The 56,849-nt window shown below is 70.3% G+C and carries 48 protein-coding genes and 1 pseudogene (2 of these 49 cut by a window edge); 14 read left to right on the top strand and 35 right to left on the bottom strand.

Going from position 1 to position 56,849, the window contains the following annotated elements; translation table 11 throughout:
- Nucleotides 1-337, bottom strand: the 5' portion of a protein-coding gene (locus ACIQ8J_RS10085) for an ATP-binding cassette domain-containing protein (protein WP_403265977.1). 719 nt of this gene lie to the left of the window's left edge; the window shows 337 of its 1,056 coding nt (coding positions 1-337); its start codon is at nt 335-337; its stop codon lies off the left edge, out of view.
- Between the two features lie 197 nt (nt 338-534).
- Complete coding sequence (locus ACIQ8J_RS10080) at nt 535-1,203, bottom strand: PadR family transcriptional regulator (protein WP_403265975.1); 669 nt, start codon at nt 1,201-1,203, stop codon at nt 535-537.
- 158 nt (nt 1,204-1,361) lie between these two features.
- Here ACIQ8J_RS10080 and ACIQ8J_RS10075 point away from each other — a divergent pair, with 158 nt between their 5' ends.
- The gene (locus ACIQ8J_RS10075) at nt 1,362-2,297 is read left to right on the top strand and encodes an ADP-ribosylglycohydrolase family protein (protein ID WP_403265973.1); all 936 of its coding nucleotides are present in this window, start codon (nt 1,362-1,364) and stop codon (nt 2,295-2,297) included.
- A 30-nt stretch (nt 2,298-2,327) separates the two neighbouring features.
- Here ACIQ8J_RS10075 and ACIQ8J_RS10070 read toward each other — a convergent pair whose 3' ends face one another.
- From ACIQ8J_RS10070 to ACIQ8J_RS10010, 13 genes are all read right to left on the bottom strand, one after another.
- Nucleotides 2,328-2,957 carry a TetR/AcrR family transcriptional regulator gene (locus ACIQ8J_RS10070; protein ID WP_403265970.1) on the bottom strand — a complete coding sequence of 210 codons (630 nt, stop codon included), beginning with the start codon at nt 2,955-2,957 and terminating at the stop codon, nt 2,328-2,330.
- Between the two features lie 174 nt (nt 2,958-3,131).
- Entirely contained in the window at nt 3,132-5,960 is a 2,829-nt protein-coding gene (locus ACIQ8J_RS10065; protein ID WP_403265967.1) for a DEAD/DEAH box helicase, read from the bottom strand.
- Nucleotides 5,961-5,973: 13 nt separating this feature from the next.
- Nucleotides 5,974-6,939: a diacylglycerol kinase gene (locus tag ACIQ8J_RS10060; RefSeq protein ID WP_403265964.1), complete on the bottom strand. Its 966-nt coding sequence runs from the start codon at nt 6,937-6,939 to the stop codon at nt 5,974-5,976.
- 37 nt (nt 6,940-6,976) lie between these two features.
- Nucleotides 6,977-7,933 carry a twin-arginine translocase subunit TatC gene (tatC, locus tag ACIQ8J_RS10055; RefSeq protein WP_403265962.1) on the bottom strand — a complete coding sequence of 319 codons (957 nt, stop codon included), beginning with the start codon at nt 7,931-7,933 and terminating at the stop codon, nt 6,977-6,979.
- A gap of 70 nt (nt 7,934-8,003) precedes the next feature.
- Nucleotides 8,004-8,288 (bottom strand): Sec-independent protein translocase subunit TatA, encoded by a 285-nt coding sequence (gene tatA / locus ACIQ8J_RS10050; RefSeq protein WP_403265959.1) that lies wholly within the window; start codon nt 8,286-8,288, stop codon nt 8,004-8,006.
- Between the two features lie 210 nt (nt 8,289-8,498).
- Entirely contained in the window at nt 8,499-8,696 is a 198-nt protein-coding gene (locus tag ACIQ8J_RS10045; RefSeq protein ID WP_161250581.1) for a hypothetical protein, read from the bottom strand.
- Nucleotides 8,697-8,707: 11 nt separating this feature from the next.
- Nucleotides 8,708-8,962 carry a hypothetical protein gene (locus ACIQ8J_RS10040; RefSeq protein ID WP_403265956.1) on the bottom strand — a complete coding sequence of 85 codons (255 nt, stop codon included), beginning with the start codon at nt 8,960-8,962 and terminating at the stop codon, nt 8,708-8,710.
- 10 nt (nt 8,963-8,972) lie between these two features.
- Nucleotides 8,973-9,947: a helix-turn-helix transcriptional regulator gene (locus tag ACIQ8J_RS10035; protein ID WP_403265953.1), complete on the bottom strand. Its 975-nt coding sequence runs from the start codon at nt 9,945-9,947 to the stop codon at nt 8,973-8,975.
- Between the two features lie 15 nt (nt 9,948-9,962).
- Nucleotides 9,963-10,913 (bottom strand): helix-turn-helix transcriptional regulator, encoded by a 951-nt coding sequence (locus ACIQ8J_RS10030; protein ID WP_403265951.1) that lies wholly within the window; start codon nt 10,911-10,913, stop codon nt 9,963-9,965.
- Nucleotides 10,914-11,059: 146 nt separating this feature from the next.
- On the bottom strand, nt 11,060-11,431 hold the full coding sequence (locus tag ACIQ8J_RS10025) for an FKBP-type peptidyl-prolyl cis-trans isomerase (protein ID WP_403265948.1): 372 nt from the start codon (nt 11,429-11,431) through the stop codon (nt 11,060-11,062).
- A gap of 40 nt (nt 11,432-11,471) precedes the next feature.
- Nucleotides 11,472-12,482: an FKBP-type peptidyl-prolyl cis-trans isomerase gene (locus ACIQ8J_RS10020; protein WP_403265945.1), complete on the bottom strand. Its 1,011-nt coding sequence runs from the start codon at nt 12,480-12,482 to the stop codon at nt 11,472-11,474.
- 136 nt (nt 12,483-12,618) lie between these two features.
- Nucleotides 12,619-13,980, bottom strand: a complete 1,362-nt coding sequence (gene pafA / locus ACIQ8J_RS10015) for a Pup--protein ligase (RefSeq protein ID WP_188271644.1) — start codon at nt 13,978-13,980, stop codon at nt 12,619-12,621.
- A gap of 9 nt (nt 13,981-13,989) precedes the next feature.
- A complete protein-coding gene (locus ACIQ8J_RS10010) occupies nt 13,990-15,249 on the bottom strand; it encodes an MFS transporter (protein ID WP_403265942.1) in 1,260 nt (419 codons plus the stop codon).
- Between the two features lie 175 nt (nt 15,250-15,424).
- Here ACIQ8J_RS10010 and ACIQ8J_RS10005 point away from each other — a divergent pair, with 175 nt between their 5' ends.
- Nucleotides 15,425-16,447, top strand: a complete 1,023-nt coding sequence (locus ACIQ8J_RS10005) for a LacI family DNA-binding transcriptional regulator (protein WP_403266593.1) — start codon at nt 15,425-15,427, stop codon at nt 16,445-16,447.
- Nucleotides 16,448-16,479: 32 nt separating this feature from the next.
- On the opposite strand, the gene prcA is transcribed toward ACIQ8J_RS10005, so the two are convergent.
- From prcA to arc, 6 genes and pseudogenes are all read right to left on the bottom strand, one after another.
- Nucleotides 16,480-17,238 carry a proteasome subunit alpha gene (prcA, locus tag ACIQ8J_RS10000; protein ID WP_403265939.1) on the bottom strand — a complete coding sequence of 253 codons (759 nt, stop codon included), beginning with the start codon at nt 17,236-17,238 and terminating at the stop codon, nt 16,480-16,482.
- 55 nt (nt 17,239-17,293) lie between these two features.
- Nucleotides 17,294-18,139, bottom strand: a complete 846-nt coding sequence (gene prcB, locus ACIQ8J_RS09995) for a proteasome subunit beta (protein WP_403265936.1) — start codon at nt 18,137-18,139, stop codon at nt 17,294-17,296.
- Nucleotides 18,091-18,282, bottom strand: a pseudogene (locus ACIQ8J_RS09990) (endonuclease domain-containing protein); the annotation flags it as partial. The gene prcB and the pseudogene ACIQ8J_RS09990, both read right to left, overlap by 49 nt.
- A 112-nt stretch (nt 18,283-18,394) precedes the next feature.
- A complete protein-coding gene (locus tag ACIQ8J_RS09985) occupies nt 18,395-18,613 on the bottom strand; it encodes a ubiquitin-like protein Pup (RefSeq protein WP_016325855.1) in 219 nt (72 codons plus the stop codon).
- 120 nt (nt 18,614-18,733) lie between these two features.
- On the bottom strand, nt 18,734-20,245 hold the full coding sequence (dop, locus tag ACIQ8J_RS09980) for a depupylase/deamidase Dop (protein ID WP_403265933.1): 1,512 nt from the start codon (nt 20,243-20,245) through the stop codon (nt 18,734-18,736).
- A gap of 234 nt (nt 20,246-20,479) precedes the next feature.
- On the bottom strand, nt 20,480-22,246 hold the full coding sequence (gene arc / locus ACIQ8J_RS09975; RefSeq protein WP_403265931.1) for a proteasome ATPase: 1,767 nt from the start codon (nt 22,244-22,246) through the stop codon (nt 20,480-20,482).
- A gap of 240 nt (nt 22,247-22,486) precedes the next feature.
- Here arc and ACIQ8J_RS09970 point away from each other — a divergent pair, with 240 nt between their 5' ends.
- Complete coding sequence (locus ACIQ8J_RS09970) at nt 22,487-22,765, top strand: ferredoxin (RefSeq protein ID WP_403265928.1); 279 nt, start codon at nt 22,487-22,489, stop codon at nt 22,763-22,765.
- Between the two features lie 85 nt (nt 22,766-22,850).
- Here ACIQ8J_RS09970 and ACIQ8J_RS09965 read toward each other — a convergent pair whose 3' ends face one another.
- From ACIQ8J_RS09965 to ACIQ8J_RS09955, 3 genes are all read right to left on the bottom strand, one after another.
- Nucleotides 22,851-23,429 carry a hypothetical protein gene (locus ACIQ8J_RS09965; protein ID WP_403265925.1) on the bottom strand — a complete coding sequence of 193 codons (579 nt, stop codon included), beginning with the start codon at nt 23,427-23,429 and terminating at the stop codon, nt 22,851-22,853.
- 179 nt (nt 23,430-23,608) lie between these two features.
- Entirely contained in the window at nt 23,609-24,496 is an 888-nt protein-coding gene (locus tag ACIQ8J_RS09960; protein WP_053723500.1) for a tRNA (adenine-N1)-methyltransferase, read from the bottom strand.
- A 71-nt stretch (nt 24,497-24,567) separates the two neighbouring features.
- Nucleotides 24,568-25,824, bottom strand: coding sequence for a site-2 protease family protein (locus ACIQ8J_RS09955; protein WP_403265922.1), 1,257 nt, complete (start codon nt 25,822-25,824; stop codon nt 24,568-24,570).
- Nucleotides 25,825-26,003: 179 nt separating this feature from the next.
- On the opposite strand from ACIQ8J_RS09955, the gene ACIQ8J_RS09950 reads away from it, so the two are divergent.
- Together ACIQ8J_RS09950 and ACIQ8J_RS09945 are read left to right on the top strand one after the other, a co-directional pair.
- The gene (locus ACIQ8J_RS09950; RefSeq protein ID WP_403265919.1) at nt 26,004-26,861 is read left to right on the top strand and encodes a RecB family exonuclease; all 858 of its coding nucleotides are present in this window, start codon (nt 26,004-26,006) and stop codon (nt 26,859-26,861) included.
- Between the two features lie 130 nt (nt 26,862-26,991).
- Nucleotides 26,992-27,663 (top strand): response regulator transcription factor, encoded by a 672-nt coding sequence (locus ACIQ8J_RS09945; protein ID WP_100577075.1) that lies wholly within the window; start codon nt 26,992-26,994, stop codon nt 27,661-27,663.
- 154 nt (nt 27,664-27,817) lie between these two features.
- Here the strand turns inward: ACIQ8J_RS09945 and ACIQ8J_RS09940 are convergent, their stop codons facing one another.
- From ACIQ8J_RS09940 to metH, 4 genes are all read right to left on the bottom strand, one after another.
- Nucleotides 27,818-29,404, bottom strand: a complete 1,587-nt coding sequence (locus tag ACIQ8J_RS09940) for an ABC transporter substrate-binding protein (RefSeq protein WP_403266590.1) — start codon at nt 29,402-29,404, stop codon at nt 27,818-27,820.
- A 78-nt stretch (nt 29,405-29,482) separates the two neighbouring features.
- Nucleotides 29,483-31,084, bottom strand: a complete 1,602-nt coding sequence (locus ACIQ8J_RS09935; RefSeq protein WP_403265915.1) for an ABC transporter substrate-binding protein — start codon at nt 31,082-31,084, stop codon at nt 29,483-29,485.
- Between the two features lie 490 nt (nt 31,085-31,574).
- Nucleotides 31,575-32,276: an HAD family hydrolase gene (locus ACIQ8J_RS09930; RefSeq protein WP_403265912.1), complete on the bottom strand. Its 702-nt coding sequence runs from the start codon at nt 32,274-32,276 to the stop codon at nt 31,575-31,577.
- Nucleotides 32,277-32,406: 130 nt separating this feature from the next.
- Entirely contained in the window at nt 32,407-35,916 is a 3,510-nt protein-coding gene (gene metH / locus ACIQ8J_RS09925; RefSeq protein WP_403265910.1) for a methionine synthase, read from the bottom strand.
- A gap of 300 nt (nt 35,917-36,216) precedes the next feature.
- Here metH and ACIQ8J_RS09920 point away from each other — a divergent pair, with 300 nt between their 5' ends.
- The 5 genes from ACIQ8J_RS09920 (at nt 36,217) to ACIQ8J_RS09900 (ending at nt 42,068) form a co-directional block, all read left to right on the top strand.
- Nucleotides 36,217-36,981, top strand: a complete 765-nt coding sequence (locus ACIQ8J_RS09920) for an IclR family transcriptional regulator (RefSeq protein WP_403265907.1) — start codon at nt 36,217-36,219, stop codon at nt 36,979-36,981.
- 306 nt (nt 36,982-37,287) lie between these two features.
- Nucleotides 37,288-38,064 carry an MIP/aquaporin family protein gene (locus tag ACIQ8J_RS09915; RefSeq protein WP_403265904.1) on the top strand — a complete coding sequence of 259 codons (777 nt, stop codon included), beginning with the start codon at nt 37,288-37,290 and terminating at the stop codon, nt 38,062-38,064.
- Between the two features lie 43 nt (nt 38,065-38,107).
- A complete protein-coding gene (gene glpK, locus ACIQ8J_RS09910; protein WP_403265902.1) occupies nt 38,108-39,634 on the top strand; it encodes a glycerol kinase GlpK in 1,527 nt (508 codons plus the stop codon).
- 5 nt (nt 39,635-39,639) lie between these two features.
- Nucleotides 39,640-41,277 carry an FAD-dependent oxidoreductase gene (locus ACIQ8J_RS09905; protein ID WP_403265900.1) on the top strand — a complete coding sequence of 546 codons (1,638 nt, stop codon included), beginning with the start codon at nt 39,640-39,642 and terminating at the stop codon, nt 41,275-41,277.
- A gap of 119 nt (nt 41,278-41,396) precedes the next feature.
- Nucleotides 41,397-42,068 carry a FadR/GntR family transcriptional regulator gene (locus ACIQ8J_RS09900; RefSeq protein WP_403265897.1) on the top strand — a complete coding sequence of 224 codons (672 nt, stop codon included), beginning with the start codon at nt 41,397-41,399 and terminating at the stop codon, nt 42,066-42,068.
- A gap of 15 nt (nt 42,069-42,083) precedes the next feature.
- On the opposite strand, the gene ACIQ8J_RS09895 is transcribed toward ACIQ8J_RS09900, so the two are convergent.
- The 5 genes from ACIQ8J_RS09895 to ACIQ8J_RS09875 are packed head-to-tail and all read right to left on the bottom strand — an operon-like array spanning nt 42,084 to nt 47,766.
- Nucleotides 42,084-43,115 carry an ABC transporter permease gene (locus tag ACIQ8J_RS09895; protein ID WP_403265894.1) on the bottom strand — a complete coding sequence of 344 codons (1,032 nt, stop codon included), beginning with the start codon at nt 43,113-43,115 and terminating at the stop codon, nt 42,084-42,086.
- Complete coding sequence (locus tag ACIQ8J_RS09890) at nt 43,112-44,614, bottom strand: sugar ABC transporter ATP-binding protein (RefSeq protein WP_403265891.1); 1,503 nt, start codon at nt 44,612-44,614, stop codon at nt 43,112-43,114. Before ACIQ8J_RS09890 ends, ACIQ8J_RS09895 begins: the two co-directional genes overlap by 4 nt.
- A 2-nt stretch (nt 44,615-44,616) precedes the next feature.
- Nucleotides 44,617-45,654 carry a sugar ABC transporter substrate-binding protein gene (locus tag ACIQ8J_RS09885; RefSeq protein WP_403265888.1) on the bottom strand — a complete coding sequence of 346 codons (1,038 nt, stop codon included), beginning with the start codon at nt 45,652-45,654 and terminating at the stop codon, nt 44,617-44,619.
- Between the two features lie 19 nt (nt 45,655-45,673).
- Nucleotides 45,674-46,450: an SDR family NAD(P)-dependent oxidoreductase gene (locus ACIQ8J_RS09880; protein WP_403265885.1), complete on the bottom strand. Its 777-nt coding sequence runs from the start codon at nt 46,448-46,450 to the stop codon at nt 45,674-45,676.
- Nucleotides 46,447-47,766, bottom strand: a complete 1,320-nt coding sequence (locus ACIQ8J_RS09875) for an enolase C-terminal domain-like protein (RefSeq protein ID WP_403265882.1) — start codon at nt 47,764-47,766, stop codon at nt 46,447-46,449. The genes ACIQ8J_RS09880 and ACIQ8J_RS09875 overlap by 4 nt, the downstream gene beginning before the upstream one ends.
- Nucleotides 47,767-48,101: 335 nt before the next feature.
- On the opposite strand from ACIQ8J_RS09875, the gene ACIQ8J_RS09870 reads away from it, so the two are divergent.
- From ACIQ8J_RS09870 to ACIQ8J_RS09855, 4 genes are all read left to right on the top strand, one after another.
- Complete coding sequence (locus ACIQ8J_RS09870; protein WP_403265879.1) at nt 48,102-49,082, top strand: PAC2 family protein; 981 nt, start codon at nt 48,102-48,104, stop codon at nt 49,080-49,082.
- Nucleotides 49,083-49,326: 244 nt separating this feature from the next.
- On the top strand, nt 49,327-50,718 hold the full coding sequence (locus tag ACIQ8J_RS09865) for an NADP-dependent succinic semialdehyde dehydrogenase (protein WP_403265876.1): 1,392 nt from the start codon (nt 49,327-49,329) through the stop codon (nt 50,716-50,718).
- Nucleotides 50,719-50,989: 271 nt separating this feature from the next.
- The gene (locus ACIQ8J_RS09860; protein WP_403265874.1) at nt 50,990-52,726 is read left to right on the top strand and encodes a S8 family peptidase; all 1,737 of its coding nucleotides are present in this window, start codon (nt 50,990-50,992) and stop codon (nt 52,724-52,726) included.
- 55 nt (nt 52,727-52,781) lie between these two features.
- Nucleotides 52,782-53,279 (top strand): hypothetical protein, encoded by a 498-nt coding sequence (locus ACIQ8J_RS09855; RefSeq protein ID WP_403265871.1) that lies wholly within the window; start codon nt 52,782-52,784, stop codon nt 53,277-53,279.
- Nucleotides 53,280-53,505: 226 nt separating this feature from the next.
- Here the strand turns inward: ACIQ8J_RS09855 and ACIQ8J_RS09850 are convergent, their stop codons facing one another.
- Complete coding sequence (locus tag ACIQ8J_RS09850) at nt 53,506-56,541, bottom strand: NPCBM/NEW2 domain-containing protein (protein ID WP_403265868.1); 3,036 nt, start codon at nt 56,539-56,541, stop codon at nt 53,506-53,508.
- A 103-nt stretch (nt 56,542-56,644) separates the two neighbouring features.
- Nucleotides 56,645-56,849 carry the end of a cysteine--1-D-myo-inosityl 2-amino-2-deoxy-alpha-D-glucopyranoside ligase gene (gene mshC, locus ACIQ8J_RS09845; protein ID WP_403265865.1) on the bottom strand. 1,025 nt of this gene lie beyond the right edge of the window, so 205 of the gene's 1,230 nt are visible here — the last part of the coding sequence; its start codon lies off the right edge, out of view; the stop codon is at nt 56,645-56,647.

Below are 56,849 nucleotides of genomic sequence, written 5' to 3'. Positions count from 1 at the left end.
CGGTGGCGACGGGGTCGGCGCCGGACCTCTGCGCCACCACGCCGATCGCGCGGCGGACCCGGTCGGGGTGGCGCAGCACATCGTGCCCGGCGACGGTCGCGGTGCCGCTGTCGGGGCGCGCGAGGGTGGTGAGGATCTTGACGGTGGTGGACTTGCCGGCGCCGTTGGGCCCGAGCAGTCCGAAGACCTTGCCGGCTTCGACGGTGATGGCCATGCCGTTGAGGGCGGTGACATCACCGTCCTCGACGGTGATGGCCATGCCGTTGAGGGCGGTGACATCACCGGGGTACGTCTTGATCAGGTTGCGCGCCGCTACTGCGGGCGCCCGGGTGCTCATGACGGAGCTCTCCTGTGGTGGGCGGGGTGGTCGGTGGTGACGGACCGATCCGCGTGAGGAGCGCCGGGCTATCCTTGGCGTGCCGCACCCTCGATCGCCTGGCCTGCTCCGCGCAGGTCCGGTCCGGGGTCGCAACCCCGGCGTGGGCTGCTGCAACAGTCCGTGCCGGGGTTCTTCTGTGAACGGTGCGTCCGCGGCTAGGGGGTGTCCGCGGACCGCGTACGGGAGTGGTCCTCCTCCAAGTCCAGCCATTCCTGCGGGACTTCGCCCGTGGAATGCAGGCTGCGCCATCCGTCGAGGCCGCTGAGGGTGCCTTCGGCGATCTCCTTGAGAAAGCCGCGCACCCACTCCGCCTCGGCGTCCATCATGTGGAGCTGGTACTCGGTCTCCACCAGGAAGAACCGGGGCAGCGTCTCGCACAGTTTCCGCAGAGCTCCCCTGAGCCCGGCGGCCTGCACTTCCAGTTTGCTGAGCCGCTGCTCAAGGAGCGCGGTCACCTCGCCGGGCGGAAGTACGCCCATGAGGGACAGCGCCGTCTCGAAGATCGGGAACTCGTGCACGGGCACCGAGACGATGTCCGCCATCCAGTCGAGCATCTCCTCGCGGCCCGTCGCGGTGAGCGCGTAGAGGGTGCGCTCGGGGCGGTTGCCTTGCCGCTGCACCTCGGCGACCTCGACGAATCCATGTTTTTCGAGGTTCTGGACGACGGTGTAGAGCGAACCGTAATTGATCTTGATGCTGTACTCCTTGCCGCGCTGGCGCAGAGTCTGGGCGATCTCGTACGGATGCATCGACGGCCGCTCGGAGAGCAGCACCATGACTGCCAGCGCCAACGGGTTGCCGAGCTTGCGCCGCCTGACCGCCATCATCATCACCTCGTTCCCGAATACTCGTAGCCGAACATATCTCGACAGGTCGCGTGTCGTCAACCACGATGTATCGTGAATTTGCCCAGGCCGAGGGCGGCTGCATCGACGCGGAAACCCGTTCGCGGCCCCGCCAAGCACTGGCTAGCGTGATCGACATGGCATCGGCACGGGAACAGGCGGACCGCGCGGCGGGTGCCGTGGTCGGCTCGGCGGTGGGCGACGCACTGGGCGCGCCGTTCGAGTTCGGGCCGCCCGGGGTGTATTCGGCGCGGTTCCCCGACGGCATCGGCACGATGTGCGGAGGCGGCGGCTGGGACCCGGGCGAGGCGACCGACGATACGCAGATGGCCGTACTCGTGGCCGATTCCCTCCGGGAACACGGGGGCCTCGAACTGGCCGACATCTTCCGGCGGTTCCAGCGCTGGGCGGCCGCGGAGCCCAAGGACATCGGGCTCCAGACCGAGGACGTCCTGACGAACGGCGAGCCCTGGGATCGCGCGGCCGCGCGGCATTTCGAGGTCAACCACCGTGCGGCGGGCAACGGTTCGCTGATGCGGGCCACTACCTCCGCGGTCTACTTCGCCGGCGCCGGACGCGAGGCGACGATGGCCGCGGCCCGACGCATCGCGGCGCTCACCCACGGCGACCGGGCCGCCTGGGAAGGCACGGCGATCTACCACGACCTGGTACGTGTCGCGCTGAGCGGCGCCGATCCGCTGAAGGCCGTGCCGGACGCGCTGGCCGCCGTGCACCCCGACCACCGGGCCCGCTGGTCGGCGGTCCTGGCGCCCGACTGGCACCCCGACGACGCGACGGAGTTCAACGGCGCGGTGTGGCCCTGTCTCGGCTCCGCCCTCTGGGCGCTGCGCACGACGGGCTCCTTCGAGCAGGCCCTGGGCGCGGCGATCGACCTGGGTGGGGACACGGACACGGTGGCCGCGGTGACGGGCGGGCTGGCCGGGGCCCGCTACGGACTGGCGGCCGTCCCCGCTCGCTGGACGGTCCCGCTCCACGTCCCCCTGCCCGGCTTCGGCACCCGGGTCCTGGGGGCGGCCGAACTCGCCGATCTGGCACGGGAGTTGGCGGGCTAGGGGGTCACCTCGCGGGGAGCTCCGGGCGGTTCAGGACGCCCCCGCGATGCGCAGGGCCGCGTCCGCCGTGGCCTGCGCGAAGACCGGCACGTCGCGTCCCGGCGCCGAGCGGTGGATCAGGATGACGCCCTCGATCAGGCCGAAGACCAGATCCGTACGCAGCGCGAGCGCATCCGCTTCCAGGGCGGCACAGGCCTCCGTCCCGGCCAGCAGCTCCCCGTACGCCTCCTTCAGCTCGGCGCGTATTCGGTGGAAGACCGCGAAGCGCTCGGCCCGCACCTCGGGGAGCAGATACAGCGCCCCCAGGTTGTACGGCCCGCCGCACAGCAGCTGCACGTCCGAGCGGCACAGCTCGCGCAGCCGGTCCTCGGCACCGCGCGAGGTATCGGCCAGGAGCCGGCGGGCCAGTTCGAGGGAGGGGGTGACCGTCGATTCAAGGAGCTCGGCGAGGAGGTCCTCCTTGCCGGAGAAGTAGTGGTACATCGTGGCCTGCCGCAGGCCCGCCCGGTCCGCCACCGCCCTGGTCGTGGTCGCCGCGTATCCGCGCAGCGTGAACAACTCGGCCGCCGCGCACAGCAGTTCATCGCGCGCCGCGAGCCCGCTGTCCGGCCGCTGTACCGCCCGCGGCCGACCGACCCGTCGTCCCGTCGTCGTGCTCATGAATCCGATCGTCGCACACACCACTGACAACGCTTCCGGACGATGATTCCGCACTGCTGCCGCCCGGCTGCCGACGCCCGTTAGGGGTCGGGCCGAGCTGCACGGTGAAGCCCCGGTGGACACGGCGCGGCCCCCACCGGACACCGGTGGGGGCCGTCCGTACGCCCGGCCCGCTCAGCCCACCGAGCTGTAGGCGACCACACCGCGCAGCAGCGCGTCGACCGCCCGGCGGGCGTTCTTGGCGACGGTGCTGTTCTCGCGCGGGGCGGCGGCCGCGATCTGGCCGAGGACGTCGATGACCTGCTTGCACCAGCGGACGAAGTCACCCGCGGGCATGTCCGCCTCGCGGAGCACCTCGTCGAGGCCCTTGTCGGAGGCCCACTGGTAGGCGGCCCAGGCGAAGCCGAGGTCGGGCTCGCGCTGGCCGACGCCCTCCGCCTGGTTGATCTTGTGGTCCTCTTCGAGGGCGTCGAGCCGCCCCCAGATCCGCACCATTTCACCGAGCGCGGCCTTGGCCTTGCCGGAGGGCGTCTTGGGCGCCACGGCGTCGTCGGACTGCCGCGCCTCGTACACCAACGCCGATACGCAGGCGGCCAGTTCGGCCGGGGTCAGGCCTTCCCAGACACCCGCGCGCAGGCATTCGCTGGCCAGGAGGTCGAGTTCGCCGTAGAGGCGGGCGAGCCGCCTGCCGTGCTCGGTGACCTCGTCGTCGCGCAGGTAGTCGAGCTCGGTGAGCAGCGCCACGATGCGGTCGAAGGTGCGCGCGATGGTGTTCGTACGCCCCTCGATGCGCCGCTCCAGCTGCTTGGTGTCGCGCTGGAGGCGGTGGTAGCGCTCGGCCCAGCGCGCGTGGTCCTCCCGCTCGTCGCAGCCGTGGCAGGGGTGGGCGCGCAGGGCGGTGCGCAGCCGGGTGATCTCGCGGTCGTCGGCCGCTTCGGAGCGGGCCCTGCGGTGCCGCTCGGGGACGATGTGCCCGGCCTTGGTGCGCAGCGCGGACGCCAGGTCCCGGCGGGACTGCGGCGAGCGCGCGTTGAAGGACTTCGGGACGCGCATCCGCTCCAGGGCCTCGACGGGCACCGGGAAATCTATGGACGCCAGCCGCTTGACCTGCCGCTCGGCGGTCAGGACCAGGGGCCGCGGCCCGTCGTGCTGCTCGAAGCCGCGGTGTCCGTTGGTGCGGCCGGCGGGCAGCCCGGGGTCGAGGACGAGGGCGAGACCGGCGAACTTGCCGGTCGGCACGTGGATGATGTCGCCCGGCTTGAGCTTCTCCAGGGAGGCCGCGGCGGCCGCCCGGCGCTGCGCCGCGCCGTGCTTGGCGAGCTCGGTCTCGCGGTCCTTGAGGTCGCGCCGCATCCGCGCGTACTCCTCGAAGTCCCCGAGGTGGCAGTGCATGCCCTCGCGGTAGCCTTCGAGGCCCTCTTCGTTGCGCTGCACCTGGCGCGAGATGCCGACGACGGACTTGTCGGCCTGGAACTGCGCGAAGGAGGTTTCGAGCAGCTCGCGCGAGCGGTGCCGGCCGAACTGCTGGACCAGGTTGACGGCCATGTTGTACGAGGGCTTGAAGCTGGAGCGCAGCGGGTAGGTGCGCGTGCCGGCCAGACCCGCGAGCGCGCCCGGGTCCATGCCGCGCTGCCACAGGACCACCGCGTGGCCCTCGATGTCGATGCCGCGCCGCCCGGCCCGGCCGGTGAGCTGGGTGTACTCGCCGGGGGTGATGTCGGCGTGCTGCTCGCCGTTCCACTTGACGAGCTTCTCCAACACCACCGAACGCGCGGGCATGTTGATGCCGAGGGCGAGGGTCTCGGTGGCGAAGACGGCCTTCACCAGGCCCCGTACGAACAGCTCCTCCACGACCTCCTTGAAGGTGGGCAGCATGCCCGCGTGGTGGGCGGCGATGCCGCGCTCCAGGCCTTCGAGCCATTCGTAGTAGCCCAGGACGTGCAGGTCCTCGCCGGGGATGGAGGCGGTGCGCTCCTCGACGATCTCGCGGACCTTCTGGCGCGCCTCCTCGTCGTTGAGCCGCAGGCCCGCGTACATGCACTGCTGTACGGCGGCCTCGCAGGCGGCGCGGCTGAAGATGAAGGTGATGGCCGGCAACAGGCCTTCGGCGTCGAGCCGTTCGATGACTTCGGGGCGGCCGGGCGTCCAGATCCGGGAGCGCGAGCGGCGCTCGCGCTCGCGGTCGGCCTCGCGGACCATCTTGCCGCGGCGCCGGTCGCGCGGGTTGTACGTCTTCTGGTTCTCCATCCGCGCCATGCGCAGCAGGTCGGGGTTGACCTCGCGCCTGCCGACCCCGCGGCCGCCGTGGTCGGACTCCTCCTCGAAGAGGTCGTACATCCGGCGCCCGGCCATGACGTGCTGCCACAGCGGCACGGGGCGGTTCTCGGAGACGATCACTTCGGTGTCGCCGCGGACGGTGTCGAGCCAGTCGCCGAACTCCTCGGCGTTGGAGACGGTCGCGGAGAGCGAGACCAGGGTGACCGATTCGGGGAGGTGGATGATCACCTCTTCCCAGACGGCGCCGCGGAAGCGGTCGGAGAGGTAGTGCACCTCGTCCATCACCACGTAGCCGAGGCCGATGAGGGCCTGGGAGCTCGCGTACAGCATGTTGCGGAGCACCTCGGTGGTCATGACGATCACGGGTGCGTCGGCGTTGACGCTGTTGTCACCGGTCAGCAGGCCCACCTTGCCGGGGCCGTAGCGCCGTGTGAGGTCGGCGTACTTCTGGTTGGACAGCGCCTTGATGGGCGTGGTGTAGAAGCATTTGCGGCCCTGCTGAAGGGCCAGGTGCACGGCGAACTCGCCGACGATGGTCTTGCCGGAGCCGGTGGGGGCGGCGACGAGCACGCCCTTTCCGGCTTCGAGGGCCTGGCAGGCCTCGATCTGGAAGGGGTCCAGATCGAAGTCGTACAGGTCGCGGAAGGGTGCGAGCGCGGTGGCCTGCTCGACGGCGCGGAGCCGGGCAGCTGCGTACGCTTCGGCTGGTGAGAGGTCCTCTGTCATCTTGTCTTCGAGCCTACCCGCCGCCTCTGACAGAGGTCGCGATCTTTATCGGGGACCGGAAAGCGCCGGCCTTCCGGCCGGGCGCCGGTACGGGTGCCAATACCCGCACGGCACCGCGTACACACTCCGCGGTCAGCGGGAGCGGACCGAGCCGTTCCCCGTCGGCGTATCCGGTGATGCCGTCGGCGGCCAGCGCGATCGTGGCGACGCGGTGGGTGGTGACCACGGGGTGGCCGAGGTGGGTGCCCCGGTAGACCTTCGGGAAGACCTTGATCAGCGTCGTACGGGAGCAGTCGCCGACAACGGTGACGTCGAAGAGGCCGTCGGTCAGGTCGGCGTCGGCGCAGATCCGCATGCCTCCTCCGTAGGAGGAGGCGTTTCCGACGGCGACGAGGGTCGCCTCGATCTCGCGGGTCTCGCCGCCATCGAGGGTGATCTTGTACGGGATCGGCTTGAAGGCGGCGAGTTCGGCGAGCATCGCGAGGTCGTACTTGAAGCGGCCGCTCGGCCAACGCATGCGGTTGCCGCGGTCGTTGACCCGGGAGTCGAAGCCGGAGGCGAGGACGGTCGCGAACCAGCGGTCGCCGGTCCGGCCGAGGTCGATGTCCCTGATGTGCGCGCCCTTGAGGGCTCCGGCCGCGAGCGCTCCGGCGCGGGCCGGGTCGCGTATGGGCAGGCCGAGGGCGCGGGCGAAGTCGTTGCCGGTGCCGACGGCGACGACACCGAGCGGGGTCGGGGTGCCCGCGACGGCCTGGAGGGCGAGGTTGACCATGCCGTCGCCGCCGACGGTGATCAGCGCTCCGGTGCCGCCCCCGACGGCCTCGCGGGCGCGGCGCAGGGCGTCCTCGGCGTTCTCACCGAGGACGGTGCGTACGGAGAATCCGGCGGCCCGCAACGCGGAAGCGGCCGGCTGCGCGGCGTGCGCGCCCCGGCCGCGTCCCGCGGTGGGATTGACGAAGAGGGTGATCTCGCTGGTCACCCGCCGGACCTTACAAGGTCCGGCGATCGCGTCAAGGTCAGGTGATGTCGTCGTATCCGCCCAGCTTGCTGGACCGGCCGCCGTCGGACTGCTCGGGCAGGGCCGGGGGCGAGGTCACGGGTTCGACGGCGCCGACGTCCTCGGGGGTGAGGTCGAGATCGGAGGCCTCGTCGTCGGCGGGACCGGCGTCGGCACGCTCCTTGCGGCGCTTGTCGTTCAGCAGGGCGATGCCGACGGCGACGAAGTAGAGGGCGACGATCGGGGCGGCGAGCGAGAGCATCGACACCGGGTCGACGGTCGGCGTCGCGAAGGCCGCGAAGATCGTGACGCCCATGATCATTCCGCGCCACCAGCCCAGCATGCGGCGGCCGGTGAGGATGCCGCTGAAGTTGAGCATGATGAGGAAGAGCGGCAGCTCGAAGGAGAGGCCGAAGACGATGATCATGCGCGTGACGAGGTCGAGGAGCTCGTTCAGCGGCAGGAGGTTGGCCACGCCCTGCGGCGTGAAGTCGAGCAGCACCCTGGCCGCGGCGGGCAGCACGTTGTACGAGAACCAGCCGCCGGCCACGAAGAGCGGGAAGCCCGCCGCCACGAAGCCCAGCGAGTACTTCTTCTCGTGCTTGTGCAGACCGGGCGCAACGAACGCCCACAGCTGGTAGAGCCAGACCGGGCTGGCGGCCACCACACCAGCCACGAGCGACACCTTGATCATCAGGGTGAACGGCCCCATGAGGCCGGACATCGTGATGTTGCCGCAGGTCTCGCCGTCGCCCTTCTTCGCGAGTTCGGCGAAGGAGACCTTGCAGTCGACCGCGGACTTGATCGGCTCGGTGATCACTTCCACGATCTGCTTGTAGTAGAACGCCGCCACCACGGCGCAGACCAGGATCGCGAACACCGACTTCGCGAGCCGGTTGCGCAGCTCGCGAAGATGGTCCGAGAGCGGCATCCGCCCCTCGGGGTCCTTCTGTTGTGTGCGGGCAGACTTGAGCAACCCACGTCCTCATCTCGTGCGGCAGGTCGCTCTGGTCACGGAGGTGAACAGCGCCTGCTTCGGCCCGGTGTCAGCGCTGCGTCGAATCCGTCGGCTCGGCCACCGGACGCGCGCTGTGCACATCGCCGGGAGCGGACTGGATGGTGCGCTGGGCCGGCGGCTGCTCGCCCGGGGTCGGCGGGTCGGTCGCGGCCGTCTGCTGCCCCTCGGCCTTCATGGCCTTGGCCTCGCTCTTCAGGATGCGGGCCGACTTTCCGAGCGACCGCGCCATGTCCGGGAGCTTCTTCGCGCCGAACAGCAGGAAGACGACGATGAGGATGAGAATGATCTCGGGGGCGCCGAGCCTTCCGAACATAAGCGTTTACCTTCTCACCGAGACTGCGTGGGGTGGGGCTGCGAACGGCAGCCGGACTGGTGTCCGACCGCCTTACGTGCAGCGATCGTAACGCGCAGGGGTGAACGTCGGGCAATCCCCGTGCGTACTCCCGTTGCGGGCCGTGCCTCGCTACCCGGACCGCGTTGTGCAGCGTACCGCCCCGAAACGTACGACATCAGAGCGCACCGGTCATCTCAGCGTTTCCCCGGCACCCGCGAGGTCGACGGCGGCGCGCTCCAGGTCCTCGGCGGCGCGGTTGATCTTGCTGGTGGTGTCGGCCACTTGGCGGCCGAGCCGCTGCGCCTCGACGAAGACCTTGACGGCGAGGACGCCGAGCACGGCGATCCCGAGGAAACCGAGGGCGATGGCGGTCATCGGCCAGAACATGGAGGGGGACCCTAGACGGTGGAGTGGAGGCGGAGGGTGCGGACACCGCCGCCGGAGAGCAGTTCGACAATGCGCTCGCCGGCCGGCTTGCGGACGGCCGAGCCGCACTCGGGGCAGGTGAAGGAGTAGAAGGTGGTGCGGCGGCTGGCGCCGATCGCCAGCCGGAGCGCGGCCGCGCCGAGCTCGAAGCGGGCGCGGCACTCCGGGCAGGCGGCCTTGAAGAGGACCGGGATCACGGGACGGGAAAGACCGGGCAGCACCGACATGCAGCTCTCCTCAGCTCAGGTGATCGGGCGTGGGCGGTTCCTCATATCCGGCCAGCGCCTCGCGGGCTGCGCGCCGGGCGCTCTGCGCGAGGTCGTCCGGCGAGACGATCCGGCCGTCCTGGCCGAGCCGCAGCGCCAGGCGCCGCAGCGATGCCGGGTCGGGCGTGCGCAGCGTGATCCGCAGACCGCCGTCGGGGAGCTCCTCGGCGCTGTCGTGCGGGTAGTACTCGGCGACCCAGCGGCCGCCGGGAGCGACCTCCACGACGACCTCGGGGTCCTCGGCGGACGGCTGCACGAGCCCCTCGGACAGGTCGCGCAGTTCGAGCTCGGGCGGGGCGGACGCCTCGTCGAGCAGGCGAATCTCGGCCACCCGGTCCAGCCGGAAGGTGCGCCGGGCCTCCGAGAGCCGGCACCACGCCTCCATATAGGTGTGGCCGACGGCGAAGAGCCGGATCGGGTCGACCTCGCGCTCGGTGAGCTCGTCGCGCGCGGGCGAGTAGTACTTCACCCACAGCCGGCGGCGCTCCGAGATCGCCCGGTCGACCTCGGCGAAGACGCCACCCTCGGACTCGAAGGTGACCGAGAGCCGCGAGCTGGCACCCGCGGCCTCGCCGGCCGCGGCCTCCAGCTTGGCGGTGGCGCGCAGCAGCGCCTGCCGGTCGCCCTCGCGCAGGCCGGGGAGGGTGGAGACGGCACGTGCCGCGACGAGCAGCGCGGTCGCCTCGTCGGCGGCGAGCCGCAGGGGCTCGGCGACATCGTCCGGGTTGTGCCACCAGATGCGGTCGCCGTCGGTGTCGATGTCCAGGAGGTCGCCGCCCCGGAAGCTGGTGCCGCACATGGGCAGCACATCGAGGTCGGAGATCAGCTCGTCCTCGGTGATGCCGAAGGCGCGGGCGACGTCCCCGACACGGGCGCCGGGACGCTCGCGCAGATAGGTCACCAGCGACAGCATCCGCCGGGTCTGGTCGATGGCATTGGCAGCCATGGTCTACGGTCCCCCTCAGCCCTTGGCCACGGCGCGCAGCCGGTCGATCACGTCGGCCCGCAGGTCGGCGGGCTCCAGCACGACGACGTCGGGGCCGAATTCCACCAGGTGGGCATCGAGCCCGTGCCCGTACGGAATCTCCAACTCCGCCCAGCCGTCGCCGAGTTCCCGGACCGAGGTGGCGCGGGAGCGCAGCGGGTAGCCTGCCCCGGCCCGCAGCCGGATCCGGGCCGAGCGGGTCGCGGTCTCCCCCGCCCAGGTCTCGACGGTCTCGCGCACGGTGACGACGTCGGGCACGGGCGCGGTGAAGGCGCCCGCCCGGGAGCGGACCTTGCCGGAGATGCGGCTGAGCCGGAAGACCCGCTCGGCACCCCGGTCGCGGTCCCAGCCGGCCAGGTACCAGTGGCCGCGCCAGCACTCCAGGACCCACGGCTCGACATGCCGGGTCTCGGGGCGTACGGCGGTGGCCTTGCGGTAGTCGAAGACGACCGGGCGCCGGTCGCGGCAGGCCAGCATCAAGGGTTCGAAGGCCGTCTCGTGGACCGGGATGCGCGGTTCGATCGCACTGTGCTCATACGGATTGTGGGCCTCCGGCATCCCGGCGGCGCGCAGCTTCTGGAGCGCGCCGCTGGCCGCTCCGGCGAGCCGGGCCTGCTGCCAGACGCGGGCGGCGAGCCCGAGGGCCGCGGCCTCCTCGGCGTCGAGCTGGACCGGGGGCAGCCGGTTGCTGTCGCGGCGGGCGAGGTAGCCGGTCTCGCCGTCGAGGTTCTCGACGGTCTCGATGACCAGGCCGAGCTCGCGCAGATCGTCCTTGTCGCGCTCGAACATCCGGTTGAAGGAGTCGTCGGACCCGGCTTCGAGATAGGCCTCGATGGACGCGCGCAGCTCCCGCTTGCTGAGTGCGCGCCGTGTCCCGAGCAGACACAGCGCCAGGTTCATCAGCCGCTCGGCCTTGGCGATCGCCATCGATGCCCTACGCCCTCTCTCGTATTGCGCTACGACCGCTGACCGTACCGCCCCGGGCTGCCCGGGCAAAGCCGAGGGCCCGTGCCAGGAGGCACGGGCCCTCGGTCTGATCAGGTCCGATCGCTCAGGACTGATCGAGGTGCGGCTCAGACGCCCATCAGGTCGCAGACGAAGATCAGCGTCTCGCCCGGGGCGATGGCACCGCCGGCGCCGCGGTCGCCGTAGGCGAGGCGCGCGGGGATGGTCAGCCGACGGCGACCGCCGACCTTCATGCCCTGGATGCCCTGGTCCCAGCCTTCGATGACCTGACCGGCACCGAGCTTGAACTCCAGCGGGTTGCCGCGGTTCCAGGAGGCGTCGAACTCCTCGCCGGTGGAGAAGGCCACTCCCACGTAGTGGACCTTGACGAAGTCTCCGGCCTTGGCGACGGCGCCGTCGCCCTCCCAGATCTCCTTGATCTCCAGGTCCGCCGGCGGCTGACCCTCGGGGAAGTCGATCTCGGGCTTGTCGATGCTCACGTAATGCTCCTACTTATCGCTATGGGCAACCGGAACAGTCTTACATTGCTCCGACGATGTCCACGACGAAGACGAGCGTCGAGTTGGCCGGGATGTCCGCGCCCTGGGCCTTGTCCTTGTAACCCTGCTCCGGCGGGATGACCAGCAGGACACGGCTGCCGACCTTCTTGCCGACCAGGCCCTTGTCCCAGCCCTCGATGACCTGGCCCTGGCCGATCACGGTCGAGAACGGGGCGCCGGTCTTCCACGAGGTGTCGAACAGCTTCGCCTTGTCCAGGCCCTCGTTGGGCTTCCAGGTGGCACCGCTGTACTGCATGAAGACGGTCTGGCCGCTCTTGACCTCGGCGCCCTTGCCCTCGATGAGGACCTGGTCGACCAGGGTCTTCGGCGGGTCGTTCTTCGGGACGGTGATCGTGGCGGCCTCGTCCTTGTCCGCCTTGATCTGCGGCAGGTTGGACGGGATCGCCGCCTGCGTGCCCTCCACCTTCTTCGGCATCACGCTGTCGATGTCGAGGACGAAGACCAGGTTGTCGGTGGGCCCGACCCCGAGCTCCTGCTTGCCCGCGGAGCCGAACGCGGCGGCCGGCGGAGCGACGACCAGGACGCGGCTGCCGACCTTCTGGCCGAGCACCGCTTCACTGAACGCCGGGATGTACGTCTGCGAGCCCGCCGGGATGACCTGCGGGGCGCCGCCCTGGTCGTAGGAGCCGGCGAGGTCCTTGCCGCTCTTCCAGATCTTGCCGGTGTACTTCGTGACCGCCAGGTCGTCCTTCTTGACCTCGGGGCCGGTGCCCTCGGTCAGCGTCTTGACGACGAACTTCCCGCTCGGGTCGCCCTTGGGGATGGTGATCGTGGGCTTCTTGCCCGCGTCGCCCGCGACGGTGGGCATCGGCGAGGCATCGGACACCGGCTTGGGGGCGGCGGGCTGCGACGCCTTGTCGGAGGGGGAGGCGGACGCGTCCGTCTTCTTCGCTCCGTCGCCACCTCCTCCGCAGGCCGCGGTGAGCATCAGGGCCGGCACGATGAGCGCGGCAGCAAGTCGGCGTCGCACAGTGGTCCTCGGGGTAGCTGGAATGGTCGGAGCGGCCACTCTACGGCCCCACTCCCGTACCACAAGGGTGCGGCATGCCCGGGGGCCCCGTACGCCACAGCGTGCGGGGCCCCCGGTCGGGACGGCTCGTCGGGGCTCACATCCCGGCGATCAGCTTCTCCACCCGGTCGTCCACCGACCGGAACGGGTCCTTGCACAACACGGTGCGCTGCGCCTGGTCGTTGAGCTTCAGATGCACCCAGTCGACGGTGAAGTCCCGCCGCTGCTCCTGCGCGCGGCGGATGAAGTCGCCGCGCAGCCGGGCCCGAGTGGTCTGCGGGGGCACCGACTTGCCCTCGAAGATCTTCAGGTCGTTGCAGATCCTGGCCGCCTGGCCCTTGCGCTCCAGGAGGTAGTACAGGCCCCGGCGGCGGTGGATGTCGTGGTAGGCGAGGTCTATCTGGGCGACCCGGGGGTGCGACATGGTCATGTTGTTCTTGGCCCGGTACCGCTCGATGAGCTGGTACTTCATGACCCAGTCGATCTCGGTGCCGATCCGGTCGAGGTCCTCCGCCTCGATGGCGTCCAGGGTGCGGCCCCACAGTTCGAGGACCTGGTCGACGGTGCCGGTGCGGATGCCGCGGCGCTCCACGAAGTCGACGGCCTTCTCGTAGTACTCGCGCTGCACTTCGAGGGCGGAGGCCTCGCGCCCGCTGGCCAGACGCACCTTGCGCTGGCCCGTGATGTCGTGGGAGACCTCGCGGATCGCCCGGATCGGGTTCTCCAGGGTGAGGTCGCGCATGACCGTACCGGCCTCGATCATGCGCAGTACGAGGTCGGTGGCACCGACCTTGAGGAGCATGGTCGTCTCGGACATGTTGGAGTCGCCGACGATGACGTGCAGCCGGCGGTAGCGCTCGGCGTCCGCGTGCGGTTCGTCCCGGGTGTTGATGATGGGACGCGAGCGGGTGGTGGCGGAGCTGACGCCCTCCCAGATGTGCTCGGCGCGCTGGCTGACGCAGTAGACCGCGCCGCGCGGGGTCTGCAGCACCTTGCCGGCGCCGCAGATCAACTGGCGGGTGACGAGGAACGGAATGAGGATGTCCGCGAGCCGGGAGAACTCTCCGTGACGGGCGACGAGATAGTTCTCGTGGCAGCCGTAGGAGTTTCCCGCCGAGTCGGTGTTGTTCTTGAAGAGATAGACGTCGCCCGCGATTCCCTCCTCGTGCAGGCGGCGTTCGGCGTCGACGAGCAGGCCTTCGAGAATGCGCTCGCCGGCCTTGTCGTGCGTGACCAGTTCGGTCACGTTGTCGCATTCGGGAGTTGCGTATTCCGGATGCGATCCCACGTCGAGGTAGAGGCGGGCGCCGTTCCGCAGAAAGACGTTGCTGCTGCGGCCCCATGACACAACACGGCGGAAGAGGTAGCGCGCCACTTCGTCAGGTGACAGTCGGCGCTGTCCCCTGAACGTGCACGTGACGCCGTACTCGTTCTCCAGCCCGAAAATGCGGCGGTCCATGAGGGAACATTACGCCTGATGGCCTGAGCTGAAACCGGGTTCGACAGCACGGTTTCGATCATTTTCATCAACTCCCGCGACCTCGCACGTATGCCCGGGAGCTGCGAGGACCCGCTGGGTGGCGAGCAGCACGACGAGTGCGGCGATTCCGCCGCCGCCCGCGACCGCGAAACTCGCGCCGGTTCCGCCGAGTTCGACCGCCGGGCCCGCGGCCGCCGTACCGAGCGCGGTGCCGACGCCGAAGGCGGTCACCAGCCACGAGAACGCCTCGGTGACCGTGCCGCGCGGGGCGTGCCGGTCGACGACGATGAACGCGCAGGCGATGGACGGCGCGAGGAAGAGACCGGAGACCACGGTGAGCGCGGCCATCGCGGGGACGCCGGGCACCAGCGTCAGCGGCAGATAGCCGACGGCGAGCAGCGCCACGAGGATCCGCAGCCGCTTCTCGGGGGCGCCCCTCCACTTGCGGGCTCCGTAGACGAGTCCGCCGAGGAGGGCGCCGAGTCCGTTGGCGGCCATCAGCCAGCCGTAGATCGCGTCGCTGCCGTGGTCGTCGGCGTAGGCGGACGCGGCGACGATGATGGCGCCCAGCGCGAGACCGACGAAGAAGAACGAGCCGAGCAGCGCGAGCAGTCCGGGCGAGCGCAGCGCGCCGAGCCAGTGCGCCTCGCGGGGCGCCGAGCGCCAGGTCCTGGACGGTTCGCAGAGTACGACACTGAGCGCGCCCAGGACCCCGAGCGCGTTGATCAGCAACAGCGCCGTGGCGGGTGACCAGAGCGCGATGGCCACGGTGACCAGCAGCGGGCCAACCGTGAACATCACCTCCTGGGCTATCGCGTCCAGGGCGTACGCGGTGTGCACCTGGTCCTCGCGCTCCAGCACGCCGGGCCACAGGGCTCGCAGCCCGCCCTCCAGCGGCGGTGTGGCGAGCCCGGCCACGAGCACCGCGGCGTACGCCACGGCCACCGGTTCGATGCCGGCGACGGCGAGCAGGACCATGCCGAGCGCGGCCAGGACGGAGGCGGGGAGCATCACGCGGGGCTGCCCGTAGAGGTCGACGGCCCGCCCGAGCAGCGGCTGCCCGACGGCGGTGGCGACGCCGTACACGGCGGTCAGCGCGCCCGCGAGCGCGTAGCTGCCGCCCTCGGCCCGTACGAAGAAGACGACCGCGATCGCGGCGGTCGCGTTGGGCAGCCGGCCGGTGAGCGTGCCCGCGAGCAGCCGCGCGGCATGCCGGGTCCGAAGGATCTCCGCGTATCCCGCCGCCATGGGCACTCCTCAAGTGTTACGTATAACTTCCGGGGTCATACGTACCATGTGGCAAGTCCGCGGGTCCACCCCGCGCCCGCCGACCGCCCGCCCTGGAGGCCCTGTGACCAGCCCGGACAGCCCGGAATCCGCATCGGTGGCGGCCCGCGCCGGGGTGCGCGCCGCCCGCGCCGCGCTGTCCGGGCGGCCCGCCGGGACCCGGCCCACCAGCCGGGACGTGGCGAGCGCGGCCGGGGTGTCCCAGGCCACCGTCTCGCTGGTGCTCGGCGACAAATGGCGGGGCCGGGTCTCCGAGCGGACCGCGGGCCTGGTCAGACAGGCCGCGCAGGAGCTGGGCTACCGCCCCAACCTCGCCGCCCGCAGCCTGCGGCTCGGCCGCACCAGGACCGCACTCCTCGTGGTGCCCGCCATGACCAGCGAGTTCTTCGCCCAGGTCTACGCCGGCGCGGCCCGCGTCGCCGCCGAGCACGGCTTCGGCGTGGTCCTCTACCCCTCCCCCGAAGGCATCGGCCCGGCCCGGGACCCCTTCGACTCGGCGCGCACCGCGCTCGACGGGGTCATCGCCTCCTCAATGGCGGCGGGCGCGCTCGCCTCGATCCGCGGCAGCGACCTGCCGCTGGTGATGCTCGACAGCGACCCCGCCGAACCGGGCCCGGCCGCACACGTCAACCTCGACATCGCGGACGGCGTACGGCGCCTGACGGAGCATCTGCTGGGCCTCGGACACCGCCGGTTCGTGCATGTCGCGGCCGCCGTGGACTCCTGGACCTTCGTCGTACGCGCGCGGGCGCTGGCCGACGCGCTCGGCGAGGTGCCGGGCGCCGAGGTGCGCACCGTGCACGCGGCGCTCAGCGTGGACGCCGGACGGGAGGCCGCCGAACAGGCCCTTCGCGCGCCCGGTCCGCGCCCCACGGCGCTGGTCTGCGACGACGACTTCCTCGCCGCCGGGGCCTGCAAGGCGGCGCACCGGCTGGGGCTGCGCATCCCCGACGACGTGTCGGTCACCGGGTTCGAGGGCCTGACCCTGGCCACCGCACTGGAGCCGGAGCTGACCACGCTCGCGCTGCCCGCCGAGCAGGTCGGCGCCCGGGGCATGGCGGCACTGCTCGCCGTCCTCGACGGACGCCCGCCGGAGACCGGGGACCTGCCCGTGTCGCTCGCCGTACGGGGCTCAACGGCCGCGCCCCGGCCCGCATGACGCGGAACCGGGGCGCGTGAAGAGGCGCGGAACTACTCCTCCTCGGACTCCTCAAGATCCGAAGGGGCCTCGGTCGGCTCGGTCTTGGCCACGTCGGCCTGGAGCAGCCGGGAGAGCTGGCGGCCGACGATCCGCTTGAACTTCCGCTGCTGAGGCCGCGTCCGGTCCAGGACGGCGACCTCCAGGCGCTCGGCGGGGATCTCCCGCTCGGCGCCGTTCGTCTGGTTCGACAGGGCCTGCACGGCGAGCCGCAGCGCCTCGGCGAGCGACATGCCGTCCTGGTGGCGCTGGTCCAGGAAGGTGCTGATCTGCTCGGCGTTGCCGCCGACCGCGACCGAGCCGTGCTCGTCCACGATCGAGCCGTCGTGCGGCAGCCGGTAGATCTGGTCCTCTTCGGGCGTGCTGCCGACCTCGGCGACGACCAGCTCCACCTCGTACGGCTTCTCGCCGACGCTGGAGAAGATGGTGCCCAGCGTCTGGGCGTAGACGTTGGCGAGCCCCCGGGCCGTCACGTCGTGGCGGTCGTAGGTGTATCCGCGGAGGTCCGCGTACCGCACGCCGCCGATGCGGAGGTTCTCGTACTCGTTGTACTTGCCGGCGGCCGCGAAGCCGATCCGGTCGTAGATCTCGCTGAACTTGTGCAGCGCGCGGGACGGGTTCTCGCCGACGAACACGATGCCGTCGGCGTACTGGATCACGACCAGGCTGCGGCCGCGGGCGATGCCCTTGCGGGCGTACTCCGCACGGTCGGCCATGGCCTGCTGGGGTGAGACATAGAACGGGGTCGACACCGGCTAACCGTCCCTTTCTGTCAGTGGCGGGGTCATCTCGGGGCCTGCGCGGGCCTCAGAGGAGAGCGGCCCGGGGGCCGTCGGGCTGCTCCAGCCGCCGTTCCAGGATGGAGCGGGCGAGCTCGGAGGACTCCGTCTCGGTCAGCCTGCGGAATCCGTCCTCGGTGATGACGGTGACGATCGGGTAGATCCGGCGGGCCACGTCCGGGCCGCCGGTCGCCGAGTCGTCGTCGGCGGCGTCGTAGAGCGCCTGGATGACCAGGGTGGTCGCCTGCTGCTCCGTCAGATCGTCGCGGTAGAGCTTCTTCATGGAGCCCCGGGCGAAGATGGAGCCTGAGCCGGTGGCGGCGAAGCCGTGCTCCTCGGAGCGGCCGCCGGTCACGTCGTAGGAGAAGATCCGGCCCTTCTCGCGGTCGACGTCGTAGCCCGCGAAGAGGGGGACCACGGCGAGGCCCTGCATGGCCATGCCGAGGTTGCCGCGGATCATCGTGGAGAGCCGGTTCGCCTTGCCTTCCAGGGAGAGCGTGGCGCCTTCGACCTTCTCGAAGTGCTCCAGCTCCAGCTGGAAGAGCTTGACCATCTCCACCGCGAGGCCGGCGGTGCCGGCGATGCCGACCGCCGAGTACTCGTCGGCCGGGAAGACCTTCTCGATGTCGCGCTGGGCGATCATGTTGCCCATCGTGGCGCGCCGGTCACCGGCCAGGACGACTCCGCCGGGGAAGGTCGTCGCGACGATGGTCGTGCCGTGCGGCGCTTCGATGTGGCCCTGCACGGGCAGCAGGGTGCGCTTGCCGGGGAGCATCTCCGGCGAGTGCTCGGACAGGAAGTCCATGAATGAGGAGGAGCCAGGCGTCAGGAAGGCAGCTGGTAGACGCCCGGTGCCACGAGTGTTGGCTTCCACGAGTTTCCTTCCAAGTAGGCGGCAGCCCGACGGAGGATGTCGGGGTTTTCTCCCAACAGGCCGATAGCCGTATTGCAGTTGAAGCACATTACGCCTGGGACCCTACCCCTCTCGTGGGAGTGATCCACATGAACGGTCGGGTCGGACAGGCTGGTTGCGCTCTTGCCCTTGCGGGGGCACGGCGGTGCCATCGTGGGAAGCCCTGATCCCCGACCCGGGCTTCCCACGACGGACCCCGCTGTTCACATCCGTGAACTACTGTCCGCCCTTTTGCACGAAGGACCGCACGAAGTCCTCTGCGTTCTCCTCAAGGACGTCGTCGATCTCGTCCAGAACCGAGTCCACGTCGTCCGACAACTTCTCCTGTCGCTCCTTGAGGTCCTCCGAAGCCTGCGCGTCCTGCGCCTGCTCCTCGACCTCCTCGGTGGAGCGCGTCGCCTTCTGCTGGCCGCCGCCGGTGTCCTTGGTCGCCATCTACCTCACCCCGCTCGGTTCGATGTCCTTGATCAGACCCTACAAGCAGGGTCTGACATCGGCCCCGCACTTGGTGCAACGTGCGGGGCCCACCTCTGTGATTCCCATACCTGCGGCTTTTCAGCCGCCCGAGAGCACCCGCACCAGATCCTCGGCCGTCCGGCACCGGTCCAGCAGCGCCTTCACGTGATTACGCGTTCCGCGTAGGGGCTCCAGGGTTGGCACCCGCTGGAGCGAGTCGCGGCCCGGCAGATCGAAGATCACCGAGTCCCACGAGGCCGCCGCGACGTCGTCCGCGTACTGCTCCAGGCAGCGGCCGCGGAAGTACGCCCTGGTGTCCTCGGGAGGCTTGGTCTCGGCCCGTACGACCGCGGGCTCCTCCAGGAGCCGCTTCATCCTGCCGCGGGCCACCAGACGGTTGTACAGGCCCTTCTCGGCCCGCACGTCGGCGTACTGGAGGTCCACGAGGTGCAGCCGGGCCGCGTCCCAGCCGAGGCTGTCACGGCGGCGGTAGCCCTCCATCAGCTCGCGCTTGGCGATCCAGTCGAGCTCGCCCGCCAGACTCATCGGGTCGTTCTCCAGCCGGTTCAGGACGTCCTCCCAGCGGCCGAGGACGTCGACGGTCTGCTCGTCGGCGTCCGCCCCGAACCGCTCCTCGACGTACTTGCGCGCCAGCTCGAAGTACTCCATCTGAAGCTGCACGGCGGTCAGCGTGCGGCCGCTGCGCAGGGTGACCAGGTGTTGCAGTGCGGGGTCGTGCGAGACCTGGTGGAGGGCGCGGACCGGCTGGTCCACGGCCAGGTCGACATTGATGAACCCGTCCTCGATCATGGACAGGACCAGGGAGGTCGTGCCCAGCTTCAGGTAGGTCGAGATCTCCGAGAGGTTGGCGTCGCCGATGATGACGTGCAGGCGGCGGTACTTCTCGGCGTCGGCGTGCGGTTCGTCGCGGGTGTTGATGATCGGGCGCTTGAGGGTCGTCTCCAGGCCGACCTCGACCTCGAAGTAGTCGGCGCGCTGGCTGATCTGGAAGCCGTGCTCGTGACCGTCCTGGCCGATGCCGACGCGGCCGGCGCCGGTGATGACCTGGCGCGAGACGAAGAACGGCGTCAGATGGCGCACGATGTCCGAGAAGGCGGTCTCCCGCTTCATCAGGTAGTTCTCGTGCGTGCCGTACGAGGCGCCCTTGTTGTCGGTGTTGTTCTTGTACAGGTGGATCGGCTGGGCGCCGGGGAGTTGGGCCGCGCGTTCGGCGGCCTCGGCCATGATGCGCTCGCCTGCCTTGTCCCACAGGACGGCGTCGCGGGGGTTGGTGACCTCCGGTGAGCTGTACTCGGGGTGTGCGTGGTCCACGTACAGCCGCGCCCCGTTGGTGAGGATGACGTTGGCGAGGCCGATGTCCTCGTCGGTCAGCTGGCTGGAGTCGGCGGCCTCGCGGGCGAGGTCGAAGCCGCGGGCGTCCCGCAGCGGGTTCTCCTCCTCGAAGTCCCAACGGGCGCGGCGCGCCCGGTGCATCGCCGCCGCGTAGGCGTTGACGATCTGGGACGAGGTGAGCATGGCATTGGCGTTCGGGTGGCCGGGGACGGAGATCCCGTACTCCGTCTCGATGCCCATTACTCGCCGTACGGTCATGCGGCCCTCCTTGCCCGGCGGCGCTCCCCCGCGGGAGCGGCGCTCAAGTACCGCTGGTTCTCCGGTGCGTGTGCGGTGCCCGTCCCCGCACTGCGCGACTCGGCGGTACCGAAGAGCCTAGAACGCCTTTGCGCTGGTGGGGAGATCAATTCCGTCATTGCTCTTGCCTGCTGATGGCCTGAAAAGCAGTAGGCTGCGGATGCCCGCCCCGGGCATCCGCAGCCGGCCTGCCTTTTACAGGTATTGACCGGTGTTGGCCACCGTGTCGATGGAGCGTCCGGTGTCCGCGCCCTGCTTTCCGGTGACGAGGGTGCGGATGAATACGATCCGCTCGCCCTTCTTTCCGGAAATCCTGGCCCAGTCGTCCGGGTTGGTGGTGTTGGGCAGGTCCTCGTTCTCCTTGAACTCGTCCACGCAAGCCTGGAGGAGGTGGGAGATCCGGAGACCCTTCTGGTTCTGGTCGAGGAAGGCCTTGATGGCCATCTTCTTGGCCCGGTCCACGATGTTCTGGATCATGGCGCCGGAGTTGAAGTCCTTGAAGTACAGGACTTCCTTGTCGCCGTTGGCGTACGTGACTTCGAGGAAGCGGTTCTCCTCGGTTTCCGCGTACATCTGCTCCACCACGGACTGGATCATTCCGTGGGTGGTGGCGTCGGCGTCTCCGCCGTGTTCGGCGAGGTCGTCGGTGTGCAGCGGCAGCGAGGACCTGAGGTACTTGGCGAAGATGTCCTTGGCCGCCTCCGCGTCCGGACGCTCGATCTTGATCTTCACATCGAGCCGGCCGGGCCGCAGGATCGCGGGGTCGATCATGTCCTCGCGGTTGGAGGCGCCGATGACGATGACGTTCTCCAGGCCCTCCACGCCGTCGATCTCGGCCAGCAGCTGCGGGACGATGGTGTTCTCCACGTCCGAGCTGACGCCGGATCCGCGGGTGCGGAAGAGGGATTCCATCTCGTCGAAGAAGACGATGACGGGGGTGCCCTCGCTCGCCTTCTCCCGGGCACGCTGGAAGACGAGGCGGATGTGCCGCTCGGTCTCGCCGACGTACTTGTTGAGGAGCTCGGGGCCCTTGATGTTGAGGAAGTAGCTCTTCCCCGCGGGCTGGCCGGACACCTCGGCGACCTTCTTGGCAAGGGAGTTGGCGACCGCCTTCGCGATCAGCGTCTTGCCGCAGCCGGGCGGTCCGTAGAGCAGGATGCCCTTCGGCGGCCGCAGTTCGTGCTCCTTGAAGAGGTCGGGGTAGAGGTAGGGAAGTTCGACCGCGTCGCGGATCAGCTCGATCTGGTTGCCCAGTCCGCCGATCTTGTCGTAGTCGACGTCCGGCACCTCTTCGAGGACGAGCTCCTCGACCTCGCTCTTGGGGACCACTTCGTAGACGTAGCCGGACCTGGGTTCCAGCAGGAGCGCATCGCCGGGGCGGATGGTGATGTCCAGGAGCGGCTCGGCGAGCCTCACCACCCGTTCCTCGTCGGTGTGCCCGACCACCAGGGCGCGCTCGCCGTCCTCAAGGATCTCCTTGAGGGTGACGATGTCCCCGGCACGCTCGAACTCCATGGCCTCGACCACGTTGAGCGCCTCGTTGAGCATGACTTCCTGGCCGCGCCGCAGTTCGTCGAGTTCGACACTGGGGCTGACGTTCACCCGGAGCTTGCGGCCCCCGGTGAAGATGTCGGCGGTGCCGTCCTCGTTGGACTGCAGGAAGACACCGAAGCCGGCCGGCGGCTGCGCGAGCCGGTCGACCTCCTCCTTGAGCGCCACGATCTGGTCGCGGGCCTCGCGGAGCGTGTTGGCGAGCCGCTCGTTCTGTGCGGACACGCCCGCCAGATTGGTCTGCAGCTCGACGATCCGCTCCTCGAGAATCCTCGTATGACGCGGAGAGTCGGCGAGCTTGCGTCGCAGGACGGCGATTTCCTGCTCTAGATAGGCAACCTGGCCGGCTGGGTCCTCAGACCCCCGCCCGGGCCGGATGCCGCGGTTGATGTCGTCGTCGTGGGCTGCCACGGTCCTCACCTCCTCCAAGGGGAGCTGGACGCTTCCTGACCCTACCTGGGCTGGTGGTGATTGAAACCCCTAGATCACAAAGACTCCGGGGTGTGTCCGATCTTCACCCTTGCGCTCTCCCTCACGCCAGGGGAATACCCACCCAACAACATCGGAAAGCGGGCGGTTGTTATCGTCGAGTGGGCCAACACCCGTCAGGGCTGGCATCGATTGATTCACTCGCGCAGGAACGGCAGGCACATGAACGAGGCTCTCGAGGTCTGGATCGACCAGGACCTGTGCACCGGCGACGGCATCTGCGTCCAGTACGCGCCCGAGGTCTTCGAGCTGGACATCGACGGACTCGCCTATGTGAAGAGCTCCCAGGACGAGTTGCTGCAGACTCCGGGGGCCACAACACCCGTACCGCTGCCGCTGCTCCAGGACGTGGTGGACTCCGCGAAGGAGTGCCCGGGAGACTGCATTCACGTACGTCGGGTTTCGGACAGCGTCGAGGTGTACGGGCCCGACGCGGAGTAGGCGCAGGGTTACCGGCCGCTACGCGCAGTGGCCTTGGGGGCGCAGCCCGGTGGCCCTGAGGCTCAGGGCCAGGCGGCTTTGCGGCTCAGACGCCCAGCGCGGCGGCCTGGGTCGAGCGGATGAACTTCCCGCCCTGCCAGCGCCACTTGACCTGCTGGCGCAGGTCGGGCTCGTAGCGCGGCACGTCGTCGGAGGAGTAGCCGAGCAGCGTCGCCGTCACCGCGCCGTTCCGCACGACGAGGTCGGTGACGGTCTGCTTCTCCTTGGGGTCGACGAGCGTCGCCACCACGCGAGGCGGAGCCCCCTCGACCGCGCCCCGTGTGAGTACGTAGACGCCGCTGGGCGGGGTGCCGCCGCCGGCCCGGCAGTGCGCGACGGCCACCGTCTCCGGGACGCCGTCGCCGTCGAGGTCGCCGGAGGACTTCTTCTCCACCACCGAGCCCGCGGTCCCGCACCGGAGCGGGAGGACGACCGCGCCCGGGTCGGGGGCGGCCTGCGTCGTGAGGGGTGCGCCGTGCTCGCGGGGTGTCTGGGAGGCCTTGGCCGCATCGGGCTGGAGGAAGCCGGCGAGGGCCACTACGGCGGCCATCGCGGTGGCGGTGGCGATCCAGTGGACGGGGCGGGCATGGGTGTGCGCGAGCTCAGGGACGGCGGCATTCTGCACGCGGGAGGTCTCCTGTGGGGGCGGTGCGGGTGGTGGGGGTGGCCAGCATCGTGCCACACGTCACAGGCGGGCGGAACACTGGGGCAACAGCTCAACGTAAAGGCGCCGCCGCCGAGTTCCCGGGTCGGTCCGGGAACTCGGCGGCGGCGCCGGTTCGTTGTACGGGGCCAGAACTGGGGTCAGTCCTTGTTGGGGCCCTCGTAGTCGTCGCCGTACGCGCCCTTGGCCGGGCGGCGGCGGCGCATCGGAGGCTCCACGCCGTCCGCGAGGCGGCGGGCGGTCACCAGGAAGCCGGTGTGGCCGATCATCCGGTGGTCGGGGCGGACGGCCAGGCCCTCGACGTGCCAGTTGCGGATCATCGATTCCCAGGGCTGCGGCTCGGCGAAGCAGCCGATCTCCCGGATGGACTCGACGGTGCGCGAGAGCTGGGTGGTGGTGGCCACGTAGCAGCAGAGGATGCCGCCGGGGACGAGCGCCTTGGAGACGGCGTCCAGGCACTCCCAGGGGGCGAGCATGTCCAGGATGACGCGGTCGACGTCGGTGTCCGAAAGGTTGTCCTGGAGGTCGCCGACGGTGAGCTGCCAGGCGGGGTGCGGGCCGCCGAAGTAGCGCTCCACGTTCTGCGTGGCGATCTCGGCGAAGTCCTCGCGGCGCTCGTAGGAGTGCAGCATTCCGTGGTCGCCGATGGCGCGCAGCAGGAAGGCGCTCAGCGAGCCCGAGCCGACCCCGGCCTCCACGACGCGGGCGCCGGCGAAGATGTCGGCGAAGGCCAGGATCTGCCCCGCGTCCTTGGGGTAGACCACGGCGGCACCGCGGGGCATGGACAGGACGAAGTCGGGGAGCAGGGGGCGCAGCGCGAGGTAGGCGACGTTTCCCGTGGTACGGACAACACTGCCCTCGGGAGCACCGATCAGCTCGTCGTGCGGGAAGGAACCCTTGTGGGTGTGGAAATTCTTCCCGGCTTCGAGCGTGAACGTGTAGTGGCGTCCCTTGGGGTCGGTGAGCTGGACCTGGTCCCCGACCTTGAAGGGCCCGCGACGGCGGGCGGCACCGGTCGGTTCGGACATACGACCAGAGTACCGGCCGTACGAGGCCCCGAACGCCACGGCCGCCGCAGGGCGGCGCCGCCGGACACCCCCTAGCTGCCCGGCCGCGCCATGGCCGCTACGAAGGCCTTCTCGACATCCGCGGCGGACAGCACGCCATAGATCTCCCCGGTCTCCTCGACCACGAGGTACTCGGTGGCCGGGGTGGCCCTGAGCAGGTCGAGCAGGGGTTCGCCCGCGAGTTCGGCGGGGACCCGCATGCCGTCGGTGAGCTCCTGGGCGAGGCCGCTGACGGCGACCCAGGGCCGGCGGTGTTCGGGCACGCCGACGATGGCGGCCTCGCGGACCAGCGCGGTCGGGTCGCCGTGCCCGTCGACCACGACAAGGGCGCGAGCCCCGGCCTCGTTGGCGCGGCGCAGCGCCTCGGAGAGCGGGGTGGCGGATTCGACCGGCACCGCGCGCCGGGTGAGCGTGCGGGCGCGCAGCTCGGGGAGGTGTTCGCGCAGCCGGGCCATGCGCAGGCTGTTGCCGGCGCCGGTCCAGATGATCGCGGCGAGGATGGCGGCGAGCAGCGCGTCGGTGACGGTGTCCATGCCGCTGACCTCGTCGGGCGAGTTGCCGAGGGCGCCGGTCTGGGTGAGCAGCGGCAGGCCGATGAGGACGCTGACGGCGAGGGCGCGGCCGACCCAGGCGGCGGCGACGGTGCCGCTCATGGGCTTGCCGGTGATCTTCCACACGACGGCGCGGAGCATCCGGCCGCCGTCGAGGGGGAGGCCGGGCAGCAGGTTGAAGCCCGCGACGATCAGGTTGGAGATCATCAGGCCGGCCAGCAGCACCCCGGGGACGGTGCCGGGCTCGACGGTCTTCATGCCGAGGTAGAAGAGCCCGGACAGGACCAGCGAGAGCAGCGGGCCGACGAAGGCGAGGACGAATTCGCGGCCCGGGGTCTCGGTCTCCTTCTCGATCTCGGAGACGCCGCCGAAGAACTGCAGCTGGATGCGGCGCACCGGCAGCTGGAAGCGGAGCGCGGCCACCGTGTGGGCGAGTTCGTGGACCAGCACGGAGGCGTAGAAGGCCACCGCGAAGAAGAGCGACACCAGGTAGCGGGCGGCGCCGAGTTCGGGCAGCACCCGGTCGAGCTGGCCGCCGAAGACCCAGGTGATCAGGGCGGCGACCAGGAACCAGCTCGGGGCGACGTAGACGGGCACGCCGAAGGGGCGGCCCATCAGGAGGCCGCCGCCGGGCCCGGAGCGGGGCGGCTTGCCGTTGCCGGAGGCGGCGCCCGGGTTCTTGTCCTTGGCGCCGGACCGCGGCCGTTCGCGCTTGCCGCTCTCGCCGCTGTCTTCCACGGGTTCCCTTCGTCGGTACGATGTCTGCCCCGGGGAATCTGCCCCGGGAGCCCGTCCGGACTCTCCTCGTCCGGTCGAATGTTCGCTGCATGGTGCGATGTCACGATCATGCAGGGTGAGGGCTCCTGCCGTCGATGGTATTCCGCTCGCTGTCAGTGGCGGGTCGTAGGGTCTGTGTCATGAGTACGAGCACCGGTGGGGCCACGGCCGCCCAGCAGCCCACGTCGCTGTCGCCGTCGCGGGCGAACGACTTCATGCAGTGCCCCTTGCTGTACCGGTTCCGGGTGATCGACAGACTCCCCGAGAAGCCGAGCGAGGCGGCGACGCGGGGGACGCTGGTGCACGCCGTCCTGGAGCGGCTCTTCGACGACCCGGCGGCCGAGCGCACCGCGCCGCGGGCCAAGTCGATGATCCCCGGGCAGTGGGACCGGCTCCTGGAGTCGAAGCCGGAGCTCACCGAGTTGTTCGCCGAGGACGCGGAGGGCGAGCGGCTCGCGAAGTGGCTGGGCGAGGCGGAGCGGCTGGTGGAGCGCTGGTTCTCACTGGAGGACCCCACCCGGCTCGAACCGGTGGAGCGCGAGTTCTTCGTGGAGACGGAGCTGGAGTCGGGGCTGCGGCTGCGCGGAGTCATCGACCGCGTCGATGTGGCGCCGACCGGCGAGGTGCGCATCGTCGACTACAAGACGGGCAAGGCCCCGCGGCCGGAGTACGCGGAGGGCGCGCTCTTCCAGATGAAGTTCTACGCCCTGGTGGTGTGGCGGCTGAAGCAGGTCGTGCCGCGCAGGCTGCAACTGGTGTACCTGGGCAGCGGCGATGTGGTGACGTACGACCCGGTCGAGGCCGATCTCGTTCAGGTGGAACGGAAGCTGCTCGCGCTGTGGGAGGCGATCCGGCTCGCCACCGAGACGGGTGACTGGCGGCCGCGGCCCACCAAGCTGTGCGGCTGGTGCGACCATCAGGCGGTCTGCCCCGAATTCGGCGGGACTCCCCCGGTATACCCGCTGTCCATCGTCCCGGCCCCGGAATCGGCAGGCTGAGTTCCAGCGGGGCCCGCGCCCGGGGGCGATCCCCGGGCGGCACGGCCGCCTCGGCCCGCGCCCGGCCGAACCCACCGTGATTGAGCAGGGCAGAATGGGCCCGGTCCAGCAATCCCGATGAGGAGTACCCGTGGCTATCCGCGTCCTACTGGTCGATGACCAGCCGCTGTTGCGCACCGGTTTCCGGATGATCCTGGAGGCCGAGCAGGACATCGCGGTGGTCGGCGAGGCCGGTGATGGTCTGCAGGCCCTCGATCAGGTCCGGGCGCTCCAGCCCGATGTGGTCCTCATGGACATCCGGATGCCCCGGATGGACGGGGTGGAGGCGACCCGGCAGATCAGCGGCCCCGGCAAGGACGGCCCCGCGAAGGTGCTCGTACTGACCACCTTCGACCTGGACGAGTACGTGGTGGAGGCGCTGAAGGCGGGGGCCAGCGGGTTCCTCCTGAAGGACGCGCCCGCCCATGAGCTGGTGCAGGCGATCCGGGTGGTCGCGGCCGGCGAGGCGATGCTCGCGCCGTCGATCACGCGCCGGCTGCTCGACAAGTACGCCGACCATCTGCCGTCCGGCGAGGAGCCGGTGCCGGACACGCTGCACACACTGACCGACCGCGAGGTCGAGGTGCTGAAGCTGGTGGCGCGCGGGCTTTCCAACGCGGAGATCGCGGCGGACCTGTTCGTCAGCGAGACGACGGTCAAGACGCATGTCGGACACGTGCTGACGAAGCTGGGGCTCCGGGACCGGGTGCAGGCGGCGGTGTACGCGTACGAGAGCGGACTGGTGCGGCCCGGCGCGCAGTGAGGGCGGGGTCGCTCCCCGAGCTTCCGGGGCCCGCGGCGGAGCCGCTGATGGGCACAGCGCCCCCGGATGCCCGCTCCTCAATCTCCCCCAAGGCCCAAAGGGCCAGGGGGACCCCCATCAGAGGCTCCGATCCTCAGCCCCCGGTGCTCCGTGCTCAGCCCTTCTTGATCTCCCAGAAGCGGAAGACCGTCGACGCGTCCAGCGTCCACTCCAGTCCGGTGATGCCCGTACGGGCCACCGCGTACTGCTTGCCCTGCCACAGCGGGAGGACCGGGACCTCGTCGGCGACGATGTCCTGGAGCTGGGCGAACTGGGCCTCCGTGGTCGCGCGGTCGGCGGTGCCCGCGGTCGCCGGGAGGATCTCGTCGGTGATCTGCTTGTTGGCGTAGTTGTTGGACAGCACGTTGCCCTTGCCGAAGAACGGCAGCGTGAAGTTGTCCGGATCCGGGAAGTCGGGGACCCAGCCCTTCACGTAGACGCCGTACTTTCCGGCCTCGACGTCCTTCTCGTACTGCGTGAACTCCACCGACTTCACGTCCACGTCGAACAGGCCGCTCGCGTTGAGCTGACCGGCGATCGCCTTCAACTCCTCGTCGGTGGACGGTCCGTAGCGGCTCGGCGTGGACCACAGGGTCAGCTTCACCTTGCCGGTGATGCCCGCCGAGTGCAGTGCCGCCTTCGCCTTGGCGGGCTGGGGGCTGTCTCCGTACAGGTCGAAGAAGGCGGTGGTGTGGGCCGTGATGCCGCTCGGGATGACCGAGTACAGCGGGCTCGCGGTGGACGAGTAGACGGTGCGCACCAGGGCCTCGCGGTCCACGAGGTAGGCGATCGCCTTGCGCACGCCGACCTTGCCGGCGACCGGGTCCTTCATGTTGAAGACCAGGTCCTGGACCTCGGCGCTGGTGCCCTCGACGACGTTGACGCCCTGCTTGTCCGCGGTCGGCGAACTCTGCAGCGCGGCGGTGTCCTTGGCGGACAGGCCTCGGTAGGCGAGGTCGATGTCGCCCTTCTCCAGCGCCTGGGCCAGGGCCTTGCGGTCGCCGTGGAAGAGCTTCATGGTCAGGCCGGAGTTCTTGGCCTTGACGGTGCCCCGGTAGGAGGAGTTGACCGAGAAGACGGCCTGCTTCTCGCCGAAGGAGTCCAGCTTGTAGACGCCGGAGCCGACGGCCTTGCCGTCGCTGCGGAGCTTACCGGCCGGGTACTCCTTGTGGTCCACGATGGAACCGGCACCGGAGGCGATCTTGCTGGGGAAGGTCGCGTCCGGGACCTTGAGGTGGAAGACGACCGTCTTCTCGTCCGGGGTGTCGATCTTGCCCAGGGTGGTGAGCATCGGCGCCGGGCCGCTGGCGTCGTTGATCTTCAGCACCCGCTCGAAGGAGTACTTGACGTCCTCCGAGGTGAGCTTGTCGCCGTTGCTGAAGGTGAGGCCGGGCCGCAGGGTGCAGCGGTAGACCGTGGAGCCGCCCTTGTCAAAGCTGCACGCCTGGGCGGCCTCCGGCTCCGGCGTCGAACTGCCCTTGGGGAAGCTGAGCAGCGACTGGAACACGTTGTTGAACAGCAGCCAGGATCCGGGGTCGTAACCCGAGGCGGGGTCGGTGGCCAGGATGTCGTCGGACATCCCCATGACCACCGAACCGCCGCCGCCCGACGAGCCGTTGCCGTCCTGCTGGGAACCGCAGCCGCTCAGGAGACCGGCCGCCACGCCTGCCGCCAGCGGCATCGTCAGCCATCGGTTCCGCATCTTCACGTACACGTGCCTCACAGTCCTACCCACGGAAATTGCCGGCCGGCACGGAAGGGATCGCGGCCGGGTCGTACGTCAGCTCTTGCCCCGCCCGAGCTCCCAGAGCTGCAGGTTGGACGAGGAGTTGATGGCCCATTCGGTGCCGGTGATGTCGGTGCGGGCCGCGACGTACTGCTTGCCCTGCCACAGCGGGAGGACCGGGACGTCGTTGGCGACGATGTCCTGGATCTGCTCGAAGGACTTCGAGGCCTGGTTGCGGTCCGCGGCCACCCGGGACGCCGGGATCAGCGTGTTGCGGATCTCGTCGTTGGCGTACGGGGTGTTGAGGAAGTTGTCCTTGCCGAAGAACGGCGCGATGAAGTTGTCCGGGTCCGGGAAGTCGGGGAACCAGCCGAGTCCGTAGACCGCGTACTCGCCCTTCTTCTGCGCCGGGCGGAACTTCGACCACTCGGTGCCCTGGATGGTGGTGCTGAACAGGCCGGTCGAGTTCAGCTGCTCGGAGAGGACCTGGAACTCGTTCTCGGTGCTGGAACCGTAGTGGTCCTTGGTGTAGTTGAGGGTGAGCTTGACCGGCGTCGGGATGTTGGCGGCCTTCAGAATGGCCTGGGCCTTGGCCTTGCTCGCCTCGCCGTACTTGTTGAAGAACGAGTTGGTGTGGCCGGCGATCGAGGTGGGGATCAGCGAGTACAGCGGCTCGGCGCTCGGGCCGTACACCTTGGAGGCGAGCGAGCTGCGGTCGATGGCCTGGGCCATCGCCTGGCGCACCGCCTTGTTCTTCACCGACGGGTCCTCGGTGTTGAAGCCCAGGTAGCGGATCTCCAGGCCGGGCATCTCGACCAGGTTGATGTCCTTGCTCGGGCTGACCGACATCTGCTGGATCTGCCCCGGCGTCATGGCTCGGGTCATCATGTCGATGTCGCCCTTGCCGAGCGCGGTGCCCATGGCCTCGGCGGTCGGGAAGGAGCGCAGCTCGACCTTGTCGTTGGAGAGCTTCAGGTCACCCTTGTAGTTGGGGTTCTTGGTGAAGGTGAACTTCACCGCCTGGTCGCCCTTGAGCTCGGCCTTGAGCTTGTACGGACCCGAGCCGTCGATCTCGAAGCCGTTCCGGAGCTTCTTCGGCTCGTACTTGGCCTTCGGCACGATCGCGGCGGCGGGCGTCGCGAGCTTGTACGGGAAGGTGGCGTCCGGCGTCTTCAGATGGAAGACGATCTCGGTGTCGCCCTTGGTCTCCATCGTGTCGATGTTGTCGAGGAGACCGGCCGGGCCGTTGTCGTCGTTGATGGCGATCACGCGCTGGATGGAGTACTTGACGTCGTCGGCGGTCACCTTGGTGCCGTCGGCGAATTCGAGGCCGCTGCGCAGGGTGCAGCGGTAGCTCTCGTTCTCCTTGTCGGTGAAGCTGCAGGACGATGCCGCGTCGGGGACGGGCACGCCGCCGCCGCGCGGAACGTGGACCAGCGACTGCGTGGTCTGCCGCATCACGTTCCAGATGCCCGTCTCATAGGCGTGCGCCGGGTCGAGCGGGGCAGGGGCGTCCTTGGTTGCCACGAACTGGTCCGTGGTGCCCACGACGATGGCCTTGCCGCCGCCTCCCCCGCTCGCCGATCCGCCGCAGGCGGCGAGTACGGGAGCGAGCAGGCCCACTACGGCCGGCAGCACCAAAGTCTTGCGGTTCATCCTGGACGATCTCCCTTGTCCGGCACTTGGGGGTACAGCTGTGGCGGGACACTCCACCGCGGCCGCCCGTTCGGGGCGGGGCGATCGGGCCGGGTATGTGCGATCGGACCTGCGCTCCTGGTCGCTTGGTGTGCGGCTGGGGCAGATGAGGGTGCGGCGAAGTTCTCGCGACGAGATTAGTGGGCGCCGCGCGAAAAGCAGGAACTGGCTCTGGTGCACAGGGAATCAAGCGGCGCGCAGAAATAGCGGCCCGCCGATATCGGGGTACCGGAATGTTTCGTACACGAGATCACCAATCGGGACACAAGGGCACCTCCGGGGGCCCTGGATGCACCGGTCCGGACCCCTGTCGACCCCCTGCGGGGTGATGAACGTCACCACCGGGGCCCCTTTGACAGGGTGTGAATTCGCCTCGGGGACGTCACGGAAAATGAACGCGCGGCTGCGATGAGTTTCCACCGCATTCATCGGAGCACGCTCGGTGTCCGGGTCAGTTCGCCCGGGTGATCAAGGTCCGCAGAAAGGCCAGGTCGACCTCTTCGAGCGAGCCGACCACGACCCGGCCCGCGGCGGCCTCGATGGGGGCCACCGACGGCACCGCGACCACCCGGCAGCCGGCCGCCTCGGCGGCGGCGACGCCGGTCGCGGTGTCCTCCACGACCGCGCACCTCGCCGGGTCGGCGCCGAGCCCGCGGGCCGCGAGGAGGTAGGGCTCGGGGTGCGGCTTGGTCTGGGCCACCTCGTCGCCCGCGACGGTCAGGGCGAAGTTGGCCGGGCCCAGCGATTGCACGATCCGGTCGATGATGCGGCGGTGCGAGGCGGAGACCAGGGCGGTGGGGATGTTGTGGGCGGCGAGCTCGCTCAGCAGCCGGGCGGCGCCCGGCATCAGCGGCACCTCGCTCCCGATGCGCTGCTCGAAGCGCTCGTTGAGCAGTACGGTCAGCTCGGCCAGCGTGATGTCGGCGCCGGTGGCCTCGATGAGGAAGCCCGCGCTGCGCGTCATCGGGCCACCGACCACCACATGGCGCCATGACTCGTCCAGGGTGTGCCCGAGGCCCGCGAAGACCTCCCGCTCGGCATCCCACCAGAAGCCTTCGGTGTCGACGAGGGTGCCGTCCATGTCGAGGAAGACGGCCTGAAGGGGGGAGCCTTCGGCCATAAGGGTCATGGCTGCGGGGACCGTACTGGTCATCCGGCACACCTCCTGGAGGGACGAGAAGGCCGGTCGCCTTCCCCAGCTGGGAAAAGCGACCGGCCTTTACTGGGCCGACCAGTGTACGTCCGGCCCGCTGAACGCGCGTTGAATTTCCGCCCCCGCCCCGTCAGCGGGCGTTGAAGTACTTGGCTTCGGGGTGGTGGATGACGATGGCGTCGGTGGACTGCTCGGGGTGGAGCTGGAACTCCTCGGAGAGGTGGACGCCGATCCGCTCCGGTTCGAGCAGCTCGGCGATCTTCGCCCGGTCCTCCAGGTCGGGGCAGGCCCCGTAGCCGAGCGAGAAGCGGGCGCCGCGGTACTTCAGCGCGAACATGTCCGCCACGTCCGAGGGGTCCTCGCCCGCGAAGCCGAGCTCGGAACGCACCCGGGCGTGCCAGTACTCGGCGAGGGCCTCGGCCAACTGGACGGACAGGCCGTGCAGTTCGAGGTAGTCGCGGTAGGAGTTGGCCTCGAAGAGCTCGGCGGTGGCCTCGCCGATCTTCGAGCCGACCGTGACCACCTGGAGCCCGACCACGTCGACCTCGCCGGACTCCTCCGGGCGGAAGAAGTCCGCCAGGCACAGCCGGCGGCCGCGGCGCTGGCGCGGGAAGGTGAAGCGGGTGCGCTCGGAGCCGTCCTCACCCAGCAGGATCAGGTCGTCGCCCTTGGACACGCAGGGGAAGTAGCCGTAGACGACGGCCGCTTCGAGCAGGTTGCGGGTGTGCAGCTGCTCCAGCCAGCCGCGCAGCCGCGGCCGGCCCTCGGTCTCGACGAGCTCCTCGTAGCTGGGGCCGCCCGCGCGGGCCTGCTTCAGCCCCCACTGGCCCTTGAACAGGGCGCCCTCGTCCAGCCAGGACGCGTACTCCTTGAGACCGATGCCCTTGATGACGCGGGTGCCCCAGAACGGCGGGGTGGGCAGCGGGTTGTCGGTGGCCACGTCGGAGCGCACCGCGCCCTCGGGCTCCTTGGCCTCCAGGACCGCCGTGTCGCGCTGGGCGACGCGGCGCTGCTTGAGCTCCGGCAGTACGGCGCCGGGGACTCCGCGCTTCACCCCGATGAGGGCGTCCATGAGGCGCAGGCCCTCGAACGCGTCGCGGGCGTAGCGGACTTCGCCCTCGTAGATCTCGTGCAGGTCCTGCTCGACGTAGGCCCGGGTCAGTGCCGCGCCGCCGAGGATGACCGGGTACTCGGTCGCCAGCTTGCGCTGGTTCAGCTCCTCCAGGTTCTCCTTCATGATCACGGTGGACTTGACCAGCAGGCCGGACATGCCGATGACGTCCGCGCGGTGCTCCTCGGCGGCTTCGAGGATCGCCGAAACCGGCTGCTTGATACCGAGGTTGACCACGTTGTAGCCGTTGTTGGACAGGATGATGTCGACCAGGTTCTTGCCGATGTCGTGGACGTCTCCCCGGACGGTGGCGAGCACGATGGTGCCCTTGCCCTCCGCGTCGGACTTCTCCATGTGCGGCTCCAGATGGGCCACCGCCGCCTTCATGACCTCGGCGGACTGGAGCACGAACGGCAGCTGCATCTGGCCCGAGCCGAAGAGCTCGCCGACCACCTTCATGCCGGCGAGCAGGGTGTTGTTGACGATGTCCAGGGCTGGGGTGTCCTGGAGGGCCTCGTCCAGGTCGGCCTCCAGGCCGTTCTTCTCGCCGTCGATGATGCGGCGCTGGAGGCGTTCGTCCAGCGGCAGCGCGAGGAGCTCCTCGGCCTTGCCCGCCTTCATCGACTTCATGTTGACGCCCTCGAAGAGCTCCATGAGCTTCTGCAGCGGGTCGTAGCCCTCGGCGCGCCGGTCGTAGATCAGGTCGAGGGCGACCTTGACCTGCTCCTCCTCCAGACGCGCGATGGGGAGAATCTTGCTCGCGTGCACGATCGCCGAGTCGAGCCCGGCCTTGACGCACTCGTCCAGGAACACGGAGTTGAGGACGACCCGGGCGGCCGGGTTCAGGCCGAAGGAGATGTTGGACAGTCCGAGCGTGGTCTGGACGTCCGGGTGGCGGCGCTTGAGTTCGCGGATCGCCTCGATGGTGGCGACGCCGTCGCCCCGGGACTCCTCCTGGCCGGTGCAGATGGTGAAGGTCAGGGTGTCGATGAGGATGTCCGACTCGTGCACCCCCCAGTTGCCGGTCAGGTCGGCGATGATCCGCTCGGCGATGGCGACCTTGGTCTCGACGGTACGGGCCTGGCCCTCCTCGTCGATGGTCAGCGCGATCAGCGCCGCGCCGTGCTCGACGGCCAGCTTGGTGACCTTCGCGAAGCGCGAATCGGGTCCGTCCCCGTCCTCGTAGTTGACCGAGTTGATGACGGCGCGCCCGCCGAGCTTCTCCAACCCGGCCTCGATGACCGGCAGTTCGGTGGAGTCCAGGACGATGGGCAGCGTGGAGGCGGTCGCGAAGCGGCCGGCCAGCTCGGCCATGTCGGCCACGCCGTCCCGGCCCACGTAGTCGACGCAGAGGTCGAGCATGTGGGCGCCCTCGCGGATCTGGTCCCGGGCCATCTCCACGCAGTCGTCCCAGCGGCCCTCCAGCATGGCCTCGCGGAACTTCTTGGAACCGTTGGCGTTCGTCCGCTCGCCGATCGCGAGGTAGGAGGTGTCCTGGCGGAACGGCACCGTCTGGTAGAGCGAGGCGGCGCCCGGCTCGGGGCGCGGATCGCGCACGCCCGGCTCGACGTCCCGGACCCGCTCGACGACCTGCCGCAGGTGCTCCGGGGTCGTTCCGCAGCAGCCGCCCACCAGGGACAGGCCGTACTCGCGGACGAAGTTCTCCTGCGCGTCGGCCAGGCCCTCGGGGCCGAGCGGGAAGTGGGCGCCGTCCCTGGTGAGGACGGGCAGGCCCGCGTTCGGCATGCACAGGAGCGGGATGCGGGAGTGGCGGGTGAGGTAGCGCAGGTGCTCGCTCATCTCGGCGGGGCCGGTCGAGCAGTTCAGGCCGATCATGTCCACGCCGAGCGGTTCGAGCGCGGTCAGCGCGGCGCCGATCTCGGAGCCAAGCAGCATCGTGCCGGTCGTCTCGAACGCCAGGGAGCACAGCAGCGGCAGGTCGGCCCCGGCCGCCTCCATCGCGCGGCGCGCTCCGAGGATGGCCGCCTTCGTCTGGAGGAGGTCCTGGGTGGTCTCCACGATCAGGGCGTCCGCGCCGCCGGCGATCAGGCCCTCGGCGTTCGCCTGGAAGCCGTCGCGCAGCGTGGTGTAGCCGATGTGGCCGAGCGTCGGCAGCTTCGTACCGGGGCCCATGGAACCCAGGACCCAGCGCTGCTGTCCGCTCGACGCGGTGAACGCGTCGGCGACCTCGCGGGCGATCCGGGCGCCGGACTCGGAGAGCTCGAAGGTGCGCTCCGCGATGTCGTACTCGCTCAGCGCCGTGTGGTTCGCGCCGAAGGTGTTGGTCTCCACGCAGTCCACGCCGACCGCGAAGTACGCCTCGTGCACCGAGCGCACGATGTCGGGCCGGGTGACGTTCAGGACCTCGTTGCAGCCTTCGAGGTCCTGGAAGTCCTCCAGGGTCGGGTCCTGCGCCTGCAGCATGGTGCCCATGGCGCCGTCGGCCACCACCACCCGGGTGGCGAGCGCCGCACGGAGGGCGTCGATACGGGTCCGGCTGTCAGCGGAAGGGGTCGGCAACAAGGCCATGGATGTGCTCCCTGGAGTGCGACGGCTGTCGGCTTTGCGCCTTCCGGAGGGAGGGCGCACGCCGCCAGCGTAACCGGGTGAGCCGGGGCGCCGCTCAGGTGTATCAGGGGGCGGACGGCCCTCCGGCGCCTGTGGGGAGGGGCTCGGGCACCCGTCCGATAAGGAGCGAGGGTTGGCACTCGCGGTGACACAGGGTCGACAACGGCCGATACTGTTCAGCATTGTCGAACCAGTCGATTCGGAACCGGCCGCTTCAGCGGCGACAGCCGGTTCAGCAGTGCCCGAAAGGGAGGGAGCGCGATGGCGCGCAACATCCAGTCGCTCGAACGGGCGGCAGCCATGCTGCGGCTGCTCGCGGGGGGCGAGCGACGGCTCGGCCTGTCCGAGGTGGCCTCCGCGATGGGTCTGGCCAAGGGCACCGCGCACGGCATCCTGCGGACCCTGCAGGCCGAGGGCTTCGTGGAGCAGGATCCGGCCTCGGGCCGCTACCAGCTGGGGGCGGAGCTGCTGCGTCTGGGCAACAGCTACCTGGACGTCCACGAGCTGCGCGCCCGCGCCCTGGTGTGGACGGACGACCTGGCGAGGTCCAGCGGCGAGAGCGTGTACGTGGGGGTGCTGCACCAGCAGGGCGTGCTGATCATGCATCACGTCTTCCGGCCCGACGACAGCCGCCAGGTCCTGGAGGTGGGCGCCATGCAGCCGCTGCACTCCACGGCCCTGGGCAAGGTGCTCTCCGCGTACGACCCGGTGGCGCACACCGAGGCCGTGGAGAACGCGCACGAGGCGTTCACGCCGCGCACGGTCACGCTGGCGGAGGACTTCGAGGAGCTGCTCGACCTGACCCGGGCGCGCGGCTGGGCCTCGGACATCGAGGAGACCTGGGACGGCGTCGCCTCGGTGGCCGCGCCCATTCACGACCGGCGCCGGATGCCGGTCGGCGCGGTGGGCGTCACGGGCGCCGTGGAGCGGGTCTGCCAGGGCGGCGAGGTCCGGCCCGAGCTGGTGGCGGCGGTACGGGACTGCGCCCGCGCGGTCTCGCGCGACCTGGGCGCCGGCCGCTTCTAGCGGGCCGGTGGCGGCGGCCCCGTAGCAGTACATGATCTTGGCCGTCGAACCGGGGCCTGGTTTGTCGATTCGTACCAGGTGGTAACGATCAGGGATTCCGGCCACCGAAGTCTTGACGTCGCGTTGACCCGGGGGAAAACTGCCGGTCAACGGTCGGCATTGTCGAACACCTACCGGCAATACGAGTTAGAGTGTGACAACGCCATGGGCCGGCAGCTCTCAGCCATTGAGGGCGCGGATCACCGGAGGGACCCGGTGCTCTGCCTGTTGGGGTTTCCCCCTGGACGAAGGACAAAGGAGTCGCGGATGTCCAGCCACGACATCTTCATCGGCGAGACCATCGGTACCGCCGTTCTCATCCTGCTGGGCGGTGGCGTGTGCGCCGCCGTCACGCTGAAGCGCTCGAAGGCGCGGAACGCCGGCTGGCTCGCGATCACCTTCGGGTGGGGCTTCGCGGTGCTGACCGGTGCGTACATCTCCGCACCGCTCTCGGGTGCCCACCTCAACCCCGCGGTGACCCTCGGTCTCGCGATCGAGGGCGGCACCCAGTGGAGCGACGTCCCCGTGTACCTCGGTGGACAGCTGCTCGGCGCCATGCTCGGCGCGGTGCTCGTGTGGCTCGCCTACTACGGCCAGTTCCACGCGCACCTCACCGACCCCGAGATCCTGGACGACGGCAAGTCGGTCGAGGCCCGCGAGAGCGCGGCGGGACCGGTGCTCGGCGTCTTCTCGACCGGCCCGGAGATCCGCCACACGGTGCAGAACCTGGTCACGGAGATCATCGCCACCACCGTCCTGGTCCTGGCCATCCTGACCCAGGGCCTCAACGGCGACGGCAAGGGCCTCGGCGTCATCGGTGTGCTGATCACCGCGCTCGTCGTGGTCGGCATCGGCCTCTCGCTCGGCGGCCCGACCGGTTACGCCATCAACCCGGTCCGCGACCTCGGCCCGCGCATCGTGCACGCCCTGCTGCCGCTGCCCAACAAGGGCGGTTCGGACTGGCGCTACGCCTGGATCCCGGTCGTCGGCCCGCTGATCGGCGGCGCGGTCGCCGGTGGCATCTACCACATCGCCTTCGCCTGACGAGACGCACCGCGCCCCCCTTCGGACTTCCCAGGAGCACCCCATGAGCGACACGCACAGCACCGGCCCGTTCATCGCGGCCATCGACCAGGGCACCACCTCCAGCCGCTGCATCGTCTTCGACAAGGACGGCCGGATCGTCTCGGTCGACCAGAAGGAGCACGAGCAGATCTTCCCCAAGCCGGGCTGGGTCGAGCACGACGCCGCCGAGATCTGGACCAACGTCCAGGAGGTCGTGGCCGGCGCGATCGAGAAGGCGGGCATCACCGCCGCCGACGTCAAGGCGATCGGCATCACCAACCAGCGTGAGACCACGCTGCTGTGGGACAAGAACACCGGCGAGCCCGTGCACAACGCGCTCGTCTGGCAGGACACCCGCACCGACGCGCTCTGCAAGGAGCTCGGCCGCAACGTCGGCCAGGACCGCTTCCGCCGCGAGACCGGCCTGCCGCTCGCGTCGTACTTCGCGGGCCCGAAGGTGCGCTGGCTGCTCGACAACGTCGAGGGCCTGCGCGAGCGCGCCGAGCGCGGCGACATCCTCTTCGGCACCATGGACTCCTGGGTCATCTGGAACCTGACCGGCGGCACCGACGGCGGTGTGCACGTCACGGACGTCACCAACGCCTCGCGCACGCTGCTCATGAACCTGCACGAGATGGCCTGGGACGACAAGATCCTCTCCTCCATGGAGATCCCGGCGGCCGTGCTGCCCGAGATCCGCTCCTCCGCCGAGGTGTACGGACACGCCAAGGGCGGCGTCCTGGACGGCATCCCGGTCGCCTCCGCGCTCGGCGACCAGCAGGCGGCCCTGTTCGGCCAGACCTGCTTCTCGGAGGGCGAGGCCAAGTCCACCTACGGCACCGGCACCTTCATGCTGATGAACACCGGTGACAAGCCCGTCAACTCCTACAACGGCCTGCTGACCACCGTCGGCTACCAGATCGGCGAGCAGAAGCCGGTCTACGCCCTCGAAGGCTCCATCGCCGTCACGGGCTCGCTCGTCCAGTGGATGCGCGACCAGATGGGCATGATCAAGACCGCCGCCGAGATCGAGACCCTGGCGTCCTCGGTCGAGGACAACGGCGGCGCGTACTTCGTACCGGCCTTCTCCGGCCTGTTCGCCCCGTACTGGCGCTCCGACGCCCGCGGTGTGATCGCCGGTCTGACCCGGTACGTCACCAAGGCGCACATCGCGCGCGCCGTCCTTGAGGCCACCGCCTGGCAGACCCGCGAGATCACCGACGCCATGACGAAGGACTCCGGCGTCGAGCTCACCGCGCTGAAGGTCGACGGCGGCATGACCTCCAACAACCTGCTGATGCAGACCCTCTCGGACTTCCTGGACGCCCCCGTGGTGCGTCCGATGGTCGCCGAGACGACCTGCCTCGGCGCCGCCTACGCCGCCGGTCTGGCCGTCGGCTTCTGGCCGGACACCGACGCGCTGCGCGCCAACTGGCGCCGGGCGGCGGAATGGACCCCTCGCATGGACGCCGACCAGCGTGACAGCGAGTACAAGAACTGGCTCAAGGCCGTCGAGCGGACCATGGGCTGGATCGAGGACGAGGAGTAATCGACATGACCACCCTGCAGAGCGTCCCTGCCCTTGGGACGCACCCGGCCTCCGGTTCGACTGTGTCTTCTTTCAAAGCAGCGAGCCGCGCCGAAACACGGGAGCAGCTCTCCAAGGCGACGTACGACCTCCTGGTGATCGGCGGCGGCATCCTGGGCATCTCCACCGCCTGGCACGCCGCGCAGTCCGGACTGCGGGTGGCGCTGGTGGACGCCGGTGACTTCGCCGGCGCCACCTCCTCCGCCTCCTCCAAGCTGCTCCACGGCGGTCTGCGCTACCTGCAGACCGGCGCGGTGAAGCTGGTCGCGGAGAACCACTTCGAGCGGCGTGCGGTGTCCCGTCAGGTGGCCCCGCACCTCGCCAACCCGCTCACGTTCTACCTGCCCGTGTACAAGGGCGGCCCGCACGGCGCCGCCAAGCTGGGTGCCGGCGTCTTCGCCTACTCGGCGCTGTCCGCCTTCGGCGACGGCGTCGGCCACCTGCTGTCCCCCGCGAAGGCCGCGGCGGACGTGCCCGAGCTGCGTACGGACAACCTGAAGGCCGTGGCCGTGTACGGCGACGACCAGATGAACGACGCCCGCATGGCCCTGATGACGGTCCGCGCCGCCGTCGAGGCCGGCGCGGTCGTCCTCAACCACTCCGAGGTCACCGGCCTGCGCTTCACCAAGGGCCGGGTGACGGGCGCCGACCTCAAGGACCGGCTGTCCGGCGAGGAGTTCGGCGTCAACGCGCGCCTCGTCCTCAACGCGACCGGCCCCTGGGTCGACCACCTGCGCAAGATGGAGGACCCCGACTCGGCTCCCTCCATCCGTCTCTCCAAGGGCGCGCACCTCGTCCTCAAGCGCACCGCCCCCTGGAAGGCCGCGCTGGCGACCCCGATCGACAAGTACCGCATCACCTTCGCCCTGCCCTGGGAGGACATGCTCCTGCTCGGCACCACCGACGAGGAGTTCGAGGGCGACCCGGCGGACGTCCGCGTCACCGAGGCGGACACCGCGCAGATCCTGGACGAGGCTGCGTTCTCCATCCGCGACCAGCAGCTGTCGCGCGATCTGATCACGTACTCCTTCGCGGGTCTGCGGGTCCTGCCCGGCGGTCCCGGCGACACCTCGAAGGCCAAGCGCGAGACGGTCGTCACCGAGGGCCGCGGCGGCATGCTGTCGGTGGCCGGCGGCAAGTGGACGACCTTCCGCCACATCGGCCGTACGGTGATGAAGAAGCTGGAGCAGCTGCCGGGCCGCCCGCTCGGCGACTACGCCGAGGGTTCTGTGCCCATCTCCCAGCTGCCCGGCAAGATGCCGCTGCCCGGCATAGCCAACCCGCGCGCCGTCGCCCACCGCCTGATGGTGGACGGCCCGGCACCCGGTCCGCGCATGTCGGCCGACACCGCCAAGCACCTCGCCACGCACTACGGTTCGCTGTCCTTCGACATCGCGCGCCTGGCCAACGAGGACGCGGCGCTCGCCGAGCGCATCCACCCGGACGCGCCGGAGATCTGGGCGCAGGTCGTGTACGCCCGTGACCACGAGTGGGCCGAGACGGCGGACGACGTGCTGCGCCGCCGTACGACCCTGACGATCCGGGGGCTCGCCACGGACGAGATCCGCGGCAAGGTCGACGACCTGCTGAACAAGAGGATCTGACGGTACGTCACACGTGGTGAGGGGCGGCTTCCGCGAGGGAGCCGCCCCTTTCGCGTACCCCGCGACCACCGGGAACGCATAATGGGCCCCATACATCGGATGTATGGAGGAGGCCGTCCATGGCTGTCACCGACGAGGCCATCGAGAAGATCAAGGAAATGATCGTCTCCGGTGCGCTGCGCCCCGGCGACCGGCTCCCCAAGGAGAGCGAACTCGCCGCCGAGCTCGGCCTGTCGCGCAACTCGCTGCGCGAGGCGGTGCGGGCGCTGTCCCTGATCCGCATCCTGGATGTGCGCCAGGGCGACGGCACATACGTCACCAGCCTGGACCCGCAGCTCCTCCTGGAGGCGATGAGCTTCGTCGTGGACTTCCACCGCGACGACACGGTCCTGGAGTTCCTCGCGGTGCGCCGCATCCTGGAGCCGGCCGCGACGGCGATGGCGGTGTCGCGGATCACCGAGTCCGAACTCGACGCGCTGTCGGCCCAGTTGGACGCGCTGGGGGCGGCGCCGTCGGTGGAGGAACTGGTCGCCGCGGACCTGGAGTTCCACCGGGGCATCGTGGCGGGGTCGGGGAACTCGGTGCTCTGCTCCCTGCTCGACGGCCTCTCCGGCCCGACGACGCGGGCCCGCATCTGGCGCGGGCTCACCCAGGAGGACGCGGTGAGCCGCACGCTGCACGAGCACCGGGCGATCCTCACTGCCCTGCGGGACCGGGACGCGGAGGCGGCGCGGTCCTGGGCGACGGTGCACATCGCGAGCGTGGAGCAGTGGCTGAGGTCCACGTTGTGACCCCGCGGGGTTGGGCTACGTCTGCTTCTCGCCGCTGGCGAAGCGGCTGATCACCAGGGCCACGATGATGATCGCCCCGTTCAGGAACTGGTTCCACAGCGCCGGGACGCCGCCCAGCGTCATGACGTTGACGACCAGTTGAAGGGTCAGGACACCGGTCAGGGCGCCGAACAGCGTGCCCCGGCCGCCCTTCAGGCTGATCCCGCCGATCACCGCCGCCGCGAAGACCTGGAAGATCCACCCGCTGCCCTGGCCCGCCGCCACCGACCCGTAGTGACCCGCGTACAGGACCCCCGCGAAGGCGGCGAGCAGCCCGCCGAGCGCCAGGACGATCCAGGTCACCCGGTCGACCCGGATGCCGGCCGCGCGGGCCGCCTCCGCGTTGCCCCCGATCGCGTACAGCGCCCGCCCGTGCCGCAGCCACGCGAGACCCGCGCCGCCGGCCGCGAAGAGCGCGAGGCAGATCCAGACCGCGGCGGGCACCCCGAGCCAGTCCGTCATGCCGAGGTAGCGGAAGGACGGCGGCATGTCGATGATGGCCCTGCCCTCGGTGATGCCGGTGTGCAGGCCCCGCAGCATCGTCAGCATGCCGAGCGTGGCGATGAACCCGTTGACGTTCAGCTTCAGCATCAGAAAGCCGTTGAACGCGCCGATGGCCAGGCCGACCAGGAGGCACACCGGGATCGCCGTCCAGCCGGGCAGCAGGCCGACGCCCGCGAACCGGCCGCCGGGCGCGTCCGAGGGCAGGATCAGCCACAGCGCGACGACCGGCGCGATGCCGATCGTCGACTCCAGGGACAGGTCCATGCGGCCGCAGATCAGGATGAGCGCCTCGCCGAGGACGAGCAGGCTCAGCTCGGACGACTGCTGGATGACGCTGATCAGGTTGCCCGAGGTCAGGAACACCGGCGAGACGACGAAGCCGATGACCATGAGGACCAGGATCACCGGGACGAGGGAGAAGTCGCTCCAGCGGATGCGCGCCAGGCTCCGCAGCGGGCTCGTCCCCCGCAGCTCGGCCGGCGCTTCGGTCGCCGTGTCGGTCATGGCCGTTCCCCCACTCCTTCCATGGCGGCGACCAGTTCGCGGTCGGTCCACCCGCTGTCGAATTCCGCGACGACCCGCCCGTGGAACAGGGCGAGCACCCGGTCGCACACCCTGAGGTCGTCCAGTTCGTCGGAGACGATCACCGCCGCGCTGCCTTCGTCGGCGACCCGCCGCACCACGCCGAGGAGCGCGTCCTTCGACTTCACGTCCACGCCCGCGGTGGGGCGTACCGCGACCAGCGCCACCGGCTTCCTGGCCAGCGCGCGGGCCACCACCACCTTCTGCTGGTTGCCGCCCGACAGGTCCGACACCGGCTGCCTGGGCCCCTGCGTCCTGATGTCGAGCGAGCCGATCACCGACCGGGCGAACTCCCTTGTCCGGGAGGGGAGTACGGTCCCCCACGGCCCGAGCTGATCGGTCACCGTCAGCGTGGCGTTCTCGGCGACCGAGCGGTCCGGGACCAGGCCCTGGCGGTGCCGGTCCCCGGGGATGTAGCCGATGCCCGCGTCGAGCGCGTGCGGCACGCTGCCGGGTTTCACCGGCCTGCCGCGCACCGTGACCCGCCCGGCGCTCGCTCGGCGCATCCCGACGAGGGTCTCGCCGAGCGCGGTGTTGCCGCTGGCCGCGGCTCCGGCCACACCGAGGACCTCGCCGGGGCGCACCGCGAGGTCGAGCGCCTCGAACTCCCCCTCCAGCGCGAGCCCTTCGGTCCGCAGGACCGGCTCCGTCTCCCGTACGCTCCTGGCCGCCGCCCGCCAGGAAGGCGCGGGGCCGCCCGACCGCTCGCCCGTCATCGCCGCGACCAGCTCCTCCTTGGGGAGGTCGGCGACGGAAGCGGTCAGGACCCGGCGGGCGTCGCGGTAGACGGTGACCGCGGTGCAGAGCTCGTACACCTCCTGGAGGTGGTGCGAGATGAACAGGAAGGCCACGCCCTGGCTCTGGAGTTCGCGGAGCTTGGCGAACAGGCGCTGGATGCCGCGGGCGTCGAGCTGGGCGGTCGGTTCGTCCAGGACGATCAGCCGGGCGCCGAACGAGAGCGCGCGGGCGATCTCCACGAACTGGCGCTGCTCCACCGGGAGTTGACCGGCCCGGGTGTCGGGGTCGACGTTCACCCCGTACTCCGCGAGGAGCTCCGCGGCGCTGCGGCGCAGTCGGCTCCAGCGGATCCGCCGGCCCTCGAAGCGGTTCAGGTAGAGGTTCTCGGCGACGGTCAGGTCCGGGACGACCATGGACTTCTGGTAGACGCAGGCGACCTTGGACTGCCAGGCCGCCCGGTCGCCGGGGGCCGGTGCGGGGGCGCCGCCGAAGGCGACCGTTCCCGCGTCCGGGCGGTGCAGTCCGGTGACCACCCCGACCAGGGTGGACTTCCCGGCGCCGTTGCGGCCGACGAGCGCGTGCGACTCGCCGGGCCGCACGGTCAGACCGGCCCCGTCGAGCGCGACGGTGGGCCCGAAGCGTTTGACGATGCCGTCGGCGTGCAGGGCGGGTTCGGGTGCCATGGCTAGCTCTTCTTCTGGAGCTGGTTGGCCCACAGGGACGCGTCGTCGACGTTGTCCTTGGTGACCAGCGGCGCGGGCAGCTGGTCCTCGTACCCATTCGGGATCTTGATGATGTTCGATCCGTGGTCGGTCGGGCCCTCCTTGAACGTCTTTCCGTCCAGGGCGGCCTTGGCGTAGAAGAGCGCGTACTTGGCGTAGAGGTCGGCGGGCTGGGAGACCGTCGCGTCGATCTTCCCGGCCTTGATCGCGTCGAACTCCTCGGGGATGCCGTCGTTGGAGACGATCGTGATGTGGCCCGCGGTGCCCGCCGGTTCGAGCAGGCCCTTCTGCTGGAGCAGCGCCAGGGTCGGCTGGAGGAAGACACCGCCGGCCTGCATGTAGATGCCGCCGAGGTCCGGGTTGGCGGCGAGGGTCGACTGGAGCTTGGCGGAGGCCACGTCGCCCTTCCACTCGGTGGCGAGCTCGAAGACCTTGATGCCGGGGAAGTCCTTGTCCATGCAGGACTTGAAGGCCTCGGACCGGTCGCGGCCGTTGATGGAGCTCAAGTCGCCCTGGAACTCGGCGACTTTGCCCTTGCCCTTGAGCTGTTCGCCGAGGTATTTGCAGGCCTTCTCGCCGTACGCCTTGTTGTCGGCCCGCACCACCATGTAGACGTCGCCCTTCTCGGGGCGGGTGTCGACGCTGACGACCGGGATCTTCTTCTGGTGCAGGCTCTCCAGGGTGGCGGCGATCGCGCCGGTGTCCTGCGGGGCCATGACGACGGCCTTGGCGCCCTGGTCGGTGAAGGCGGTGACATCGGAGACCAGCTTGCCGATGTCGTTCTGGGAGTTGGTGAGCGGCAGCGCGGAGACCTCGCCGGCCTTGACGCCCTTCTCGATGTACTGCTGGTAGGAGTTCCAGAAGTCGCTGTCGCTGCGCGGCAGGTCGATGCCGACCTGCCGGCCGCCCGTGCCGCCGCCGGACTCGCGGTTGCAGCCCGTGAGCACCGCCGCCGCCACAAGTACGGTGCAGGCGACGGCAGTTGTCGTACGCGCTCTCATGGTCCCGTCCTTCGAGTGATCAGTTGGTGGGGCGCAGTCGCAGGCCCTGCATGCCGCCGTCGACCGCGAGCGCCGTGCCGGTGACGCCGGCCGCGGCGGGACTGGCGAGATAGGCGATGGCGGCGGCGACCTCGGCGGCGGACACCAGGCGCCCCATCGGCTGGCGCGCCCGGAGCGCGGCCCGCTCGGCCTCCGGATCGTCCGCCCTCTCCAGCAGCCGGGCGACCCAGGGGGTGTCCGCCGTACCGGGGTTCACGCAGTTGACCCGGATGCCCTCGCGCACGTGGTCGGCGGCCATGGCGAGGGTGAGGGAGAGGACCGCCCCCTTGGTCGCGCTGTACAGGGCGCGCTGCGGCAGGCCCGCGGTGGCGGCGATGGAGCAGGTGTGGGTGAGGGACGCGCGGCCGGGCCGCTCCCCGGCCGCGCGTCGCAGATGGGGCAGCGCGTGCCGGGCCACCCGGACCATGCCGAGGACGTTGACGTCCAGGACCCGGTGCCATTCGGCGTCGTCGTTGTCCTCGACGGTACCGATGGCGCCGATGCCCGCGTTGGAGACGACGGTGTGCAGGCCGCCGAGTTCGTGCGCGGCGCGGGTGACCGCGTCCCGTACGCCCGCGTCGTCGGTGACATCGGCCTCCAGGGCGAGCGCGGCGCGGGGGGCGCCCTTCACGTCCCGGTCCAGCACGGCGACGCGGGCACCCCGCTCGATCAGGAGCTCGGCGACAGCCGCGCCGATGCCCGAGGCGCCGCCGGTGACCAGGGCGGCCATTCCGTCGAAGTCCCTTGCAGTACTCATGAGTTGACCTCCTGGACCGGCCGGCGGGCCAGCCACTGCGGCCCGTCCGGATAGCGGTAGGCGGCGATCGTCGCGGGGTGCATCCGGGCGGAGAAGCCCGGGGCGCTCGGCGCGCGGTAGCGGCCGCCCTCGATGACGGCGGGGTCGGCGAAGTGCTCGTGGAGGTGGTCGACGTATTCGATCACGCGGTCCTCGCGGCTGCCGGAGACGGCGACGAAGTCGAACATGGCGAGGTGCTGGACGAGTTCGCACAGACCGACCCCGCCCGCGTGCGGGCAGACGGGCACGCCGTACTTGGCGGCGAGCAGCAGGATCGCCAGGTTCTCGTTGACGCCGGCCACCCGGGCCGCGTCGATCTGCACGAAGTCCACCGCGCCGGCCTGCAGCAGCTGCTTGAACACGACCCTGTTGGCGACGTGTTCACCGGTGGCGACCTTCACCGGCTGCCCGGCCCGCACGGCGGCGTGGCCCAGGATGTCGTCGGGACTGGTCGGTTCCTCGATCCAGTGCGGTTCGTACGGGGCCAGCGCGGCCATCCAGCGGATCGCCTCGGAGACGTCCCAGCGCTGGTTGGCGTCGACGGCGATGCGGATACCGGGGCCGACGGCGTCGCGGGCCAGCCTCAGTCTGCGTACGTCGTCGGCCAGATCGGCGCCGACCTTCAGCTTGATCTGGACGAAGCCGTCCGCGACGGCCTCCTTGGCGAGCCTGACCAGTTTTGCGTCGTCGTAGCCGAGCCAGCCGGGCGAGGTGGTGTACGCGGGATAGCCCTCGGCCCGCAGGAGCCGGGCCCGTTCGGCCCGGCCGGGTTCGGCGGCGCGCAGGATCGCGAGCGCCTCCTCCCGCGTGAGCACATCGCTCAGATAGCGGAAGTCGACCAGTGAGACCAGGTCCTCGGAGGTCATCGAGGCGAGGAACGCCCACACCGGGAGGCCCGCCATGGTGGCCGCCAGGTCCCAGGCGGCGTTGACGACGGCGCCCGCCGCCATGTGCGTGACCCCCTTCTCCGGCCCCAGCCACCGGAGTTGGGAGTCGCGCGTGAGGTCGTGGTGGAGGGCGGCCAGGCCGGCGGCGCCGGCCGGTGCCGGGCGGCCCACGACGTACGGCCGCAGCGCTTCGATGGCGGCGGCTGTCACCTCGTTGCCGCGGCCGATGGTGAAGACGAAGCCGTGGCCCTCGTGGCCGTCCTCGGTGCGCAGCACCACATAGGCGGCCGAGTAGTCCGGGTCGGGGTTCATGGCGTCCGAGCCGTCGAGCTGTTCCGAGGTGGGAAAGCGGATGTCGTGTACCTCGAACCCCGTGACGCTCGGTCTCATGCACGCCCCCTGGATCAACCGTGGCTGAACGGCTGGATGAACCGCTGAACGAACGTCCGCAACTCCGCTCGTGGAAACGTTCGCAGGAACATCCGTATGAACATCGAATCTCGACCGGTCATCCGATGTATATCGCCGCTTGAGCATCACCGTCCAGGGTCCGTCCGAAGTTTTCGCGGCACAGCTCGGATGAATCACCGTCCGTATCGGCTGTCTACCCAGCCGCCGTCCCGTCGATTCCGGGGGCCGGGGGCCGTGCACGGGGGCTGCGGCTGGGTAGAGCTGAAGCCGTAAGGTTGGGGCGTACGCAAGGGAACTTCTGAGGGAGGCACTGGGTGATCGAGCTGGAGGGCGTTCCCGAGCTGGTCGACCCGGTCATGATCGCCGCGTTCGAGGGCTGGAACGACGCGGGCGACGCCGCCTCCTCCGCGGTCGCGCACCTGGACGCGGTGTGGAAGGGCGAGGTCTTCGCGGCGCTCGACGCGGAGGACTACTACGACTTCCAGGTCAACCGGCCGACGGTGTGGCTGGACGGCGGGGTCCGCAAGATCACATGGCCCACCACCCGGCTCTCCGTGGTCCGGGTCGGCGGCGAGAAGCCGCGCGACCTGGTGCTCGTGCGCGGCATCGAACCGTCGATGCGCTGGCGCTCGTTCTGCAACGAGATCCTCGGATTCGCCCATGAGCTGGGCGTCGAGATGGTGGTGGTCCTCGGCGCGCTGCTCGGCGACACCCCGCACACCCGGCCGGTGCCGGTCAGCGGGGTGACCTCGGATCCGGATCTGGCGCGGACCCTGGACCTGGAGGAGACCAGGTACGAGGGCCCCACGGGCATCGTCGGCATCCTCCAGGAGGCCTGTACGCATGCGGGAGTTCCGGCGGTCAGCCTCTGGGCGGCGGTGCCGCACTACGTGTCGCAGCCGCCGAACCCGAAGGCAACGCTCGCCCTGCTCAACCGACTTGAGGACCTCATCGACCTGCGCATCCCGCTCGGCGAGCTCGCCGAGGACGCGCGGGCCTGGCAGCTGGGCGTCGACCAGCTCGCCGCGGAGGACAGCGAGGTGGCCGAGTACGTCCAGACGCTGGAGGAGGCGCGGGACACCGCGGATCTGCCGGAGGCGTCCGGCGAGGCGATCGCCCGCGAGTTCGAGCGGTATCTGCGGCGGCGGGACGGTGGGCCGGGCCCCGGCGGGCATGCGACGGAGGACGGGTCGTATCTGCGGGACACCTCCAGTGGGCGGACCCGACCGCCGATGCCGCCGAAGGCGGCGGAGCCGCCTGAGGATGCCGGGGACGAGGAGACCCCCGAGGAATAGCCCCCCTCGGGCTGAGGCACCAGGGGCTCTGCCCCCGGACCCCCGCTCCTCGACCTCCCCCAAGGCCCGAAGGCCAGGGGACCCCCATGAGGGGCTTGATTCTTGCCTCCCAGGGCCGATGGATTCCCACCGCGGGCTGGATCGCCGGAGGGCAGACCTTCCTGGAGCGGATGCTTCGCGTTGCGGCGCCTCCCCCCGCGCGGGAAGGTCGAAGGACCAGTGCCTTCGGGAGGTGTCGTACAGCATGGCCATCGCCACCGTGAATCCGGCTACCGGGGAGACGCTCAAGAGCTTCGAGTCCATGGGGCCCGAGGAGGTCGAGCGGCGGCTTGCCACGGCGGAGGCCGCCTTCGGTGCGTACCGCGGGACCGGGTTCGACGAGCGGGCGCGGCTCGTGCTGCGGGCGGCCGACCTCCTCGACGGCGACCGGGACGACATCGCGCGGACCATGACGCTGGAGATGGGCAAGCCGGTCGCGGCGGCCCGCGCCGAGGCCGCGAAGTGCGCCAGGGCGATGCGCTGGTACGCCGAGCACGCGGCCCGGCTGCTCGCCGACGAGGAGCCCGCGCCGGACGACGTGCGCGACTCCGGGGCCGACCGGGTCCGCGTCCATTACCGGCCGCTCGGCGCCGTCCTCGCCGTGATGCCGTGGAACTTCCCGCTCTGGCAGGTCGTGCGGTTCGCCGCGCCCGCGCTGATGGCGGGCAATGTGGCCCTGCTCAAGCACGCGTCGAACGTGCCGCAGACCGCGCTGTACCTGGAGGACCTGTTCCGCAGGGCCGGGTTCCCCGACGGCTGCTTCCAGACCCTGCTCATCGGCGCGGACGGCGTCGAGCGGGTGCTGCGCGACCGGCGGGTGGCGGCGGCGACGCTGACCGGGAGCGAGCCCGCGGGCCGGTCGGTCGCGGCGGTCTGCGGCGACGAGATCAAGAAGACCGTGCTCGAACTCGGCGGCAGCGACCCCTATCTCGTGCTCGCCTCCGCCGATGTCGAGCGGGCCGCGCGGACCGCGGTGACCGCCCGGGTGCAGAACAACGGCCAGTCCTGCATCGCCGCGAAGCGCTTCATCGTGCACACCGACGTCTACGACGCGTTCGCCGAGCAATTCACCGCGGGAATGCGGGAGTTGACGGTGGGCGATCCACTCCTGGAGGACACCGACGTGGGCCCGCTGGCCAGCGCGCAGGGCCGCGCCGACCTGGAGGACCTGGTCGACGACGCCGTACGCAAGGGGGCGACCGCGCTGTGCGGCGGGAGCCGGCCGGACGGGCTCGACCGGGGCTGGTTCTATCTGCCGACCGTGCTCGCCGGCATCACCGCGGACATGCGGATCCACCGCGAGGAGACCTTCGGTCCGGTCGCCACGCTCTACCGGGTGAGGGACGTGGGCGAGGCGGTGTCGGTCGCCAACGACACGCCGTTCGGGCTGAGTTCCAATGTGTGGACCCGCGATCCGGCCGAGGTGGACCGCTGTGTACGGGACCTCCAGGCGGGCGGGGTGTACTTCAATGGGATGACCGCCTCCCATCCGGCCTTCCCGTTCGGCGGCGTCAAGCGCTCCGGCTACGGACGCGAGCTCTCCGGGCACGGCATCCGCGAGTTCTGCAACGTGACGACGGTGTGGCACGGCGCGTAGCCGTCCGGCGGCCGGCCCCGAACGGATCCCGCTCCGGCCGCGGCCGGAGCGGGATCCGTTCGCCCCTGCGCTTACCACACGCCTCCAACCTCCGCAATGTTTGGCCCAATTGCGGTGGAGCATCGTTTTCCAGCCGGATTGTACGGGTTGCCCATACAGCTTGACTTCAAACTTCATCTGCGCCAGCGGGGTAGACGATCCGGCGCTGCGGGTGCAGGGTGTCTCCCCGTAGGCACGCCAAGCACAGCACCCGAGGGGAGCGGCGGAAGCGATGACCGATCGGATTCTCCCGGGCCAGGGACCCGGAACGGCGGGCCCTGGACCCGATGGAGCTGGATTCACCTATCACGGAGCCGAGCCGGAACTGATCGTCGTCGCGCGGGCCGGAGCCCGGTTGCGCATCGGCGCGGAGGGTGTCCGCTCGGCTTCCGGAGCCGACACCACGGCTCTCTCGATGTTCCTCGCCGATGAACAGCTCGCCCTGGAACCGCTGTTCGGCCGCGAGGAGCGACTGGCCCAGGCGCCGGAGGGATTCTCCCGGGACGCCCTCCCGGACCTGTCCCTCTACTACCGGGTACGCGGCGGAGCCGAGCGGGCCGAGGAGCTGACGGCACGGCTCGCCGCACTGCCCGTGATCGAGACGGCGTATGTGAAGCCGGGCGCCGTGCCCGCCGCGCTGACGGACCGCGATGAGGAATCGGTCGAGCGGCTGAAGGAGGGCGCCCCCGCGACGCCCGACTTCACGGGCCGGCAGGGCTACTTGAACCCCGCGCCCGAGGGCGTCGACGCCTCCTGGGCGTGGCGGCGGCCGGGCGGCTCCGGCGAGGGCGTCACCGTCATCGACGTCGAGGGCGCCTGGCAGCTGGGCCACGAGGACCTGGTGGACAAGCTCGCCGGGATCGTCGTCGGCACCCCGGTCCAGGACGTGGCATGGCGCAACCACGGCACGGCCGTCCTCGGGGTCATCGGCGGCGACCGGGACGAGAAGGGCATCACCGGGATCGCCCCGGAGGCGGTCACGGCGGCCGCCTCGTTCCAGGGCATCGGCACGGCGGCGGCGATCCGGGCCGCGGCCGAACGCCTCTCGCCCGGCGACATCGTCCTGATCGAACTGCACCGCCCGGGGCCGAGGTTCGACTTCCAGGGCCGGGACGACCAGGCCGGGTACATCCCGGTCGAGTGGTGGCCGGACGACTTCGCGGCGATCCGCTGGGCGACCGCGAAGGGCATCCTGGTGGTGGCGGCGGGCGGCAACGGCGGGGAGAGCCTGGACGACGCGCTCTACGAGCGGCGTCCCGACGCGTTCCCGCAGGGCTGGCGCAACCCGTTCAATCCGTCCAACCAGTCATCGGGCGCGGTTCTGGTGGGCGCGGGCGCCCCGCCGCCCGGCACGCACGGGCGCGACCACGGCCCGGACCGCTCACGGCTCTCGTTCTCCAACTACGGCGCCCGCGTGGACGCCCAGGGCTGGGGCCGCGAGACCACGACGACCGGCGGGTTCTGGGACCGGGCGGGCGACCTCCAGGGCGGTGCCGAGGAGATCGCCTGGTACACGGACACGTTCTCCGGAACGTCGTCGGCCTCGCCCATCGTGGCCGGCGCCCTCGCCTCGCTCCAGGGCCTGCTGAAGGCCACGGGGCAGGCGCCGATGTCGCCGGAGCGGGCCCGCACGATCCTGCGGTCGACCGGTTCGCCGCAGCAGGACGCGCCGGGCCGGCCCGCCTCCCAGCGCATCGGCAACCGGCCCGACATCAAGGCCGCGGTGGCCCGTCTGATGCCCTCGACGATCGGCACCGGCCAGGCCGAAAGGTACTGGGACGAGCTCATCCCGTACCCCCATGAACTACCCCCGAGGCTCCGGCTGTTCGTGGCCGGCGCGTGGCGCAACCTGAACAACCCCGCGCCCGAACTCCGCCAGGCGGTACACACCGCCTTCGCGGGCGGACGGCCGGACGTACGGGTCTGGTTCTCGGACGACGAGGTCGTCGGCCTGGTGGTCGCCGGCTGAGCGCACGGGAGACCGGACAGCGAACGGAACTCACACAAGGGAAGGTGACACCCGCATGAGCACCACCCCGCAGATGAGCCAGCAGCACCAACAGCAGCAGTACGGCCAGCAGATGGGCCAGCAGGGCCCCAGCACATCCCCGCCGCAGGGCTTCAGCCCGCAGTACGGACAACAGGGCTTCGGCCAGCAGCACCTCCCGCCGCAGATCCAGCAGCAGCTCCAGCAGCTCGGCCAGCAGCAGCCCTACCAGCAGCTGCTCCAGCAGATGGGCGGCCAGCAGGCACAGCAGCAGCCGCTGGTCCTGCCGAGCGCGGTCGGCATCCAGGCCCTCGTCAGCGGCATCGCCACGAAGTTCTGGGACGTCGTGACGCCGCTGCCCGGTCAGCCCTCGATCCTGTACCTGTTCATCGACGGCAACTGGCGCCAGCTCGTCAACCCCAACCAGGTCACTCACGACGAGGTCCAGGAAGCGTTCGCCTTCGGGCAGCAGGTCATCGGGTTCTACGACAACGCCAACAGCATCATCCAGGCCGTCGTCGTCAACAGGCAGTAGCGCCAACTCCCGCACGGAGGGCGCCGGGTGGGCACGTTCCCACCCGGCGCCCGCCGTACCTCCAGGGGGTGTCCGGTGGATCAGGGTCGGATAGGGCGCGGCGGCTGGTGCGGTGCATCGCAAGGCGCCGGAGCGTCTTCATAGCGGAGCTATGGGGACGGTTCGGCAACGCGGCGAGGTGCCGTGCCAGCCGCCGCGACCCCGGCCATGATCCACCGGACACCCCCTAGGCGCAGCTGAACTTCGCGGCGGCCCAGTCCCCGTGGTCACCGGACTTGGAGGTGCCGGTGGCGGTGACCTTGAGGTGTACGTGCCGTGCCGCGCCGAGCGGCACATCGACCGGCACGGCCGCCGAGGCACCGGTCACCTTCGGCGAGGTCCACAGCACCTTGCCGTCCGCCTCGACCGAGAAGGCCACCTCTCCGTAGCCCTTGATCTCGTCGTCGATGCCGACGTCGGCGGTGAAGGCGGTGCACCGCCCGCCGGTGTAGACCTCGATGTCGGAGTCGGCGTGGGCGCCGATGCCCTTGGCGTACGTCTTGCCCGCGAGCGTGAGGGTGTGGCCGTCGGCCGGGCCGGACTCGCCGTTGGACCGGTCGCGTTCGGGCGGCCCGTACCCGTTGGTCGAGGTCAGCCAGACCATGTCGCTGGCCCAGGTGTCCGCCGCCGGCGGTTCGGGCATCACGGAGACCGCGAGCCGCTGCTGTGAACTCGGGCCCGGGGAAGCGGCGTTGGCGGTGAGCGTGGCCTCGCCGGGCTCGGCGTCCTTGGCCGGGGTGACGCCCACCTCGACGCGCCGGGTGGTGCCGGCCGGGATGCGGTCGAGGGTGGCGGCCGGGTTCACGGTCCACCCGGCCGGCGCTGCGACGGACACCTGGACGCCGGTCGCGTCCTTGCTGCCCGCGGTGACATCCACCGCCACCGTGCCGGGCGCACCCGCGCCGAGCTCCTGCCCGGCGGGCGCGGCCAGCGTGACCGCGGCACCCGGGGTCCGCCCGCCCACGGCGCTGGTGTCCTTGAGCCTCACCTCAAATGCCTTGTCGGTACGGAGAGTCGCGGTCTTCACCCGGACCACCCCGCCCCGGTCTCCCCGGTCGTAGTACCAGCCCGTGGCGGCCTTGTCGTACGCGGCCCTCGATCCGAGGCGGGCGAGCTTCTGACCCTTGACCTCCACCGTGGCGGGCGCGCTTCCCGTGTGCAGGGTCAGCTCGTAGGGGCGGGCCGTCTGCCTGCCCTTGAACTGCCCCTCGCTCGCGCCCACTTGGACCGTCACATCGCCCGCACCCCGCCGCGGGGCCGAGACCTCGGCGCGCTGGGTGGCGAACGCGCCGGTCCGGCTCGCCCGGGTCACGCCGTCGTCCTCGTACAGCTGGAAGGACGACGTGCCCTGCGGGTAGATGTCCCAGGCCAGCGGGGATTCGGCCCTCCGGTCCTGGTAGGAGCGGATGCCGGGCCACATCGGCACGGCCGCCCCCGCCTTCACGAAGAGCGGCAGGGTGTCGAGCGGGGCGCTGTAGCCGTCGACGGTGGTCGGCCCCTGGTAGGTGCGCCCGCTCCAGTAGTCGATCCAGGTGCCCCGGGGGAGGTAGATCCCGTTGCGTACGGTCGTGTCCTGGTAGACCGGCGCGACGAGGAAGTCCTGGCCGGTCAGGAACTCGTACTTGGCGGCGTCGGTGGCCGCCTTCGGGTCGTCCGGGTATTCCAGGGCCAGCGGCCGGACCGGCCCCACGCCGGTCTTCGTCGCCTCGTGGGCGTAGGAGTACATGTAGGGCAGCAGCGACTCCTTGAGCTTGAGGTAGCCGCGGTTGATGGAGGTGTACGGCTCCCCGTACTGGTAGGGCTGCTTGTCGTCGGCCGCCCAGCCGTCCATGGTCATCACGGTGGGCAGGAAGGACTTCCACTGGAGGTCGCGGGTGTACGTCTTCGGGCTGCCGCCGAAGATGCCGTCGATGTCGCCGCTGGTGTAGGCGAGCCCGGACATGCTGGCGCCCGCGTACGTCGGGATCTGCCAGCGAATGTTCTCCCAGCTGCCCGACTGGTCGCCGGACCACTGCACTCCGCAGCGCTGCGCGCCCGACCAGCTCTCCGGGGCCCAGGTGAAGCCCCGGGCATCGCTGTTGGCCTCGATGCCCTGGTAGGCGGCCTTGCAGCCGTCGAGCGCGTGCTTGTATCCGTCGCCGACCCAGGCGACGTCCAGCTTGGCGACCCGCTGGCCCGCCTTGACCTGGTCGGCGAGCTTGTCGAGGCCGTTCTCGGTCCACAGGCCCATCTGCATGGAGTGGCCCTGGAGACCCTGGGCGGTCTGGGCGAGGTTCTCGTAGCCGCAGCCGTAGCCGTCGTTGACCAGCATCCAGCCGCCCGGCATGTCGTGGGTCCGGTACGCGTCGGCGACCTTGAGGGCGTCGAGGGTGTGGCGCTCACCGCGGTTGGCGTTGTGCAGATAGCAGTCGGAGTCGCCGGGTTCCAGCCCGTACACCGGGGGCAGGAACGGCTTCCCGGTCAACTGGGTGTAGTCGCCGATGACTTGCTTGGCGTCGCCCGCGAAGTAGTAGGCGTCGAAGCGCTGTTCCTTGGCGCTCGCGGTGACCGGCTGACCGAAGACGTAGGTGTTTGGGGCGTAGGTGTTGCGGAAGACGCCGTAGCCGGCCGTCGAGAGGTAGAACGGGACGGAGTTGGGGTGGCCGCCGTCGTTCCAGTTGTCGTCGACGCCCACCTGGACGGTCTGGTCGCGGTGCGAGGTGTTGCCGCGGCCGTTCTGCATGCCGCCGCCGTAGAACTGCTCGGCGGCGCCGCGGGAGAGGGTCTGGGTGGTGGCGTCCCTGGTCCAGCTGAGCGGCTTCGTCTCGGACCAGAGTCGGGTGCCGTCGGCCTTGTAGAGGGCGAAGCGGAGCGGGGACTTGTAGGCGCGCAGGGTGACCTTGTCGGTGCTCAGCTCGTAGCGGTCGTCCCTGTCCTTCCAGCGGGCGGCGGGCGGCCTGCCCTGCGGCAGGACGATGTCGGAGCCGGCCGGGTCGGTGAACTTCCCGTCCGGGGCGAGTTCGATGCGGAAGGTGTCGGCCGCGACGAAGCTGACGCGGGCCTCGGCGGCCCCCGCGTGCAGCTTGAAGACGGAGCCGGCGGCGGCCTCGAAACCGGTCACGTTCCCGACGGAGGTGTCGGCGGGCGCGTCGGCCTGCGCGCTGCCGGGCCCGGCGAACACCGCGAGCAGACCGAGCACGGCCGCACCGGCGAGCGCCACTCTCGTGCGTATTGGTGATTGCATGGGCAGTGTTTAGCGCACAAACGAGCATTCATGCCAGGGGTACAACGGAAACCGCCCCTGGACCCGGGCGGGTCCAAGGGCGGTTGAGGAAGCGGTAGTTGGGCTACAGTGCCACGCCCAGGAGCGCGTCGACGGTACGGGAGACCAGGCCCGGAGCACCCTCGTCGGTGCCGCCGTCCGCCTCTTGGCGCTCGGCCCAGCGGTCGACCGCGGCAAGCGCGGCGGGCGCGTCCAGGTCGTTCGCGAGGGCCTCGCGGACCTCCTCGACCAGCGCGTCCGCGGACGGGCCGTCGGGCCGCGACACGGCT

The organism is Streptomyces sp. NPDC094147 (genome assembly GCF_044764265.1).
GTDB lineage: Bacteria > Actinomycetota > Actinomycetes > Streptomycetales > Streptomycetaceae > Streptomyces.
The sequence above is the reverse complement of the archived record's forward strand: the minus strand, read 5'-3'. Positions and strand labels throughout refer to the sequence as shown.

Excerpts from the sequence above, each read along its gene's own strand:
- ACIQ8J_RS09850 (WP_403265868.1), bottom strand. The coding sequence starts at position 56,541 with ATGCAATCACCAATACGCACGAGAGTGGCGCTCGCCGGTGCGGCCGTG.
- ACIQ8J_RS09865 (WP_403265876.1), top strand. The coding sequence starts at position 49,327 with ATGGCCATCGCCACCGTGAATCCGGCTACCGGGGAGACGCTCAAGAGC.
- ACIQ8J_RS09880 (WP_403265885.1), bottom strand. The coding sequence starts at position 46,450 with ATGAGTACTGCAAGGGACTTCGACGGAATGGCCGCCCTGGTCACCGGC.
- ACIQ8J_RS09890 (WP_403265891.1), bottom strand. The coding sequence starts at position 44,614 with ATGGCACCCGAACCCGCCCTGCACGCCGACGGCATCGTCAAACGCTTC.
- metH (WP_403265910.1), bottom strand. The coding sequence starts at position 35,916 with ATGGCCTTGTTGCCGACCCCTTCCGCTGACAGCCGGACCCGTATCGAC.
- ACIQ8J_RS09960 (WP_053723500.1), bottom strand. The coding sequence starts at position 24,496 with ATGTCCGAACCGACCGGTGCCGCCCGCCGTCGCGGGCCCTTCAAGGTC.
- ACIQ8J_RS09905 (WP_403265900.1), top strand. The coding sequence starts at position 39,640 with ATGACCACCCTGCAGAGCGTCCCTGCCCTTGGGACGCACCCGGCCTCC.
- ACIQ8J_RS09930 (WP_403265912.1), bottom strand. The coding sequence starts at position 32,276 with ATGACCAGTACGGTCCCCGCAGCCATGACCCTTATGGCCGAAGGCTCC.
- ACIQ8J_RS10035 (WP_403265953.1), bottom strand. The coding sequence starts at position 9,947 with ATGGCTGCCAATGCCATCGACCAGACCCGGCGGATGCTGTCGCTGGTG.
- ACIQ8J_RS09915 (WP_403265904.1), top strand. The coding sequence starts at position 37,288 with ATGTCCAGCCACGACATCTTCATCGGCGAGACCATCGGTACCGCCGTT.
- ACIQ8J_RS09875 (WP_403265882.1), bottom strand. The coding sequence starts at position 47,766 with ATGAGACCGAGCGTCACGGGGTTCGAGGTACACGACATCCGCTTTCCC.
- ACIQ8J_RS09970 (WP_403265928.1), top strand. The coding sequence starts at position 22,487 with ATGAACGAGGCTCTCGAGGTCTGGATCGACCAGGACCTGTGCACCGGC.
- ACIQ8J_RS10065 (WP_403265967.1), bottom strand. The coding sequence starts at position 5,960 with ATGACAGAGGACCTCTCACCAGCCGAAGCGTACGCAGCTGCCCGGCTC.
- glpK (WP_403265902.1), top strand. The coding sequence starts at position 38,108 with ATGAGCGACACGCACAGCACCGGCCCGTTCATCGCGGCCATCGACCAG.
- ACIQ8J_RS10070 (WP_403265970.1), bottom strand. The coding sequence starts at position 2,957 with ATGAGCACGACGACGGGACGACGGGTCGGTCGGCCGCGGGCGGTACAG.
- dop (WP_403265933.1), bottom strand. The coding sequence starts at position 20,245 with ATGACCGTACGGCGAGTAATGGGCATCGAGACGGAGTACGGGATCTCC.
- ACIQ8J_RS10040 (WP_403265956.1), bottom strand. The coding sequence starts at position 8,962 with ATGTCGGTGCTGCCCGGTCTTTCCCGTCCCGTGATCCCGGTCCTCTTC.
- ACIQ8J_RS09860 (WP_403265874.1), top strand. The coding sequence starts at position 50,990 with ATGACCGATCGGATTCTCCCGGGCCAGGGACCCGGAACGGCGGGCCCT.
- ACIQ8J_RS10075 (WP_403265973.1), top strand. The coding sequence starts at position 1,362 with ATGGCATCGGCACGGGAACAGGCGGACCGCGCGGCGGGTGCCGTGGTC.
- ACIQ8J_RS10045 (WP_161250581.1), bottom strand. The coding sequence starts at position 8,696 with ATGTTCTGGCCGATGACCGCCATCGCCCTCGGTTTCCTCGGGATCGCC.
- ACIQ8J_RS10010 (WP_403265942.1), bottom strand. The coding sequence starts at position 15,249 with ATGGCGGCGGGATACGCGGAGATCCTTCGGACCCGGCATGCCGCGCGG.
- ACIQ8J_RS10030 (WP_403265951.1), bottom strand. The coding sequence starts at position 10,913 with ATGGCGATCGCCAAGGCCGAGCGGCTGATGAACCTGGCGCTGTGTCTG.
- ACIQ8J_RS09935 (WP_403265915.1), bottom strand. The coding sequence starts at position 31,084 with ATGAACCGCAAGACTTTGGTGCTGCCGGCCGTAGTGGGCCTGCTCGCT.
- ACIQ8J_RS09920 (WP_403265907.1), top strand. The coding sequence starts at position 36,217 with ATGGCGCGCAACATCCAGTCGCTCGAACGGGCGGCAGCCATGCTGCGG.
- ACIQ8J_RS10080 (WP_403265975.1), bottom strand. The coding sequence starts at position 1,203 with ATGGCGGTCAGGCGGCGCAAGCTCGGCAACCCGTTGGCGCTGGCAGTC.
- ACIQ8J_RS09855 (WP_403265871.1), top strand. The coding sequence starts at position 52,782 with ATGAGCACCACCCCGCAGATGAGCCAGCAGCACCAACAGCAGCAGTAC.
- ACIQ8J_RS09900 (WP_403265897.1), top strand. The coding sequence starts at position 41,397 with ATGGCTGTCACCGACGAGGCCATCGAGAAGATCAAGGAAATGATCGTC.
- pafA (WP_188271644.1), bottom strand. The coding sequence starts at position 13,980 with ATGGACCGCCGCATTTTCGGGCTGGAGAACGAGTACGGCGTCACGTGC.
- ACIQ8J_RS09895 (WP_403265894.1), bottom strand. The coding sequence starts at position 43,115 with ATGACCGACACGGCGACCGAAGCGCCGGCCGAGCTGCGGGGGACGAGC.
- tatA (WP_403265959.1), bottom strand. The coding sequence starts at position 8,288 with ATGTTCGGAAGGCTCGGCGCCCCCGAGATCATTCTCATCCTCATCGTC.
- ACIQ8J_RS09950 (WP_403265919.1), top strand. The coding sequence starts at position 26,004 with ATGAGTACGAGCACCGGTGGGGCCACGGCCGCCCAGCAGCCCACGTCG.
- ACIQ8J_RS09885 (WP_403265888.1), bottom strand. The coding sequence starts at position 45,654 with ATGAGAGCGCGTACGACAACTGCCGTCGCCTGCACCGTACTTGTGGCG.
- ACIQ8J_RS09985 (WP_016325855.1), bottom strand. The coding sequence starts at position 18,613 with ATGGCGACCAAGGACACCGGCGGCGGCCAGCAGAAGGCGACGCGCTCC.
- ACIQ8J_RS09940 (WP_403266590.1), bottom strand. The coding sequence starts at position 29,404 with ATGCGGAACCGATGGCTGACGATGCCGCTGGCGGCAGGCGTGGCGGCC.